Below are 44,050 nucleotides of genomic sequence, written 5' to 3'. Positions count from 1 at the left end.
AACCATTTCGCGCCGCAGCAGAAACTCGTTTCCAAGGAACGCATCGGCGCGAAGACCACCAAGAAATACGACAAGCCTGCCACGCCGTACCAGCGCGTCCTGGCCGATACCGCGGCTGTCGCCAAGAGAGTGAAGACACGGCTGGCCAAGGAAAACGAGCCGCTGAATCCGGCGGCCATCCAACGCCAGGTCCAGGCCCTCACGGCCGAACTGCTGACCCTCACCACATCTAAACAAGGACCAAAGCCCAGGCCGGCTATCCGGGCAAAATCAAATGATTCCACGAATCAATCGAAGCGGGCATCTTGACATGATTCCCCGGGTGGCCGCGGCTAATATAGCCGATCAGTCCGGCAGCGAGTAACGGGCCTCGACTTTGCCCAGTTTCCAGTACGCGACGGCGGACAGCCAGGTCACCGCGAACAGCCCGCAGATCATGAAGCCGAAGTTGTCCAGATTCACCGAAGCCACCCAGGCAAGGGGACCGCTCTGCAACGGGATTTTCTCTGCCAGCAGTCCCAGCAGCCCTACCCCGCCGACCAGAAAGGCTACGACGACGGACATGCCGGTAACCATGAGGTTGTAGTACACCTTCCGGATCGGGCGGGCATATGCCCATTGATAGGCCCGGTGCATGAAAATGCCATCGAGCGTGTCGAATAGCGTCATGCCGGCGGTGAACAGAACCGGCAGGACGAGGACCACATACCACGGTGCGGCCAGGGCGGCGCTGCTGCCGATGACAAACAGTCCGATCGTTGTGGCTGTATCGAAGCCCAGTCCGAACAGCAAACCGATGGGATACATCTTCCAGGGCCGATCGATCTGACGGGCCAACGGCCCCAGAATGCGATTGAGGAGGCCGCGGTTTTGCAACAGTTCCTCCATCTGCGCCTCGTTGTATTCGCCGCTCCGTAGTTGGCGGAAAACCCTGGCGATACCGACGAACGAATACAGGTTCAGGGAGCCGATCAGCAGCAGGAACAGCCCGCAGACGACAACGCCCCAGAGTCCGGTGATGGAGGCAAGCACCGAATCGTCGTCGGAGATCTGGTCGGCCAACAGATTCAGTCCGGCGGCCAGCAGCGCCACGGCAACGATCACAACAGTCGAATGGCCCAACGCGAACCAGAACCCCACGGACACCGGCCGGCGGCCCTCCCCCACCAGCTTGCGTGTGGTGTTATCCACCGCCGCAATATGGTCGGCATCGAATGCGTGGCGCGCCCCGAGAATGAAAGCAGTAAATGCCAGCCCGAGCCCAAAAGGTGCTTGGTCGGCAAGTTCGTACTGCCCAGGTAGGACGACGGCGAAGAACATGCCCCACCCGGCGACCAGCAGAAACGCAATCACCACGGCCATGAGCAAAATACTGCGCCGGGTTCCTGTCGCCTGTCTCCGGAGGTCACGTTTCACGATTGTCCTGCCACTCTGGCCGCATGACGGCTTCGACTATGGAACATCAATGGAGCACGTCCGCCCAGAATGCAGAGGTCCCGTCTGCTGTGTCAATAGGCCGGCAAATTCCCTATACACAGAAACTCCCCAGACTCTTTGTCTAGGATGTGGGGCTGGAGGACTGCGCATCCTGTTGGAAGAGGTGCGTGGCGAAGAGTCAACGAAAGCAGGCACATCCCATGGCAGGATTCAGCAAGTTCGGCAAGATCGCCCAAGAGCTAGCACGCAACCCGAAGGTCAGGCAGGCGCTGCAGAACCCCAAGACAAAGCAGGCGGGAGCCAAACTGGTTGAGCGGGCCGCCGACGCCGCGGACAAAGCGACCAAGGGCAAGCACACCGACAAGATCCAGCGCGCCCGCCATGAAGCCAGGAAGCGTATCAACGGAGGGGACAACAACGGCAATCCCGGACTTGGTGGAAATAAGCCGTCAGCATAGTCAAGCGTCGGCATAGCATATCCACAGGTGCCGCTTTGAGCTTGCCTTCGCCACAATAAGCATGCTTGGCTTTAGTGGTACCCAAATTTGGAAGGCACGAACGAAAGCATGATTGACAGACCGAACGCAGTACCGTCGACCTTTAGCGCACCTTCACTCGCACAGTTCCTTCCCGCGGACGCATCGCTGCTTCACACGATGCGAAACAGGGTGCACTGCCGCAGGCCCATGCAGGTGATCGATGCCGATCGCCTCTCCGTCACCGAACCTCTGCTGGTCGGGGCGGAACCTTCAGGTGCCGCAGTGCGCCCCGCAATAGCCGAGCGACATCCGGTGACGACGTACCGCTGCGAATGCGGCTTCACCCTCGAGGAACCTGCATGAATGATAAGGCCCGCCCGGACAACATCCGCGATGAGCAGCAGACCCAAGCCGGGGGTGCAGTTCCCGCAGGCTACGTCGGCAGCGGCGACCCCGCAGCCGATCGCAAGCCAGAGGACGCACTCGCCGATTCAACCGAGGAGCAAGATCCGCTGAAACGGAACCAGCAGGACTGAGCATGCGAACTCCTGCAGCCCGGCGGAGGAACGTCATTTCCGGGCTGCTCTTCGGGTTGGGCGTCATCGCCTTTCTGGACGAGGTGGTTTTCCACCAGCTCCTGCATTGGCATCATTTCTACGACCGCGGCACCACAGCGGCCGGACTCGTTTCGGACGGCGTGTTCCATGCCTTCAGCTGGTTCGCCACGATCGCCGGATTGTTCCTATTCGCTGATTTACGACGGCGACACGAGCTGCGCCGCCGGCTGTGGGCGGGTGCAGGGCTCATCGGGGCCGGAGCATTCCAACTGTACGACGGCCTGGTCCAGCACAAATTGCTGGGCCTGCATCAGATCCGCTACGACGTAGACCTGCTGCCCTACGACATAGGCTGGAATGTAACCGCAGTCCTGGTGATGGTGGCCGGCGCGGTTCTGCTGTTCCGCGGCCGGGCTGCCCGGGACAGTCTGGAGAACGATGCATGAGCACGGCGGCTTCCTGCCCGAAGCGGCGCTCTTCCTGCCGGCGCTGGTCGCAGTCGCCGCGTACCTCTTCTCGGCCGCTTCCCCACGGATAGCCGGAGCGTGGCCGAAGCGCCGCTCGGCCTGCTTCGTTCTCGGCGTGCTCACCGCCGCTTCAACCTTTGTAGGTCCCTTCGCGGTGCTCAGCCATCAGGATTTCACCGCGAACGTCGGCGCCCATCTGCTGGCCGGCATGGTGGCGCCGTTGTTCCTTGTATTGTCCCGGCCGATCACCTTGGCGTTGCGCACGCTGGAGGTGGTTCCGGCCCGGCAGCTGTCCGCGTTGCTCAAGAGCAAGCCCGCACAAGTTCTGACCGATCCATCCGTTGCCGCGGTGCTGAATGTGGGCGGCATGTGGGTGATGTACCGGACGGACCTTTACCAGGGCATGCAGGACTCCGTCCTTATCCACTGGCTGGTCATGGGCCACGTGCTGGCTGCCGGCTACCTTTTTGCCGCAGCAATGGTGGGGCGGGATCCGGCTCCGCATCGTCCGAAGCATGGCTACCGGTGCGCTGTGCTGGTCGCGACCATCGCTGCACACAACGTATTGGCCAAGAGCCTGTACGCCATGCCGCCAGCCGGAGTCCCTACCGGCGAGGCAGAAATTGGAGGCCAACTTATGTACTACGCCGGCGGCTCGGTTGAACTGGCACTCATTATCCTGCTGTGGCACCAGTGGTACCGCACCGGCGCACGCAAGGTTCCTGCCGTCGTCGTCCGCAGTTCCAGCACAGGGCCGGCAGTATGACGGCCGAGCGGCACAAGCCGCCGGAGCTGGCAGAGGATCGTTTTGTCGGCAGCAAGGATCTCACGCGGTGGAAGACGCCGGTAGGACGGTTTTTCGCCCGCGCGATGGAATGGGCCAGCCGCCTGCTCGGTCCGCATACCGCGCTCATCATCACGCTTGCGGCCGGTGCCATTATTGCCACGGCACTGACTGCTCTTTCGGCCGAAGTGTACGAAGCCGTTGCCGAATCCGACGGCGTCGCCGCGCTGGACCAACCACTACTGGACACCGCTGTGACTCTACGGTCGCCGGAAGCCAACGCGGCGATGACGGCCTTTACGAATCTCGGCGGCGGCATCGGCATGACGGTTCTGGCAGCCCTGGCACTTCTCGCGCTGACGCTTCAGCGAAGATCCTGGACGCCCTTGGTTCTCATGGTCGCGGCGGCCGGCGGTTCCCTGTTGATGACCATTGCCGGGAAAGAGCTGATCGGGCGTACCCGGCCGCCGCTTTCCTCGGCGGTGGCGCCTTTCGAGCATTCGCCGTCTTTTCCCAGCGGCCACTCGCTCAACTCGATCGTCATCGCCGGCATCGTCGCCTACCTGCTGGTCCTAAAGCAGCAATCGAAGCGCACCCGCACGCTGACCATCGCGGGCGCAGCACTTTTCGCCCTCGCCATGGGGCTGAGCCGGGTCTTCCTGGGCCACCATTGGTTTACTGATGTCCTGGTCGCGTGGACGCTGGGCATCGCTTGGCTTGCCGCCGTCATCACGATCCACCGGCTGTTCCTGACCGTCCGGTACCGCAGGGCCCGCGGCGGACCGGCAGGGGTGGAACTGGTTCCGGCGCGGGAGTACGGTGGAAGCATCAGCCCGCCCACGTGAGACGGGCGCGCCCGCTGGAGGACAGCAGCCATGACAACACCAGTATTTCCGCAGGAGAACGACCGCCGGCACAGCGAAGATGCTGTCGAAGGAGAGCTGGAGCAGATCCCGTACGTCGCCCATCCGCATTCACAGGACGCCGCGGAGGGCCCCGACACCGACGATTAACAGCGGCTCAGGGCCCAAGCAGGTAGGCCGATTCCCCCTGTCCCCGTGACAGGCTCCACGCCCGGTGGGAGCATGGGGAAGTATGGCTTGGACGGAAACGAACCAGAGGAATCCGAGCGGCAAGACATTCCTCGGCCAGCCGCGCATGCTGGCCAAGCTGTTCAGCGTTGAACTCCGGGAGGCGCTTCTCTTTCCAGGGCATGCGCAATGTCGTCCTGCTGTACAAATACTTCGCGCACGCACACCGGCACGCGCAACAGCGAGATTGGAGCACCCATGGCAGAAGAAACCCTTGGCAGCCCGACTCCGGAATCCGGCGGGGACATCAACAGGGATCCGGAGGAATGGGTCACCGGCGATGAACCGATGACCGAAGCCCAACGCAGCTACCTGGATACACTGGCCCGCGAGGCCGGAGAGGAACTTACCGCCGATCTGACCAAGGCCGAAGCATCGGAGCACATCGACCGGTTGCAGAAATCCAGCAACCGGCTCTCTAAGGACCAGTAAGCAACGCCAGGAGCCCGCGCGAGGCACCGCAACCAGGAGGACAGCATGACGGAAACCGAGTCCGGCAACGAACCCCGCGAGCACAGCGAGATGCCAGCCGAAGGCGAACGCCCGCAGCGGCCCACCGATTCCGGCCAGCACCCGCAGGCACCAGCCGAGGGCGTTGACACCGAACAAGGACAAAGGCCGGACGAGCCGGACGCGGACTCCGCAAAGGCCTGACGGACGGATTCCTGAGCGAACCCGAAAGAGATTACATTCTTCTGAGTTTCCTGCTGCCGGGATTCTCTGCCCAGTACAAACCGGCCGCGACGAACAGCAGGCCGACAACGGCCGCTCCGACAAAGCTGGCGTACGCTCCCCACAGCACCGCAGTCGCTCCGCAAAGCACCAGCAGCCAGCCGGCTACAAGGGTGCGGTGGGGAACGGCCGGAGCCGGAGCGAGGGACAGGGTTTGCACCAGGGCCGGATCATCCGCCCTGAGCTGCTGCTCAAGCAGGAACAGCTGCTGACGCTCGTAGTCAGAAAGCGTCATGGTCGTCTCCGACTTCTGCAAAGTCGAGACGTACGCATCGTTGCGTGTGGTACTTCATTGGCTTCTCTCCCATTAGAGGCCGATGACCAAGCTTTTGGTCGGAATAAGAGTACGAAAATTCACCCCGCGGAGCAACGGACATCGCCATGCGTCGAAGCCGCGTAACAAAACTCATTCCGGCCGGTCCCGGAAGAGCCCTTGGCAGGCTTGTTGGGCCTGCCTAGTCTGGGAGTACAGGCCCAACCGCAGACCACTCAGCCGAAGGAAAGAAGGCAGAACATGTCTGAAGAAAACCCGAATACCGAGGCCCCCAACAACGCATCGGACGGGATTATTGGCAACCAGGACGACACCGAAGGCGGAGCCCGCCGGCTTGAGCAGGACGAGGACCGCGCGCACGGCGGAGATCCGGAGAAGGCGGAAGAGCTGGAAAAGAAGGCGTTCGGCGATACCGACAACGACGGCGACGGGGACGCGCCCTACGTGCAGTTCCCTGGCTAGCTGAAGCCGCCTTTCCTAAGACGGGACATCCAGAACGGAAGCCGGGCCGATCCGCCGTCGTTGGTCGATCGGCCTGGCGGGACAGTCGTAGCGTTCGACCATCAGATCCTTCGCCCAAGCCCGCAGCCACATTGCTTCCACAACCGCATCAAGCAGATACACGCCGCTGATGCGCCCGGTGCCGCCGTAGACCAGATCGACCGCAGCGAAAGTCCCCGCCGTTCCCACCCCGATTCGCCGGGCTGCGGCCAGCCCTTCCGGTGACGTCCGGCCGCGCAGCTGGGCGTAGCCCGCGCCGACAGCCAGGCCGCCCACGCATTTGACCAGCCAGGCGTCAACTTTAGGACCTGACACCGTCTCGAAACTGCGGTAGTGCAGCAACGGCCAGAGACCTGCCGCCATGTTGAACAGGCCATGAGCCACCGCCAGCCGGGATCTCTTCATGATGCACCTTTCGCCGGCCAGCAAGAAGTGATGGCAGCACCGTCAGCACTGCCATCACTTCCGAGCGGCTCCGCTTGTTCTTCGATGGGACTAGGTGTGCCGGACGGTTGAGCGGTTGCGGGTGAGCAGGACGCCGAGGGCGATCATGGCAACCCCCAGGACGAAGTGCAGCCAGTTGTCCGCGGTATTGACCGGGACGAAATTGGCGGCGGTTTCGTGTCCGATGATCAAGCCGTACAGCCACAGGACCAGGTAAACGGCCCCGCCCCAGATCAGGTAGTTGCGGGCGCCCGAAATACTCTTCGCCATGACAATGCCGCCGATGCCGAAGAGCAGGTGGACGATGTTATGGAGAATGGAGACCTGGAAAACGCCTAGAAGCATGGACTCCGATTCATGGCCGGCGAAGGACATCTGGTCGTAGTTGGTCGTGATGCCGGGGATGAACCCCAGAATGCCGACCAACAGGAATACGGCTCCGACGGCCATCGCGGCCTTCTGCACATTGGTTTTTTCGTTGCCGCGGGCTTCAACGCGGCCTGATGATGCGGTCATTGCGTCGTTCCAATCTGTCCTGTTGCGGTCCTGATTGACCGCAATGTTTGATTCACGCCGAGCTACGCTCTCCCCTAATGCTAAGGCAACTTAGTATTTTTGTGGAGAAACGACCATAACATTCAGGGCACGGATTTCCAGGGCACCGCTGGGCACGCCGCGGAGCAATGCAGGCCTAAGTCCTTCACTAGACCAGAACCTACGGGTCGAAGTGTGTGGCGGGATCGCTTTGCCCGATTGACGCGACTATGCCGGCGGCTATGTCGCGGAGTTTGATGTTCCGGCTGCTCGAGGCGGACCGCAGGATCTCGAAGGCCCTGTCCTGGCTGCAGCGGTTCTGCCCCATGATGATGCCGACGGCGAGGTCTATCGTCGTACGGGACTCCATCGCAGCCTTGAGATGCGCCGCGGTTTCCGCCTGCTGGGTGAGGCGCACAGACAGGGACAAACCTTTGGAAGCCTGTCCGGCAAATGTCTCCGCTGCCTTTATCGCCTCTTCGTCGAAATTATCGACTACGTGCGAATACAGATTGAGCCCGGCATTTGCGTCCCCGTCCAAGGGTATGGGGACCGCCAGCACCGAGCGGATCCCGTGCTCTAGCACTGCGTCCGCATAGTCATGCCAACGGTCGTCCGATTCAATGTCGGCTACATAGATTGTTTCCTTGAGCCTGGCGGCGCGAAGGCAGGGCCCGTCCCCGAACTGGTACTGGATTTCATCCATGTTCTTGGCGTGTTCGCTGCTGCTGGCAACGGTTGCGGCCGATTTCCGCCGCAGGAGCGTCACACCACAGAGGATCTCCGATTCCGATCCGGACAAGCTCTTGGCGGCGAAACGCGCGAATTCGTTGAGGAACTCCCCAACATCTTCACTGTCCAGCACGAGGTCCTGAAGGTACTCGTGGACGGAGACATCCTCAGTCCCATGGTCCTTGTTGTCTCCGTCCACCACAGACTTACCCCGCCAGTTGCCGCAGGACGTACTGCAGGATGCCGCCGTGCCGGTAATAGTCGGCCTCACCCGGAGTATCGATGCGCAGGTCGGCGTCGAACTCTCTGGTTGTCCCGTCCTCGGCCGTGGCGGTCACCCGGACGGTCCTCGGCGCCGAGCCGTTGTTGAGCTCCGTGACACCCTCGATGGCGAACGTCTCGGTGCCCGTCAGGCCCAGCGACTCCGCGGTCTCCCCCTTGGGGAACTGCAGCGGGAGTACGCCCATGCCGATCAGGTTGGAACGGTGGATCCGCTCGAAGCTTTCGGCGATGACGGCCTTCACCCCCAGCAGCGCCGTGCCCTTGGCGGCCCAGTCGCGTGAGGAACCGGACCCGTACTCCTTGCCAGCCAGGACTACCAGCGGTGTGCCAGCAGCCTGGTAGTTCATCGAGGCTTCGTAAACGGAGGCCTGTGGCGCGCCGCCCTGGCTGAAGTCCCGGGTGAACCCGCCTTCGACGCCGTCCAGCAACTGGTTCTTGATTCGGATGTTGGCGAAGGTACCGCGGATCATCACCTCGTGGTTGCCGCGGCGGGAACCGTAGGAGTTGAAGTCCTTGCGCTGCACGCCGTGCTCGAGCAGGTACTTGCCCGCCGGAGTATCCGACTTGAAGGACCCCGCGGGAGAGATGTGGTCCGTGGTTACCGAATCGCCGAGTTTGAGCAGGACCCGGGCCCCGGCCACATCTTCCACCGGCTGGGGCTCGGCCTGCATGCCCTCGAAGTACGGTGGCTTGCGCACGTAGGTGGACTGTTCGTCCCATGCGAAGGTGGCGCCCTCCGGCGTGGGCAGCGAGCGCCAGCGTTCGTCGCCGTCGAAAATCGTGCTGTAGCTGGAGGTGAACATGTCTTCGTCGATCGAGGAATCGATAATGCGCTGGACCTCCAGCGGGTCGGGCCAGATGTCCTTGAGGAAAACATCCTTGCCGTCCTCGTCCTGGCCCAGCGGATCGTCCTCGAAGTCGAAGTCCATGGTGCCGGCAAGGGCATAGGCGACCACCAGCGGCGGCGAGGCCAGGTAGTTCATCTTCACGTCCGGGTTGATCCGGCCTTCAAAGTTGCGGTTTCCGGAGAGGACAGCGGAAACGGCCAGGTCATTGTGGGCGATGGCCTGCGAGATCTCCTCTTCCAGCGGGCCTGAGTTGCCGATGCAGGTGGTGCAGCCGTAGCCCACCAGGTAGAAGCCCAGCTTCTCCAGGTACGGCGTCAGTCCGGATTTCTCGTAGTAGTCGGTGACCACCTTGGAGCCCGGCGCCACGGAGGTTTTGACCCAAGGCTTGGAGGCCAGCCCCTTCTGCACGGCATTGCGTGCCAGTACCGCGGCGGCAAGCATGACGGAGGGATTCGAGGTGTTGGTGCAGGAGGTGATGGACGCGATGCTCACGGCACCGTGGTCCAGTTCGAACCGGCGGCCGTCCGGCATCGACACCTCCACCGGATTGTGCGCGCAGCCCGAATCCGGGTCGGTCCGGGTCACCGTCAGGTGCGGGGTGTTCTTGACCTTGCTGCCAGCCTCCGTGTAGGTGGGCGGGTCCGATGCCGGGAACGATTCCTCCACGGCCTCGTCCACGGTGGCGCCCTGGGCTTCTACGCTCTGGTGGACGTAGTTTTCCAGGTCCCGGTGGAACTGGGCCTTGGCGTTGGTCAGCGACACTCGGTCCTGCGGGCGCTTGGGGCCGGCGATGGACGGCACCACGGTGGACAGGTCCAGTTCCAGGTACTCCGAATACTTCACTTCCTTGGCCGGGTCGTGCCACAGCCCCTGTTCCTTGGTGTAGGCCTCCACCAGGGCAACGTCGTCGTCGGAACGCCCGGTCAGGCGCAGGTACTCCAGCGTCACGTCGTCGATCGGGAACATCGCCGCCGTCGACCCGAATTCCGGACTCATGTTGCCGATGGTGGCGCGGTTGGCCAACGGGACTGCGGCAACGCCTTCGCCGTAGAACTCCACGAACTTCCCGACGACGCCGTGGTCGCGGAGCATCTCGGTGATGGTGAGGACAACGTCCGTGGCGGTGGCTCCGGCCGGAATCTCACCGGTCAATTTGAAGCCGACAACCCGCGGAATCAACATGGACACAGGCTGGCCCAGCATGGCAGCCTCGGCCTCGATGCCGCCGACACCCCAGCCGAGCACGCCGAGCCCGTTGACCATGGTGGTGTGCGAGTCCGTGCCCACACAGGTATCGGGGTAGGCGCGCAGCACGGTGCCGTTTCCGGTCTCAACCTCGCGCGTCATTACCGTGCGGGCCAGATACTCCAGGTTGACCTGGTGGACAATGCCCATGCCCGGCGGCACTACCTTGAAATCATCGAAAGCCGTCTGGCCCCAGCGCAGGAACTGGTACCGCTCGCCGTTGCGCTCGTACTCAATCTCAATGTTGCGCTCCAAGGCACTGGAGTTGCCAAACACGTCGATCTGGACCGAGTGGTCAATGACCAGTTCGGCCGGTGCCAGCGGATTGACTTTCTTGGGGTCGCCGCCGAGTTCTTCCAGCGCCTCGCGCATCGTCGCCAGGTCCACCACACAGGGAACGCCGGTGAAGTCCTGCATGATCACACGCGCCGGGGTGAACTGGATTTCCGTGCTGGGTTCCGCTTCCGGATCCCACTGGGCCAGAGCCCGGACATGGCCAGCGGTGATGTTGGCGCCATCCTCGGTCCGGAGCAGGTTCTCCAGCAGGACTTTGAGGCTGAACGGCAGCCGGTCGGCGCCGTCCACGGCACTGAGCCGGAAGATTTCATAGTCGGTTCCGGCGGCGTTCAACGTGCCTTGTGCACCGAAAGTATTTACAGAAGTCATGGCCTAGATTCCCTTCGACAGCGATGGGCAGACTTACAGCTAGGCTATGGCTCCTGCCCAGTTTTGTACACGGGGACGGGAAGACGGCAACCGACTCAGCCGGTGGTTAAAAGAAGCAGGGCGGGAAATTCTTCCCGCCCTGCTTACCGGTCCTAGGACCTCAAATCACAAAAATTATGCAACCTGGATATTGACAGCCTGGGGGCCCTTGGGGCCCTGCTCGGTCTCAAAGCTGACCTTCTGGTTCTCGTCGAGAGAACGGTAGCCGCCCGAGTTGATAGCGGAGAAGTGGGCGAAAACGTCGGCACTGCCGTCTTCGGGCTCGATGAAGCCGAAGCCCTTTTCAGCGTTGAACCATTTCACGGTACCTGTAGCCATTTTTATTCATCCTTCTGAGATTGAAACTCATCCCGACTGTCGGGGAGTTTCAGTCGCGGCGTTCTTTTCCCGCTTCTACAGAAAAAGCGGCTGGCCCAGATGGGTTCGCCGCTCAGAATACAAAATGCGCAACACAACAACTTCCTCCACTGTACACGGGTTTGGGAGCAGTACTGACCACTTCTCCAAGCCCAAGCAGAAGGAGGGCCGGCAGCGTTCCCGGCCCACCGACGTCGTGCCTCTGCCCTTAGGCCAGATGCATGCCGCCAGTCACCCCAATGATCTCGCCGGAGACGTAGCGGGCATCGTTGGAGGCAAGGAAGACAAAGGCGCCGGCCACTTCGGCCGGCTGACCGGCCCGCCCCAAGGGCGTCCTGTCGCCGAAGGAAGCCAGCTTCTTCGGCGTTGTAGTTGCAGGCTGCAGGGGCGTCCAGATAGGACCGGGCGCAACGGCGTTGACCCGGATCCCCTTCTCCCCCAGCAGCTCGGCCAGGCTGAAAGTCAGGTTGTTCAGCGCTGCTTTCGTGGCCGCGTAATCCATCAGGCTTGTGGAGGGATGGTGTCCCTGGATGGAGGTGGTGTTGATGATGACCGAGCCGGGCTTCAAATGCGGCAGCGCGGCCTGGATCATCCAGAACGTGCCGTAGACATTGGTTTCAAAAGTCCGGCGCAACTGGTCCGGCGTAATATCCTCGATGCCGTTGGGCTGGCCGAGATGATAACCGGCGTTGTTGACCAGGATGTCCAGGCCGCCCAACTCGTCGATCGTCTCGGACACGGCGGACTTCGCATAGTCCTCGTCCCGCACGTCGCCCGGGACGCCCAGTGCGGTGCGCCCTTCGGCCAGGATCAGGTCCAGACAGTTCTGGCCGTCTTCCTCCTCTTCGCGGAGGTAGGAAATAGCGACGTCGGCGCCCTCCCGCGCGAAGGCGAGGGCAACCGCACGGCCGATGCCTGAGTCGCCGCCGGTAATGAGCGCCTTCTTGCCCTTCAAACGGTCATTTCCCTTGTAGCTGTCTTCGCCGTGGTCGGGCCGCGGCTCCATCTCCTCGGTGAATCCGGGATATTCCTGGGTCTCGGTGGACACATCCACGGCTGGCTCCCGCGGGTTTTCCTTGTCCAGCGTCTCCTGCGGCTCATTGCTCATCCGGTCCTCCTCGATGGGTACGCCTTCACGCTATAAGCCGACCCGCACACCCAGCAAGGCTAACGACGGCGGGAAGCGTCGCCGTCGTTAGCCTTTGGGGTCTTGACGTGGCTTTGTATGGTGGGGTCATGGCTGCTAATCGACCCATTGGATTCTGGCTCAGACTGGTTGACGGACTGATCAACGAGCAGTTCGACGCGACCGTGGAGGAGCATGGTGTGACCCGCCGGCAATGGCAGATCTTGAATGTGCTGGCGGAGGCACCCGCCACGGCCGCGGAGCTGAACGAATCGCTCAAGCCGTTCTTCAGCCAGACCGCCGAAGAATCCTCGGCCGAGCATTTGGATGAACTGCTGGAAAGCAATTGGATCACCGACGACGACGGCAAATACTCGCTGACCGAGCTGGGACGCAACAGCCTGGCGCTACTGGGCGATGTGGTGGACCGGAACCGCAAACAGGTCACCGAAGGCATTTCCGATCAGGAGTATTCGGCCACCATCGACGTGCTGCAACGGATGGCGCGGAACCTCGGCTGGGAAGGCTAGCATTCGGGCAATTCCGGGGTAGTCATGGCCGGGCCGCGCCGATAGGCTGGCAGGTGAGCAAAGATTCCGCAGACACTCGTCGAAGGATTGCTGATGGGCTTTGACCAATACCATGAGCCGGCAGGAGAACTCTCTGCCGAGACGCGCACCTTTGCCCGGATGTGCGCCAACCTCACCGAGGAAGCCGAGGCCATCGGCTGGTACGAGCAGCGCATTTCCGTGGAGCCTGACGCCGCCGCCCGCAACATCATGAACAACTCTCTTACCGAGGAATACAAGCACTTCAGCATGGAGCTTGAGCATCTCTTCCGGGCCAAGCCCGTGTGGCGGGAGATTGCCCGCGGAATCCTTTTCCGGGACGGGGATATTGTCGCGAATGGCGAAGCCGCCGAAAAGGCCGGCTCTGAAGGTAGCGGAGCCAGCGCCGCGAAGCCGACGACGGCGGCTTCGGATCCGTCCTTGGGAATCGGCAGCCTGAAGGAGTCACGACCATGACGATGAACCATCTCCTGCGCGAACACGCCCCTATTACAGACGGGGGCTGGCGGCTGCTCGATACCGAGGCCAAGCAGCGGTTGACCGTTGCCCTCGGCGCAAGGAAGCTTGTCGATTTCTTTGGGCCGCTCGGCTGGGACTACTCGGCCACCAACGTGGGCAGGACAGAGCCCCTGCCAGGCACCGATGACCACGGCATTGCTGCCCGCAGACGTCGGGTCCTGCCATTGGTCGAAATGCGCGCGGAATTCAATGTTTCCCGCTCCGAACTGCTGGACAATGACCGCGGCGCAGTGGACGTGGATCTGAGCAGCCTGCACGAGGCAGCCCATCGAATAGCCAGTGCGGAGAACGTTGCGGTCTTCCACGGCTGGGAGCAGGCAGGCATCGAGGGGATTACCGAAGCCAGTCCGCATCCGCCGGTCCCCCGGGTGGAAGATTTCAACGACTATCCAAAGCGCATTGCCAAGGCTGTCGCGGTGTTGCTGAAGGCGGGCATCGGTGGCCCCTTCGGTCTGGCTCTTGGACCGGGCCACTACACAGCCGTGGTCGAGACAGCCGAACGCGGCGGCTACCTGCTGTCCGAGCATCTTCGCCGGATCCTTGAAGGACCCATCGTGTGGGCACCCGGGGTTCGCGGTGCAGTGGTGATGAGCCTGCGCGGTGGCGACTTTCTGTTCGAGTCCGGGCAGGATCTCTCCGTGGGCTATGACCATCACGACGCCGATAACGTCCACCTCTATCTTGAGCAGTCCTTCAGTTTCAGGGTGGCGACGCCGGAAGCAGCCATCCATCTGACGAGTGCAAACGACTAACTGCTTGCCTGTTTGTCAGGCCGGCCGGTACACGTTCGTCAACCATGCCTTGGTAGCTGCGGAGCGTGGCGTGATGGGGGTCATCGAAGTGGTTGACTAGCGGGTTCCGCTAGTGTGTGCTGGCACTACCGGATCTAGGGGGAGCCATGGATGCCAGCGATGAACTGATCGAACTGGAAGAGCGCGGCTGGATCGCCTTGTCATCCGGAGGTCAGACGGCGGCCGAGTTCTATCAGGCGATACTGGACGCGGAGGTGGTGATGTTGCTGCCCGGCGGGATGCGCCTGACGGACCGGAGTCTGACCATCGAGGCCATGAGCGGCGCGCCCTGGTCGGACTTCCGGCTCGAAGTCCCCCAGGTCTTGTGGCCCACCGCGGAGACAGCCGTCATAACCTACGGCGTCACCGCCCACCGCGACGGCCAGCCGGAATATTCGGCTCTTGTCAGCACCCTGTATGTCCGCCGGGATGACGGCTGGAAAGTGTCCTTCCACCAACAAACCCCGCGCTCTAAGCACGGGGTTTGGGGTGATTCGCAGGAAGCTGTTTAGCCTTCGCAATCGCGGCAGTACAGTTCGCCGTTCTTTTCGCGGGCTACCTGGCTGCGGTGGCGGACTAGGAAGCAGGACGAGCAGGTGAATTCGTCTTCACGTGCCGGAACGACCTGGACAACAAGCTCTTCGCCGGAAAGATCGGCGCCGGGCAGATCAATGCCCTCAGCGGTATCCGAGTCCTCGACGTCAATGAGCGCGGTCTTTGCACCACCGGAGCGCTGCGCCTGCAGCGCTTCCACGGACTCGTTGCTCTGGTCGTCGTCCTTATTGCGGGGTGCGTCGTAATCGGTTGCCATGCGGGTTTAGTGCTCCTGATGGTATTGGGGTTTTGACCTATATGTGAGCGCCCATTTTAGCTGTTCGGGCGAAAATTTCAACATCGCCTGCACAACGAACTGAACGCGTGAATAATTCCCGGGTATTTTAGTGCCGTTCGGGCCTCCGGCAGCTCCCCTGAACCACCGGGCCCAAGGTAGCTTATACCGTTCCTTTCTAACCCGTTTTAGTTGCTACGGGTTGCGTCCCCCGAACGGTGTTGGGGACCCCCTGCCGGTCTTTTCCGGCGGGCCCGACCGCGTCGTGCGCGGGCGGCGAACGGAAGTACACGGCAGGATATTGCACAGGGCAGGGGAAAGCCCCGGCGTGTCATGGTCTAAGGGAAGGCCCGCCCGCGTCCACTGTCGCGTGCGGGGTCCGTCCGACCGGCGCCGGAGGGCGTGTCCCTGCCCCGTCTGCCGATGGCGACGGATGCGGCATGGTGCCGGGTCGCCATGGGAGTCTTTTGCTTGAGCGGGTTCAGCCAGTGCTGCCCGCCCCCCATTTCGAGGTGTAGGCCGGGTCTACCGCGATGACCCAGAGTCCGCGGGAGAAGGCCTTCGAGACGAGCCGGTCACGGAACTGCGCGGTCGGAATACCCGCAACCGTGCGGCGGAACACCGCGGAACATCTCGTAGGCAGTCCCGGGATGCATGCCCTCACTGACCGCCCACAGCGTCAAGCCCCTACAAAAAGCCTACCGACCATGGCCGACATAATTGGCCTAAACAAGGAACTGCTAGGACCCTTACTTTCGGCCCGGCGCGCTGTTAGGTTATAGGAACCTCCGCCACGGTCCTGCTTCACGGACCAGCGGCGGCGGGGAACGATTCATTCCGGTGTCAACGACTCAGGAGGAAGTATGAACGACTCCCCCAAGCATGACGAACTCCCCTTGCCCGACTATGACCATATCCCCCTCGGCACGTTGCCAACACGGATTACGGCGCTGGACGAGGAGGGTGTGAGCACGTTACTGGCCTACGAGCGCGAGCACGGCAACCGACTGCCGGTCACCCAGGTCCTCGAACAACGGATCGAGGCATTGCGGAACGGCGCAGAACCCAGTGGTTCCGTAGCACAGGATCTGCCGGAAGTGACCCGGCACCAGACAGGGTCTCCCGTATCGCCAGCCACGTCGGGGCCGCCCGTGAATCCCCCGTCACAGGGAGATCCGTCCAATCCCGCACAGCCTCGCTGACCAACCAGGCGGCCGCCACAGGGCGGCCGCTTTTTTTGGGCGAACTCATGCCTTTTCCTATCCCGCCGTCTGTGATAAATAAAACTAAGTAGTCTTATTAATTTGCTGGTCGTAATGAGGGTGGACGAGATGCGCAGACTGACAAGAGCCGGGTCGGCAGCTGTCGCCATGGCGGCATTGGTCCTGACGTCCTGCAGCCAGCAGGACACCGGAGGCTCCACGGGGGACGGACCCGAGGCAGCAGGCGCGGGTGGATTCGAAACGGGCTCCTCCATTGGTGTACTCCTATCCGGCGATGACTCAGGCACCCTTGAACAGGCGATCAATAGCGCCATCACCGAGGCCAATTTTGAGCCTGACATTCAGACGGCAGCAAGCCCGGAGGAACAGCTTCAGCAATTGAAAACCATGATGGAGAACCCCCCGGAAGTTCTCATCATCGACCCAGCCGACCCGGCACAGCTCTCCAGCGGACTCGAAGCCGCCGGCGAACTTGGACTACCCGTGATCTCCTACGACACACTGATCACCGGTACGCCGAATGTCGGGTACTACGTCGCGCACGACCACTCGAAGGCCGGCGAATTGCAGGCCCAGGCGCTATTGGACGGTCTGGCCGCAGATCAAGGCGAGGGCCCCTACAATATCGAACTGTTTGCCGGCCCCGCGGACCAGCCGGGCTCGCAGGCATTTTTCGACGGCGCCATGGGAGTCCTCCAACCGAAGATTGATGACGGCACGATCAGCGTTCCTTCAACACAGCAAGGTTTCGAGCAGGTGGCCGCACAAGATGCGACGCCTGAGGCCGTTACTTCCCGCATGGAGACGCTGCTCGCTGACACCTATGCCTCGCAGGACCTGCACGGCGTGCTGGCAGCCACGGATGAGCAGGCCCAGGCCATCCTCGCCGCGGTCGACAAAGCAGGGAAAGACCTCCCGGTGGTTACCGGAACCGGCTCGGAGGCGGAAGCCGTCGAATCCATAATGAACGACCAGCAGTACTCCACCACTTACGAAGATGATCAGGCACTGGCCCGGCAAGCAACGGCAATCGTCAAAGCTCTGGCGCAGGACGATGACCCGACTCCAACCGACTCGGAAACGTACGACAACGGCTCCAAGATAGTTCCGGCTTTCCTGTTGGAGCCGGAACCGGTGACGCGCGAAAATGCGTCGGAAGTCTATGCCGATGACCCTGAACTTTCCCGGCTGGCCAAGTAGCTGTCGACCGCGGCCGGACTGCGGTTGACCGGCCACAAGCATCAGATAGCGAAAGCCAACTGCCCGACGGCGGACCACGCCGTCCCCGCCGCCACGGCGCAGGAAACGGCAATCACCAGGGCAAATCCGGCCAGCCACACACCGGAGGGAAGGCCCGTGCGCCGGGACAGAATGTAGGCATCGGAGTTGCCCAGGAGCTGGCGTCGGCGCGTGTGCACGCTCACAACATTCAGCCAATCCCGAACTGCCCCGACCAGCAGCGCAATCCCGATGGCCAACGTCGCATGCCCGAGGAACGCGGGCGGCGCGAAAAACACCATCAGCTGGGATACGATCGCCAGGCCGACGGCGATGACCGCCCCCTGGACGTTCCGGATGAACAGCAGCGTCGCCAGGAGCAGAACCGCACTCACAGACAGCGCCAGCGAGGACCAGCCGTTGAAAGCGGCCCACACCAGCGCGGCCCCGACGACGGCGGGAACCGGATAGCCCCAGAAGCCCGTCCAGGCCGCTGCGGCCTTCCCCGAGCCGCGGCTGATCATCGCCCCGGAATGGTCGAAGCGCAGGTGGATGCCCTTGACAATCCGCCCGGTGGTCAGCGCGGCGAACGCGTGTCCCAGCTCGTGGACCACGGTGACGAACAACCCGAAGTACCGCCACGTGGCACGCGGCACGGAGAGCATCAAGGCCACCAACAGAATAAGCAAGAGCTCTATCGCCGGCGCGTCCAGCGCGGGGCCTTGCCGGAAACCCGCGGCAATCCTGCCCCACCATTCGACGGCGAAACCCTGAACGTCTTGTGCTGTGCTGATCATCTCATCCTTGGTTCTCGAACTGCATCCGAAGCGGACTGTAGCAGGGCAAGCTGGACGGCGTTCGGGAACAGCCAGGCCAGCCCAGCATGATTACGACGGGGACACTGACCCCGGCAACCCGGACCGACGTCACCTGACTTGACACTTCAAGTGTTTTTCTGTCAGTCTTTTATTGAAGCGTCAATCAATTGATGCTTATCGCTCGTTCCCGACGGCCGATACTTTGACCATAAGAAACGGTGAAAACATCATGAACCAATTCGCTTTGACCAACACCGCCCGCACCATCCTGCGCGTTGTCCTCGGCTTCCTCTTTACCGCCCACGGCTGGCAGAAGTTCAACGAGTGGACGATCGCCGGAACCCAGGCCTCCTTCGGCCAGATGGGAGTTCCCGCCGCCGAAATCGCAGCTCCGGTTGTTGCCACCCTCGAACTGGCCGGCGGCATCGCCCTGATCCTGGGCCTGCTGACCCGCCCGGTCGCCATCCTGCTGCTTGTAAACATGCTCGGTGCCTTGTTCCTCGTGCACGCCCCGGCCGGTGTGTTCGCCATGGACGGCGGCTACGAACTGGTGCTCCTCCTCGGCACCGCGGCCCTGACTCTTGCACTGGTGGGCCCCGGACGCGTTTCGGTGGATTATGCCCTCTTCGGCCGCAAGGATTCCAAGCTGAGCGTCCTCGCGTAACCAGCACCTAGGCTCAAGAACCTAGACTCAAAACCTTCGGACGCGTCCGCAGTTTTGGCTGGAATGGCAGCGCAACCTGCCGCCATTCAAGCCAACACCGCGGGCGCGTTTGCGTTCGTTCATGCATGCAGTTCGAACGCGCTTAGTCTGCTGGTCCGTCCCATCGGACCATATTGCCGTTTAGCCGTGCTCCCTCTGCCACTTTGTGCGGCGTCAGCTTGCCGCCGGGCATCACATGCAGCACGTCCGCGCCGTGCCGGAGGACCAGGACGTCGGAAATGAGCCGGCGGTGGCAACGCCACCAGACAGTTTCGCTGCACATTACTGTTGTCGCCTGCGACCGCGCATAGTCCAGCAACCGCTCCAGGCCTGCGTCGAACTCAGGGGTCCGCGTGTAGGCGGCATAGGCGCGGAAAGCGGCCACCTTCCACCAGCTGTCAGGCTCCGGCTCGCCGGCAGGAATTCTTCGCCGGCCGCCCAACTGCTCTTCCCAGCGGTAGTCGATACCGGCGTCGGGAAGCCATTTGGCCAGAGCATCCTTGCCCATCTCCGGATGCTTGCGGCTGCCCGGAAAGCGCCGCACGTCAACGAGGGCTTCGATGCCTGCTCCGCCCAGTAGTTCGGCCAGTTCGTCCCGGCTGCTGGTGCCGTGGCCGACAGTGAAGATTCGCAAAGCTGTACCGGACGCCATACCGACAGTCTGCTCGGCACCGAGGCGCCTGTCCAACGCCTTGGCCGGTTCCTCGGCACGGTGGAAGGGCTGCGGGTGGCTGCAACGCGACCACGATCCTGCTGCTTAAACAGAAACAGGACGGGAAATCCCGCCCTGTTCCCTGGCCCGAAAGCCTCAGATCCCTATTTAGAGGACCGTGATGTTTACTGCCTGGGGTCCCTTGGGGCCCTGCTCGGTTTCGAAGCTAACCTTCTGGTTCTCTTCGAGGGACCGGTAGCCACCCGAATTGATCGCAGAAAAGTGCGCGAAAACATCTGCGCTGCCGTCGTCAGGCTGGATGAATCCGAAGCCCTTTTCAGCGTTGAACCACTTGACGGTACCTGTTGCCATTTTTATGCATCCTTCTGTTTGAGACTGTTCCCGACCTTCGGGAAGCCCCAGTCGCGGTGTCCATTGTCCGCTTCTACAGAAAAAACGGCTAGCCCTTTGGGTTCGCCGTTCCAAGTACATGCGCAACACTACAACTGTGACCTAGTGTACACGGACTGACCCGACACGGACATAGCCCCTGCTCAGCGGAAGTTTGCCTCGCCCACGAACGGCTGCAGGCGGGACTTCTGCTCCGGCGTAACACGAAGTAACCGCTGGTCCGCCTCATGGAAGAACGCCAGCGTCGTCTCGGCCCGGACGCACTCGTCTTGCGTGACCGGATCACTGATGACATAGGCGATGGTCAGGCTGGCCGCCTTCAACGCGCTGACCCAGACCTCTACATGCGCCGGAATGTTCCGGTAGTTCAGCGGCCGCACATACTTGACCCGGTGCTCGGTCACCAGCGCCTGGGCACCCTCGGGCAGGTCGGAGAAGACCGGCAGGTCCACGTCCAGCCCCGGTCCACCGGTACCCGCCGGCGGGCCGAAAGCGTGGATGCGGGCCTCCTCGAGGATGCGCAGGATCTCCACATTATTGATGTGCCCGTAGGCGTCCATGTCCCCCCAGCGCATGGGGACGTTGCAGCTCAGCCGCTTCCCGCCCGTTGCGGTGTCAGTCTTCATGATGTTCATTCTGCCGCCGCTGGACTTCCAACAGGAATTTGATGCCGGCCCCACTCGGCGACGGGGAACTGCGCAAATAATCTTCCTCTTCGAAAACGCCGAGGCTGCCCAGCATGAGGCGCGATTCGTTGTACAGATACCGCCCCTCATGCTCGGGGATAGCGGCCCCGTCCGGCATCCGGAATCCGACGCTCATCAAGGTCTGCGTCACGGCTTCACCAAGCATGTCGTAAGACGGCACGCGGTCCTCCAGCAGCCAAAGGACGAGGACCCTCCGTACCATTTTCTCCGCCGGAGTGCGCGGGTTCGCGAAACGGTCGGCGAGGTGGCTCCAGAGCCGCACGTCGTCGTCGTACGCTTTTCGCCCCGCAGGGGTCCGCACCAGCTTTCCCTTGTATTTCCGCAGCAGGCCCCATTCCTGCAGCGCCGAACGCAAGTCCAAAACCGGCAGCGTCTGCGATTCCCGGTTGAACTTGCCGTACCAGCGCTTTTCCCAGCCGAGGCTGGTCATCACCTCGGCGACAACGGCGGGCTTGAGGTAGCCGTCCTTGGTCAGCTCGAGCCCGTCCTCGCCGACGCGCTGCAGCAACCACTTTGCAGGAAGTACGACGGCGGCCATTTCCTCAGGCGTGGGCGTCGCGTCCCCGAGTTGGGGACTTAACCGGGCGAGGCTCCGGTTGCATTTCTCCAGGTCGAATTCCTGCGGATCGAACTGTGCGGCAGGTTTATTGGTAACCCAGGAGTACCACTTGGCCAGGTCGTCATGCTGTTCGTGGTTCGAGTCCAGCAGGATCTCGCACAGCTCCCGGTAGCCACCGATTCCGCCGGAATCTTCAACCGGGCCGCGGTTGGCGCCGGCGATGCAGGTCAGCTGGCCCGCGGGCGCCACGGCATGGCCGCTGATGCTGATCTCGTGCAACCAACTGTCGCCGAAGTCGTACTCGTAAACCAGCTCCGTGCTCTTGGAACTGAACACATCCTCAAGGCTGAAGGCCGCTGCCGGCTCGGTTTCCAGCTCCATGATCGTTTCCTCGTTGCTGGCGAACCGGCGCTCCTCGCCCGCGGCATTGGAGCTTCGGAACATGTGCAGGTGCCGGTTGTCCCAGCCGAACGCCCGCTGGATGACCTTGTGCAGGTCCGTGAGCGTGATGGCGGCCGGCACGCGCAGGTCGCGCCAGATCTCAGGTTCCGTTCCAGCAATAGTGATGTGCAGGTCGAGGGCTTTCTCGGCAGCTCGCATGATCGTCATTCTGCCAGCTTTGCCGCCAGTCCTGCCGCTAACGTGCGAAAGCGCGCGCCTGGCCGTAGATCTCTGCCAAGTCCGCCGCTTTCCCTGCCTCCAGCAGGCCCACCCAGGTATCCAGCGCGGCGCGGGCCACGGCCCCGGAAATGTCGATGGCCAGCCGCAGTTCCATCTGGTCGGCCCGCTCGGGACCGAACTTTGCGCTCAGGGCAGCCAGCAGGTCCTCGGTGCGTTCCACCGTCTGCCGGACCTGCGCCGAGCGCAGCGACGGTTCCTTGCGGATCAGTTGGCTGACCTGCAGCATCCGCTGGGCAGAAGGGGAATCATTGTCTGTGTAGGGCAGGACGGTCAGTGCGTAGAGCCGGTCCACTTCGTCGCGGACATCGCCCTGCGGATCCACCGAGGGCAGACCCGCGGCAATGGCTTCGTTGAAGTCCTGGTGAACCGGCAAGGCGGCTTCTTCCTTGGTCGCGAAATAGCGGAAGAAAGTCCGCGCCGAGACTCCGGCTGCGGCGGCAATATCGTCCACGGTGGTACTGGCAACTCCGCCCTCCGCGAACAGCCGCAGTGTCGCATCGGTGATTTCCGCCCGCGTTTGCAGCCGCCGGCGCTCCCTCAAACCAGGTGAAACGGTAGCCGAATGGTCCGCCGTCGCCCGCGTTTCTGCGCTTTTGACCCTCATCCGCCTCTTTCGTCCCTTCCGGCGCCATCCCGGACTTCCCGTGGCGCTGGCCGGCTTCTAGGATATCCCACATTTGCCCACCCCCTGCCAATGTGGCAGTATCTGCCATAATGGCATGAAAGGGCATTATTCTCATGAAGCTTAACGTAGGCGACAGTCTTGTCTACCCGCCGCACGGCGCAGTGACCGTAACAGGCGTTACCAACCGCTCCTTTAACGAGTCCGACACCAAGTACGTGCAGTTCCGCGTCCACCACGACGGGCTGATGATCGAGGTACCCGCGGCCAAGGCCAAAGACCTCGGCGCACGCCAGCCGATCGGCAAGAAAGGCGTGCAGAAGGTCATCAGCATCCTGCGCACCCCGGTCTCTACCGAGAAGGAAATCTGGTCCCGCCGTTTCAAGGCCAATCAGGAAAAGATCACCAACGGGGACGTCTACAAGATCAGCGAAGTTGTTCGTGATCTGACCCGCCGCTTGCAGTCCGGCGTCGCCCCTGCTGGTGAGAAGCGCCAGCTGGAACAGGCCCGCCGGATCCTGGTGTCCGAACTCGCCCTGTCCGAGAACACGGACGAAGCCGGCGCCGGTGCCATCATCGACGACGTCCTGCGCCCGGAAGACGTGGAAGAAGCACCAACAACGACGCCGAAGCGTGTCAAAGCGGCAGCCAGCGCCTAGCGCGCAACTTGGCAGTACCGCCAGCGGAGCCGGATCGATTCCGGCTCCGCTGTTGCATTCTCAGGAGCCGTTGATGATCCCGAGCTCGTGCAGCTGGGCGGCGATCCCGGCGCCGTCCGGAGCGTAGATCCAGTCGATGCCCGGCGTGGCATTGGCCGGCTTGGCCTGCGAACGCCCACCGGCCAGCACAGCCTCGCTGACGGACAGCTGACGGATGGCAATCGCCGCAACGTGCTCCGGATAGCGCTGGGCGAAGCCCGCGTAGATGGCTTCGTCATGCTGGCCGTCGTCGCCAATGAGCAGCCACTTCACGTCGGGGAATTCGCGGGCCAGCCGCATCAGCTGGCTGGTCTTGTGCTCCATCCCGCTGCGGAACCACCGCTCGCGGGTCGGTCCCCAGTCGGTGAGTAACAGGGCGCCCTCGGGGTACAGGTTCCGCGAGAGGAAGCGTGTCAGGGTCTGGGCTACATTCCAGGCGCCGGTGGAGAGATACAGCACCGGGCTCCCCGGATGCTCGCGGGTGACGCGTTCGAGCATGACAGCCATGCCCGGCGTGGCATTGCGGGCGTGCTCATCCAGGACAAAGGTGTTCCACGCTGCCAGGAACGGCCGCGGCAGCGCGGTGACCATGACGGTATCGTCAATGTCGGACAGGATGCCGAACTTAATTCCTGAGGGCACGATGTAGACCGCTGCCTCCACCGGTGTCGAGCCCTCGCAGCTGAGCGTCACGGTGGTCCAGCCTTCCGGCAGGTCTGCCGGCACATGCGAATCGACAACGCCGCCGCGGTCTGCCGTGACTTCATGCTGCTCGCCGTTGATGCCGATGACGACCTTGGCGTTGGCGACGGGCGGACTGATAAAGTTGCGCCAGCCGCGGATGCCGTCCGCCAGGATCTGCGAGGCAACCTTCCCGTTTTCGAACGCGCCTTCCTTGGCCATCACTACGCGTCCGAGTACACGGACCCAGCCATTGGTCCCGTAGCCGGTGAACGGCAGGACGGCGACATCATCGCCGCGGCCCCGAGCCCTGCGCTCACGCCAACTCTGCCACTTGTCCTCGAGGCGCATCCCGATATGGGCGGCCTTCTCCTGGATGTCCTCGTTCTCTACGCTGGATGACATAGGCACAGTTTGCCATGCTGGTCCCGCCCCACGGAAAGATTGCCTCTCCGAGCCCAGCTGGTGCGCATTTCCCTCCCGCTCCGGCCATGCAGCCGCTAAGCTGACTTCATGGCTCAGGAACCGGTTGCTTCTCCACCTCTGAGTGTTCCCGAAGCCTTCCTGCTGCTCTGCCTGCGGGACGGAGACGGCAAGGCGATGCTGGACGGATCAACGCTCAGCTATGGCCTGGGCGGAGCAATCCTCAGCGAACTGGCCCTGACCGGCGCCGTCACTATCCAGGACCGGAAGGTCGTTCCTACGCCCGGGTATGACCTCGACAGTTCAATTGGTTATCGGCCTTTCCTGCAGCTCATCACTGATGCACGCAGGCCATATAAGACCGAACACTGGGTGACGAAGTTCGCCAGCCGCTCCCCCAGGAAGCTGGTCGGCGACCTGCTCGCCGCCCGGCACATTGTGGCCCGCGTAGAAGGCAGGATCCTGTGGGTCTTCCCCACCGTTAGATACCCGGAAGTCGATCCCGTCCCGGAGCAGCAGCTGCGCGAACGGATAGGCAACGTCCTGTCCGGTCTCCGGCCCGACGGCTTCAGCGCCAGTGTCATCGCACTGGCGGATGCCACGAAGATTCTGCAGAAGCGTTTCGGCCCGGTCCCCAAGGAACGGGTGAAGGAAATTACCGACGGCGACTGGGCGTCCAAGGCGGTCAAGGACGCCATCTCCGCCGCGATCACGGCTGCCACCACCGTGACCACCATGACCGCGGTATCCTCAGCCGGCTCGAACTAGGGGACCGGGCTCAACCAACAGGCCGGGCCTCAGCGGGCCGGGTCCCTGCTGACGGCCGTCGGCGTTGGCCTCAGGCGCGGTCCGCCACGTCCTGGTGTCCGGATTCCCTGGCGCAGTGGGCACAGCAGTACATTCGCTCGTCCGCCTCGACGCCGTGGCCCAGAATGCGGCAGCCGCAGTGCTCGCAGGTGGGAGCCAGGGCGTGGATGGCGCATTCGAAACTGTCATACGTGCCGGTTTTGTCGCCCTTGGTGATGGTGAAGGTCTTGTCGTACGAATTGCCGCAGGTATCGCAGGTTTCCATGAGCATGTCCTTTCGTGCGGAAGGCGCCGGGACCCGATGCCGCGGCACTGGTAATACTCAGCCTACTTATGGCCCATGTGGTTGGCCACCGTCATCAGGGTGGTTGGCCACAGCCGGTGACCGGTGGAACCCAAGCCGAGCAGCCGCCGTCGTTATTGCCGGCGGCAACTTTTCCATATGCTTCGCACCCCTGCAGCAGTAGAATTTAAGTGCTGGTACTCCGTCAGATACGCCCTACCAACAGCCGGGCCTGCGCCCGGCGAAAATTGTTACTCACAGTTTTGGGAGGAGAAATGACCACCGCTTCACCGTCTGCGCATCATGCACATGTCTCACGTGGAAATGTGCGAAACGCTGCGATGGGCTCGGGCATTGTTCTAATTGTTCTCGGCGTCCTGGGATTCATTCCAGGCATCACCATGGCTTATGACCAGCTGGCATTCGCCGCCGGTTCCGAGGCCATGCTCTTCAACGCATTCCAGATCTCCATGCTGCTGAACATCGTCTATATCGTGGTCGGTGCTGCGGGGTGGGCCATGAGCCGCACGGCTGCCGGGGCCAAGGACTTCCTGCTTGGTGCAGGCGCCTTGTATCTGGCCATGTGGATTTATGGCCTGATTATCAATCTGGAGTCCACAGCTAATTTCCTGTCGTTCAACATGGCCACTAACTGGCTGCATTTCATTGTCGGCGTGGTTCTGGCGGGACTGGGGGTTGCATATATGGTCCGGCACCGTGGCGATACACGGATGAATACCTGACCGGTTTCGAGGAAGAAGGTGCCCTGTACGCGAAACGTACAGGGCACCTTCATGTGCAGCTTCTTTTCGGCTCAGTCCGTCTCCGGGGTGGCCTCCAGATGTCCGGTGGGCAGATCCTCGTCGAGGGGCTGGTCGCTGTCTTTGTCCGTCTTGCCCGGCTCCGTTACGCCGAGAGCGTGCTCCCGGTCCCCCGATTCCTGCTGGATCTCTTCTTTTGATGCCATGACTACCTCCTGGTGCCGCGTCTGGCTCCGGCTGGATCCATTCCGGCGGGCCATGACCGACGGCTGCCGGTACCTCCACATTAACAGCGTCCGCGCCGAAAAATAAGGGTGTGTGGCACGGGCGGTGTGCAGTGTTCACGGGTCCGGGCGGTAGCGGTTTTACGGCTCACGCACGCCGGGAAGTTCCGGCCATTCCTGAACGCCGGCTGGGAATAGGATTTGCCAGCGCCTGTTAGCGTCGGTGGTTAACTTGATTGGAAAGGACTTTATGAGCAGCAAGAAGTGGCTTTTGGCCTTGGCCGTGGCGGGTTCGATTTCCGCCGTTACCGCATGCAGTGCCCCCGCCGGAGAAGGCGGAAACAGCGCGAGCACCCAGCAGGAAGCACCGGCTCCGAGCGGCGCGGCCTCCGAAGGCGCGAATCCGGAGGCGCAGGAAATGCCCAAGCCGGACACCAAGGGCGTTCCCGATGTAGTGGCGGAGGTCAACGGCGAAAAGATCGCCAAGAAGGACTTTGTCGCCGCCTATGAAGGCCAGTTCCAGCAAATGGCCATGCAGTCGCAAATGAGCGGGCAGGAACTTGACCAGGACCAGCTCAAGAAGCAGACCGCCGATGGCATGATCAGTTCGGTCCTTCTCACCCAGGAAGCAGACAACCGCGGCCTCGAGGCACCCAAGAAAGAAGTGGATGCCACCTTGGACGAGCTGGTGAAATCGAGCCAGCTCAAGAGCAAGGCCGAGTTCCTGGCTGCCATGAAGGACCAGGGCATGGACGAGAAAACCGTCATGTCCGAAATCGAGAAGCAGGTAAGAGTGGAAGCGCTCGTTGCCGAAGAATCCGGGGACACCAAGCCCACGGAAGAAGAGCTGAAGAAGGCCTACGACCAGGCCAAGGCCCAGCAGGAGCAGATGAAGCAGCAGGGCGGCCAGGGCGGCGAGATTCCACCTTTTGAGGAAGCCAAGCCGGCACTCGAAGAGCAGCTGAAGGGCCAGAAGCAGAGCGAAGCAGCGCAGGCATTGGTCAAGGACCTGCGTGCGGATGCAGATGTAAAGATCCACCTGTAGCCCGCGTGCGGGACTGGCCGCCGCGCCGCGGCCGGTCCGGGTAGCGAGACAGCGTCCACCCGGTCTGGTCCCGCCGTCGTACTTTAAATAGCTCCGCCCTGCCGCGTTTTCACAAGCGCTGCAGGGCGGAACTATTTAGAGCTGGACCGGGTCTGATCAGGCGCTGACGGCCTGCAGTTCGGCGCGGATGGTGGTGAAGCCCATGGCCCACGGGACCAGCTGGTCGACCATGGGAGCCAGTGTTCCGGCGTTCTGTTCGGTCGGCTTGAAGTCGGCGAAGTTCTCGAAGTCGGTGAAGAGCGAGAACATGACCTGGTTGCGGACGACGGCAATCTGCAGTTCGGCGAGAACGTTGCGCAGGTGCTCGGCGGAGCGGACGCCGCCCATGGAACCGTAGGAGACGATGCCGGCGGCCTTGTTGTTGAATTCCACGTTCAGGAAGGACAGGGCGTTGGTCAGCGCCGGCCCGACAGTGTGGTTGTATTCGTTGGCCACGAAGATGAAACCGTCAAACCCGGCGATCTTCGCGGACCAGGCCTTGGTGTGCTCGTTCTGGTAGCTCTGGTACATGGCCGGGGCCGGCTCATCCAGCAGCGGCAGATTGAAATCGGCGATGTCCACGAGCTCGAATTCGGCATCGGTGCGGCTGGCGGTCTGAGCCAGCACCCACTGGGCCACGGAGCCGTTCACCCGGCCCGGGCGTGTACTTCCGGTGACGATGGCGATCCGGGGAAGTCCCGCGGCGCGCTCGGCAGGAGCGGCTTCGGCTACGGGAGCCGGAGCGGCAACATCGGCTGCCACCGGGGCGGGAGCCTGCTCAACAGGGGTTTCGGCGGAGCGACGGCCATTTGACGAGCGGAAGAGGTTCTTGAACCAGGACATGATTACCTTCTGTCTGTTGGTTGATTCTTCAACTATCCTAGAGGCAGGTTCATTGACATGTCAACAAGACCGCGATGTCACGGCCTGCAGGCGAGGTCACACGTTGAACAGTCGGCACCGACGGCAGGCTGGTCAGGGTGCGAGGGAACTGCCGGGCGGACGGACGTATTCGAAAATCACCGTGGTATTCGTGCCGGCCACTTCGGGCCGGAGGCTCAGGTTGTTGGCTACGAGATCCCGCAGCGCCTCGGAGTCTGCCACCGCGACATGGATCATGAAATCCCGGTCCCCGGTGACAAAGAAAATGCTTTCGACGGCGGACAAGCCGGCCAGGTATTTTTCGAACCTGGTCAGGTTGGACCGCGCATCCGCCTGCAGGCGAATGGAGATCAGCGCCTGCAGACCGCGCCCCACGGCAGCGGGGTCCACGTCCGCATGGAAGCCGCGGATGATGCCGCGCTCCTGAAGTGAGCGGATCCGGCCGTGACAAGTGGATGGCGCGATGCCGGCGGCAGCGGCAATGGCGTTGTTGGGCGTACGCGCATCGGCCTGCAGCAGCTGCACGATGATGCGGTCCGTTTCATCCAAAACAGCGTGTCGAACGTTGTTCGGCCGGCGGGTGTAACTTCCGGCTTTTGTTGAATCACTCGGCATAAATCCAGCTTCGCGCAGAATCATCGTCGAATCAATTGCGACTTGTTTTTAGATTGTTCACACTGGAGGAAATGCCATGTGGCACGAGTCATAGTTGAGGGAGAGCAAAATGTACTCACGCGCACAGTCGCCGCGCACCGCCGTCGTTGTCGGTGCTGGAATGGTTGGCCTGGCTACGGCTTGGCACCTGCAGGAACGCGGGATCGAGGTGACGATCCTCGATCGCTCCGGTGTAGCTGCCGGTGCTTCGTGGGGCAACGCCGGGTGGCTGACACCCGGCATGGCCATGCCGTTGTCCGATCCGACCTTGTGGTCCTACGCCCCGAAGGCGCTTCTCGATTCGACCGCACCGCTGCACATCCCGGCCCGGCTGGATCCGAAGCTCTGGGCGTTCCTGGCACGCTTCGGCCTGCACGCTACGGCGAAGGCCTGGAACAAGACGATGGCCGCGCTGACCCCGATCGACCGCATGGCCTTGGACTCCTTCGACGAACTGACGTCGAACGGCGTGGACGCATGGACGCGGAAGGGCCCCTTTGTCATCGGCTTCGAGCAGGAAAAGGAAAGCGGCCCGTTCATCCACGAGATCCAGCAGGTGGAGAAGGCCGGCCAGCGCGTGCCGCTCAAGCGCCTGGACAATCCGCAGGTCAAGGTGCCCCAGCTGTCCGCCGGAGTCTCCACCGTATATGAAATGGAAGGGCAGCGATTCATCGAACCCGGTCCGTTTGTGCAGGCACTGGCCGACGCAGTGCAGGCCCGCGGCGCCAGGATTGTGACCGGCGGCGAGGTGCACTCGCTGCGCCACGGCCCGCAGGGAATCTCTGTGGACAGCTACGGGCAGGAACCGGTGAACGCCGACGTCGTGGTGCTGGCGACCGGCGCCTGGTTGCCGAAGCTGGCCAAGCCGCTCGGCGTGAAGACGCAAATCCAGGCCGGCCGCGGCTACTCGTTCAGCGTGGCCACCGATGATCCGGCCGAGTTCCCCATCTACTTCCCGGCGCGCCGCGTGGCGTGCACGCCGTACCAGGGCCGGCTGCGCATCGCCGGCACTATGGAGTTTCGCGGTCCGGACGAGCCGTTGCAGACCGGACGCATCGACGCCATCCTCGCCTCGGTACGCCCGCTGTTTACCAACATGGACCTCGAAAACCTTGAGGACATCTGGGTTGGCGCACGGCCGGTCACACCGGACGGGCTGCCGGTGGTCGGCGCGACCCGCTCCCCCGGGGTCTACGTGGCCGGCGGCCACGGCATGTGGGGCATCGTCCTGGGTCCGGCAACCGGCAAGCTGCTGGCCGAGCAGATTGCCACCGGGCACGTTCCGGATGAGATCCGGCCCTTCGACCCACTCCGGTAACACCAGCCGGTCCGGTGACAGTGCGGGAAGCCGGGTCTAGCATTGATGTCACACGGAAGGTGGCGTCATGGAGACACTGAGCATTCCCAACCTGAACGCGCGCACCATCGAAGGCCTCCGCGTGCTGGCCGCTTGCCACGGCCGCACACTGGAGACCGAGGCGCGCGCCGTTCTTGAGCAAGCTGCCCGTGGCCTGACCGAAGCGGATGAGTTCCTCGCCTCGATCGTCACCCACGACCAGCCGGCCCCTTGAAACGACTCTGCCCTGCCGCACATTGGAGTAGCGGCAGGGCAGAGACCTTCTAGCTGGGCACATTTTTGCCCGCGGGGTCAGCCGCCGAAGATCGGGGCGATGGCCTTGACCAACTGCTGTACACCGAGGATGCCGAACAGCAGGGCACAGATGCCCAGGGCAATGTTGGTGTGCAGCTTGTTGGCCCACTCCTTCGGCACGCGCTTGCCGTTGAGCAGGCCGAGCAGGGTCAGGGCCAGGAACGGCATGAACAGTGAACCGAGTACGCCGTACGCCAGGATCAGGCCGATCGGCTTGCCCAGGATGAACAGCAGCATCGGCGGGAAGGTCAGCCAGAGCACGTAGAACTTGAAGTACTTGCCGCCCACGCGGGTGTCCGGGTGGCCGGATTCCTTCTTGCGCATGTGGCCCCAGAAGTCGGCAAACATCAGCGACACACCATTCCAGACGCCGATGATAGACGAGAACGATGCGGCCCAGAAGCCGACCAGGAAGCCGGTACCGACGACGTCGCCGTAGCGTTCATTGAGGACGCCGGCCAGTTCCAGCAGGCCTTCGTCGCCGCCGCTGATGGAGACGCCGGCGGAGCGGACAACCTCTGCACCGACAATGAGCATGGCCAGGACGAAGACGCCGGTCATGATGTAGGCAACTGAGTTATCGATCCGCATGACGCGCATCCACTTGGGCGTGTACCAGCCCTTTTCACGCAGCCAGTAGCCATAGGCGGCCAGGGTGATGGTGCCGCCGACGCCGCCGGCGAGGGCCAGGGTGGACAGCAGGCCGCCTTCGGCCGGGATCGACGGGATCAGGCCCGTGAGCATTTCGGGGATGTTGGGAACCGCGATGACAGCCAGCCCCACAACGGTCACAAACATGATGCCGACGAGGGCAGCGGTGATCTTTTCGAATGTGGCGTACTTACCGAACCAGACCATCGCGAAACCGGCCAGGCCCATCAGGATCGCCCAGACCCAGAGCGGGAACACCGGGAACAAGGCAGCCAGCGGCAGGGCGGCCGAGGACATCGCGGTGGCACCGTAGACGAAGCCCCAAATGATGATGTACGGCCCGAAGTACCAGGTAGTCCAGCGGCCCAGCGAGCGCCAGCCTTCGAAGATGGTCTTGCCGGTGGCCAGGGTGTAACGGCCCGCGCCTTCAACCAGGACGATCTTCAGGATGACACCGACGATCACGGCCCAGAACAGTTGGTAACCGAACTGGGATCCTGCCACCAGGGTGGCGACCATGTCCGCGGCACCGACACCGGTCGCCGCAACGACGAGTCCGGGGCCAACAATTTTCCATTTGGCGGGCTTGCCGCCGTCGTCGTCAATCCGGTCGGCGTGGTTCACCGCTCCGGTTGGCGTGTTGCTGTCAGCTGACATCAGCCATTTTCCTATCCTTGGGGAGATTAGTCCCGGGCTCTGGCGGTATGCCGGCCATCACGGGGACCCGTGTATTGTTTCACAACTTCCGACCGGGCAGTCAGTAATACGTGGCCAGCACTACGGCCGGAGCGATGGGCGGGGCCATTTTGTCGGCAAGCGGATTTCGGCCCGCCCCTCGGCTGGCACAGTTCGCGTGTGCGAATTGTCCACCCGGAGTCGCCCACGCGGAAGAGGCAATACGAAGATTCCACGTTTAAGTCGCAGGATTTCCTCACTCCCGTCAATTAGGGCACAAAAGCTTGACGCAAAGGTAAGCCTAAGTAAGGGTTACCTTTGTTCCTTTTCCCCGGCTACCTCAGGGAGTCTGCTGATGACTTTGCTGCCCCAAACGGAAGAGCGGGCCGACTTCGGCTCGCGGATTGAACTGGCTCTCGGCGCCAGCAACCAGCTCTTCAACGCCCGCAATTCCCCGCGCTATGTGGCCGATGTGCTGCAGGCGGTCAATCTCGTCGCCACCAAGGTCTCCCGCGTCGACCGGCCCTTCACCGGAATCGTCCCGGCACAGCTGGCCCCCGTGGTGGAGGCCGTCGACCTGGAAGCCCCGTTGGCGGACACTGCCGCCGCGCTGGAAGAGCTCGAAACCCTCTACCTCCGCGACGCCGTCTACTTCCACGACAGCCAGTACGCGGCCCACCTGAACTGCCCGGTGGTCATCCCCGCACTCGTGGGTGAGGCCGTCCTCTCGGCGGTGAATTCGTCGCTGGACACCTGGGACCAGAGCGCCGGCGCCACCCTGATGGAACGCCGGTTGATCGACTGGACTGCCGGCCGGCTGGGTCTGGGACCGGCGGCGGACGGTGTGTTTACCAGCGGCGGCACGCAGTCCAACCTTCAGGCCCTGCTGATCGCCCGCGACCATGCCGTCAACCGGCTTCGGCAGGATCCGGCCCTTGCCTCCGAGCGCTTGCCCGCCCTGCTGGACAGGCTGCGGATTTTCGCCTCCGAGGCCAGCCATTTCAGTATCGAAAAGTCCGCCTCGCTCCTAGGCCTGGGTTACGACGGCGTCATCCAGGTTCCGTGCGACGCCCACCAACGGATGGACCCGGCTGCCCTGCGAGAGGCTCTTGCAGCCAGCCGGGCCCGGGGCGAGTTCCCGCTGGCCATCGTGGCGACGGCGGGCACCACTGACTTCGGCAGCATCGATCCGCTCGCCGCCCTGTCAACGCTGGCCGAGGAGTTCGGTGCCTGGCTCCATGTGGATGCGGCCTATGGCGGCGGGCTCATTACCTCGCTGCGGTACGGGCACTTGCTGGACGGGATCGGTGCCGCGGATTCCGTCACAGTGGATTACCACAAGACGTTCTTCCAGCCGGTCAGCTCCAGCGCCATCCTCGTGCGCGACGGCGCCATGCTGGGGCACGTGGCCTACTACGCGGATTATCTGAACCCGCAGAGCACGGCAGGCACCGTTTCCCTCAACCAGGTGGACAAGAGCATCCAGACAACCCGCCGCTTCGACGCGCTTAAGCTGTGGCTGACCCTGCGGATCATGGGGCCGGACGGTATCGGCGCCCTGCTGGATGAGTCAATCGAGCTGGCCCGGCAGGCCGGCGAACTGCTGGCACGTGATCCGGACTTCGAGCTCGCCGCCCCGGCCCAGCTGAGCACCCTGGTCTTTCGCTACCTGCCACAGGCTCCGGACTGCGTGGACGGTCCCAACGGCACCGGCGGCCTCGACGGAGAAACTGCAGACGCCCTCAACCTCCACATCCGCCAGGCCATCTTCGCTTCGGGCCAAGCAGTCATCGCCGGGACCAAGGTTGATGGCCGGCACTACCTGAAGTTCACCCTGCTCAATGCGGAGACCACGCTGGAAGACCTGCAGGAGATCCTAGCCCTGGTCCGGAACATCGGTGCCGGCTACCTGGCGGGAGAGCGTGCATGAACACCAAAATCCACGACTTCATTGCCATCGGCGTCGGCCCCTTCAACCTGGGCCTGGCCGCCCTCACCGAACCGATCCCCGAGCTCGACGGGATGTTCCTGGATGCCCGCCCCGGCTTCGATTGGCATCCCGGCATGCTGCTCCAGGATGCCCATCTGCAGGTGCCGTTCCTGGCCGACCTGGTCACCCTCGCCGACCCCACGTCGTCGTACTCCTTCCTGAATTATCTGAAGGACACCGGACGGCTGTACCCGTTCTACATCCGCGAAAACTTCTACCCGCTCCGTGCGGAATTCAACCAGTACTGCCAATGGGTGGCGGCCAAGCTGCCCAACGTCCGGTTCGGCGAGCGGGTGGTCCACGTCGGCTATGACGACGGCGTTTATGAAGTCCGCACGCAAAACACCCGCACCGGCGATGAAACCGTCAGCCGCGCCCGCCGGCTGGTGCTGGGAACCGGGACGGAGCCCTTCGTCCCGGAGTCCTGCCGCGGCATCCTCGATGCCGGCGGAACCACGCTGCACAACTCGCAGTATGTGGAGCGGAAACGCGAACTGCAGGACAGCGCCAGCATCACCATTGTTGGCAGCGGCCAGAGCGCCGCCGAGCTGTATTACGACCTGCTGCAGGACATCGATACTTGTGGCTACGAGCTGAACTGGGTCACCCGCTCGGGCCGTTTCTTCCCGCTCGAATACAGCAAGCTGACCCTGGAAATGACATCGCCGGACTACGTGGACTACTTCCACGCCCTGCCGCCGGAAACCCGGCAGGGCCTCAATGCCAACCAGCACAATCTGTATAAAGGCATCGACGGCGCCCTGGTCAACGACATCTACGACTTGCTCTACACCAAGAGCTTGATGGGTTCCGTGCGCACCCGACTGCTGACCAATGCCTCGTTGGAGGCGGCGGAGTACAATCCGGCAACCGGACTCCACACGCTGGAACTGCACCACGTCGAACAGGGTCGGAGATTCACGGTGGAAAGCGCCGCCGTCGTTCTTGGTACCGGCTATACCTACCGGGAGCCGGATTTCCTGGCCAGCATCAACCACCGGATCCGCCGCGACGGCCAGGGCAGGTTCGACGTGGACCGCGGCTACGGCATCGGCGTCGGGCCCGGCGAGATTTTCGTGCAGAACGCCGAACTGCACACGCACGGCTTCGTAACGCCGGATCTGGGCATGGCCGCGTACCGGAATTCCTGCATCATCCGCGAGATGCTCGGCTGGGAATACTACCCGGTGGAGCGGCGCATCGCGTTCCAGGAGTTCGGCGTTCCCCCGGCACCTGCGTCCGGCGTTCGGCCTGAGACGGCGCAAGCCGATGCCTCCGTGCCTGCCGCTCCACGGAGCGCTCCGTTGGCCACACCGATGGCGGCCGAGGTGGCGCTGTGAACTTCACCTTTGAGCCCGTTGATCCCACCGCGCACGCACCCCTCCTGCACAGCTGGGTCACGCAGGAATATGCACGCTTTTGGGACATGCAGGACACCTCCGTCAGCGACGTCGCCGAGGAGCACTCCAAGATCGCCGCCGACCCGCACCACGAGGCGTGGCTAGGGTACGACGGCAGTGTCCCCGCCTTCCTGCTCGAATGCTACGAACCGCAGTACTCACCACTGGCCGGCCGCTACGATGTGCTGCCGGGCGACGTCGGCATGCATCTGCTGGTCGGGCCGCCGGAGGTTCCGCGCACCGGCTACACTGCGGCCGTCTTTCGCAGCGTTATGCAGTTCCTCTTCGACCGGCCCGCAACCGAACGCGTGGTGGTCGAGCCGGACGTGCGCAATACCAAGATCCTCGCCCTCAACGCCCGCATGGGCTTCCGGCAGGACCGGGTCCTCCCCCTACCGGACAAGGACGCCCTGCTCAGTTTCTGCACCCGCGAACAATTCAGCCAAGCCATCGAAGGAGTCCGATCATGACTACCGCAGCCGATTCCCACCACGCTCCCCTGCCAACCCACGACGTCCCAGCCCACGACGCCGCCTTTCACCCCGGTGCCTGGCGGAATGTCTCGACACCCGGGCCCACAGCTGGTGAGCCTGTCCATCTGACGCCCGCCCGCTGGGCTGCGGCGAACCGCCATCTGGTCCGGAAAGCCCTGGCCGAGTTCTCGCACGAGCGGATCTTCACGCCCGAACCCCGCGGCGGCGGCGCCTACCGGCTGGTCTCCGACGACGGCCGGGTGCAGTATCTCTTCGCCGCCGAACTGCTGGAGCTGGACCACTGGCTGATCCCCGCTGCCAGTATCCACCGCGTGATCGACGGCGCGGAGCGGCCCCTCGATGCCCTCGATTTCATCACGGAGTTCCGCCGGACCCTCGGCATCAACGAGGCCATGCTCCCGGTCTATCTGGAGGAGATCAGCAGCACGCTGTCCGGACATGCCTACAAGAATTCCGGCCCGGCTGCGGATCCTGCCGCGGATCCGGCTACCCGCCCGGGCGCCCCAGATTCCGCGGCGCTGGCCCAAGGCGTCACGGGTGGGGCAGATCGCGCCGCGGACTTCCAAATCATCGAGCGGTCCATGTCCGAGGGGCATCCCTGTTTCGTCGCGAACAACGGCCGGCTCGGTTTCGGCCTGCACGACTATCTCGCGTACGCACCCGAAACCGGCAGCAGCGTCCGCCTGGTATGGATTGCCGTGCACCGGGACCACGCGGCGTTCCACGCGATCGACGGACTGGGCTACCGCGAGCACATGGAGGCCGAGCTCGGTGCTGCGGCCCTGGCCGTCTACGACGCCGAGCTAACCTCCCGCGGCCTGCTGCCGGAGGACTACCTGCTGATGCCGGTCCATCCCTGGCAATGGGAGAACAAACTGACGGTCACCTTCGCCGCCGAGATCGCCCGGCAGCACATTGTCTATCTGGGGCCGGGCGAGGATCTGTACCAGGCGCAGCAGTCGATCCGTACGTTCTTCAATCGGAGCACCGGCACCAAGTGCTACGTCAAGACGGCGCTGTCGGTCCTGAACATGGGCTTCATGCGCGGGCTCTCACCCGACTACATGGAGAGCACACCCGCTATCAACGACTGGGTCTACCGCCTTCTCCAGTCCGACGGAACTTTGCAGGACCAAGGCTTCAGCATCCTGCGCGAAACCGCTGCAATCGGCTACCGCAACCGCTATTTCGAGGCCGGCTCGCCCGCCGGTTCCGGGCACCGCAAGATGCTTTCGGCACTGTGGCGAGAGAGCCCGATGCCCTCGCTGGCACCGGGAGAACAGTTGGCCACCATGGCGTCGCTGCTGCACGTGGATGCGGACGGCCAGCCGATGGCCGCTGCCCTGATGAACCGCTCGGGCCTGTCCCCCACAGCATGGCTGACCCGCTACCTGCAGGCCTACCTGGTTCCGGTCCTGCACTGCTTCTACCGCTACGAACTGGTATTCATGCCCCATGGCGAAAACCTGATCCTGGTGATGCAGGACAGCGTCCCGGTGCGCGCCATCATGAAGGACATTGGCGAAGAGATTGTGCTGCTGGACGATACCGTTCACGTGCCGGCCGCGGCCGCGCGTATTCGGGTCGAGGTGCCGGAGCAGGACAAAGTGCTCTCCATTTTCACAGACGTCTTCGACTGCTTCTTCCGCTTCCTCGCCGCGATCCTGCATGAGCACGGCGAGCTGGACCAGCTTCAGTTCTGGCACACCGTCGCCGCCGTCGTGAGTGACTATCAGGAGCAGCATCCCGAACTCGCGGACGCCTTCGCCCTGCACGATCTTTTCGCGCCGGAGTTCACGCTGTCCTGCTTGAACCGGCTGCAGCTGCGCAACAACCAGCAGATGCTGGATCTGGCTGACCCCTCCGGCAGCCTCCAGCTGCAGGGAACGCTGGCCAATCCGCTGGCACGTTTCCGGCAGTAAAGACGTGAGCACGCAGCAGCCGTCCCTCCCGCGCCCCATCAGGAAGGACGGCTGCTGCTTGCCCGGCTGGTTTGCCGCTCCCGGCGGCGTTCCCTTCGGCTACCGGCTTCGTGCTACTCGCTGGAAGACGTGTCCGTGGTCAGCCCGCGGTCGTCCGGTTCCTGCCGGTCCTTTTCCGCCGCCGGTCCCGTCGGTTCGCCTGCCACCGGGACTTCAACGGATTCCGGATCGGCCGATGCGTCCTCGGCGGAGGCCTGCTGGGGCGCACCAAGGTCCGGCGACCTTTCCTCGTGTGCCACCGGGGCGGGGAGTCCGTCATTCAGGTCATCGGAACCGCTCTCGGAAGAACTGCTGCTGCCCGCGCCGCTGTCGTCGGAGGAACCGCTGGCCGAATGCCGGGTGTCCTCGGGGGCGGCCTCCGGAGTTTCTTCCGGTTCGAAGGTGCTTTCCTCTCCGCCGGCGCCCATGCCCACACCGTCCTGTGTGTTGGGGATAGTCCCCTCCGGCTCGGTCGTCGGATCCTCTTGCGGATTGCTGGCGTCAGTGCTCATTGACCTTCTCCTTCTCATCCTCAGGCGGCGTTCCCAGGTTGCGTTGCAGTGCCTGCGGCCGGTGATTTCCACGCTAACAGTGCTTGTCGCCAAAGGTAAGGCTCCGCCGTCGTTCGCACGGGGAAGCGCGGTAGTCAGTAGGCTTGGAAGATGAAACGACCGAGCATCCTGGCAATCATTCTCGCCGGCGGGGCGGGCGGCCGCCTGGGCGTGCTGACGGACCAGCGTTCCAAACCCTCGGTCCCGTTCGGCAGCCACTACCGCCTGATCGACATCCCGCTGTCCAACCTGAAGCACAGCCACATTTCGGACGTCTGGATCGTGGAGCAGTACCTCCCCTATTCGCTGAACGACCACATCGCCAACGGCCGGCCCTGGGATCTGGACCGCACCCACGGCGGCCTGCAGATCCTGCCGCCGTACCAGGGCGCGGACGGCGAGGGTTTCGCCGAAGGCAACGCGGATGCGCTCTACCGGCAGGCCAAACTGATCCGCGATTTCGATCCGGATCTGGTCCTGGTCCTCAGCGCCGACCATCTGTACCGGCTGGATTTCCAGGACGTGGTCGACACGCATCTTCAGGCCGACGCCGCGCTGACCATGGTCACTACAGAGATCGACGGCGATGCCTCCCGCTACGGCGTGGTCCAGGCCAACGGCGGCCGGGTCACCGGATTCGACTACAAGCCGGAAGAACCGCAGGGCAAGCTGGTGTCCGCGGAGGTCTTCCTCTACGACGCCCAGGTCCTGCTCGATACCATGGATCAGCTCGCCGGCTCGGAGGCAGGGCTGCAGGACTACGGGGACAGCCTCGTCCCGTATCTGGTGGAGAAAGCCGTAGTGGCGGAGCACCGGCTGGACGGGTACTGGCGCGATCTCGGCACGGTGCCCAGCTACTGGGAAGCGCACATGGAGCTGCTCGACGGCGGCGGTTTCAACCTGCACGATCCAGCGTGGCCGGTCCTGACCGCCAGCCCGCAGCTGATGCCCGCGTTCATTGCCGCCGGCGCGCGGATCGAGGACAGCCTGATCGCGGCGGGAGCTGCAGTCCAAGGGACGGTGCAGCGCAGCGTCATCGGCCCCGGCGCAGTTGTGGAAGAAGGCGCCGTCGTAGCGGATTCGGTCCTCCTGCACAACGTCCGGGTGGGGCAGGATGCCCAGCTGGTCCGGGTCATCGCCGACGATGGCGTCGTCGTCGGCCGCAGTGCGAAGATCGGCGACGACGACGACATCACCGTTCTCGGCGCCCGAGCCCGAATTCCGGCGAACCGGTTGGTTGCCGCGGGGACGGAACTCGAACCGGACAACGGCACCGACGCTGGCGACGGCAGTACCGACCAACCGGACAACAGCACAACCGCCAGCAAATAGGTCCGCCGCCACCACGGCTGTGAGCCCAGCGCGAACCCGGCCACGGCCTGTCGGCGGTGCGTGACAAGATGGAAGACGTGCCCCAACTTTCTTTTCCGCAGGTGGATGCCGGCGAGATCATCCGCCATGTCGGCGGTGCCGCCTTTGCCCGCGGCAAGGCTTACTCCTCGGGCAACGCCGTCGAGGACCTGACCTGGGATCCGGACACCGGCGTGCTGCAGAGCCGGGTCAACGGCACCGCTGCGGTGCCGTACCGCTGCCGGGTCCAGCTCAAGAAGAAGCACGACACCGGTTACAGCCTGCTCGATAATTCCTGCAGCTGCCCGGTGGGTTACGACTGCAAACACGTGGCAGCCACCCTGTTGTACGGCAACCTGATGAATCTGCGCGCGAACGAGGAATTCAAGCTGTCCGCTGATCCCGCTCCATTTGCCGGTTACGGCGCATCGGCTTCTCCGGCGGTTCCGCAGTGGCAGCAGGCGCTGGACTCGTTGCTGGCAGCGGGGCCGCAGTCCACCCCGAAGCGCGCTGCCAGCAGCATCGGCCGCAAGACACGCAGCCGCCTGATGCCGCTGGGGCTGCAGTTCGAAGTGCGGGACCAGACCTTGCAGGCGCACCAGCAATGGCGGCCCGGATCGGGCGTGAGCCATAGCGGCCGCGTGCCTACCAACCGGATCCAGCTGGGCGTGCGCCCGGTGGTCCGGAATGACAAGGACCGTTGGGTCAGGAACAATCTGCGCTGGAATTCCATCAGTTTCAAGACCTTCGGAATGAGTCTGGATCCCGAGCAGCACCGCTGGTTTTCGCAGTTCGTGCCGCTCCACCGCGCCAGCGGCCAGCTGCATTTCGGCGAGGACAATGACTGGCTGTATCTGGATGAGTTCAGCAGCCCGCTGCTGTGGCAGTTACTCGACGAGGCCAAGCGCCTCGGTATTGCCATGCTCGGCGCCAAGGCGGACACCGCGGTCATCATCGGCCGGCACGCCGAGCTCCGCCTGGACGCCCGGGCGCCCGAGGCCGGCCTGACCCTGGAGCCCTCGCTCTACATCGACGGGACGCCGCAGCCGCTGGAAATGGCCGGCGCCATCGGCAACCACGGAGCCTACAGCTACGACAACGTGCTGCGCCAAATCACGCTGGCACCCACTCAAAAGCAGTTGAGTGCCGGCGAGCAGCAGCTGCTGCAGCGGCCTGCCGCCGTCGCCGTTCCTGAGCAAGATGTCCCGCAGTTCCTCGAACGGATCTACCCTCGGCTGCAGCGCACCATCAGCGTCATCAGCAGCGACGCCTCCGTGGAGCTGCCGGAAATCCTGCCACCGGCACTGGTCCTCACTGCGACCTACGGCAAGGCGAACAGCCTGAAGCTGGAATGGGCCTTCGAATACGGCCGTGATGAGTCGGCGGCCCGCAAGCCGCTCGAGGCAGACCCGCAGGAAACCGGGTACCGGGACGCGGAAGCCGAAGCCGAGTTGAAGGCTGCCGTCCGCAAAATCCTGCACGTTGAGCACATTCCGGCCGAAACTACGGTCAAGGACATGGGCGCAGTGGATTTCACTCAGGAGACCATTCCCTGGCTGGAAAAGATCGACGGCGTGCGCGTGGACATCGTCGGCGAGCAGCCTGACTACCGCGAGCTCACCGAGACGCCGGAGCTGACCATCAGCACCGTGGAAACCGAGCAGACCGACTGGTTCGATCTGGGTGTCATGGTCACGGTGGCAGGCCGCAAGATTCCGTTTGGCGACATTTTCAAGGCGCTCTCCAAGGGGCAGAAAAAGCTCCTGCTGGTGGACAAAACCTACCTGTCGCTGGAACAGCCCGTGTTCGACAAGCTGCGCGAGCTGGTGGATGAGGCCATGGCCCTACAGGACCGCGGCAGCGGCGAACTGCAGATCAGCCGCTACCAGGCCGGGTTATGGGCCGAGTTCGAGGAACTCGCCGAGGACACGGAGCAGGCGCAGGCCTGGCAGCAGTCGGTCAGCGGGCTGCTGAAGCTGGACAAGGTGGAGCCGACACCGCTGCCGGCCGGGCTGCACGCGGAGCTGCGCCCGTATCAGGCCGAGGGGTTCAACTGGCTGGCCTTCCTGTGGCGGTACCGTCTCGGTGGAGTGCTCGCCGACGACATGGGCCTGGGCAAGACGTTGCAGGCTCTGGCCCTGATGCTTCACGCCAAAGAAACCGCAACGGACGACGTCGGCCCCTTCCTCGTCGTCGCCCCCACCTCCGTAGTACCCAACTGGGTGACCGAAGCCCGCCGGTTCGCTCCCGGCCTGCGCGTCACCTCGATCACCGATACGCAGGCGCGAACCCGCCGGCCTCTGTCCGAGACGGTGGCAGAGGCCGACGTCGTTATCACTTCCTACACAATCTTCAGGCTGAACGCCGAGGACTACCAGGAGCAGAAGTGGGCCGGGCTGATCCTTGACGAGGCGCAGTTCGTGAAGAACCGCACCACCAAGGCACACCAGGCCGCCCGCCACCTGCAGACACCGTTCAAGCTGGCCATCACCGGTACACCCATGGAAAACAATCTGATGGAGCTGTGGTCCATCTTCGCGATTACGGCCCCGGGGTTGTTCCCCTCGGCGCTGAAATTTGCGGACACATACCAGCGGCCCATTGAACGCAGCGGCAGCACCGAACTGCTGGCCAGATTACGACGACGGATCCGGCCGCTGATGATGCGCCGCACCAAGGAGGCGGTCGCTTCGGACCTGCCGCCGAAGCAGGAGCAGATCCTCGAGGTTGAGCTCAGCGCCAAGCACCGGAAGATTTACGACACCCACCTGCAGCGCGAGCGGCAAAAGATCATGCGTCTGGTGGACAACATGGACAAGAACCGGTTCACCATCTTCCAGTCGCTGACGCTGCTGCGCATGCTCAGTCTGGATGCTTCGCTGATTCATGACGACTACGCCAACGTGCCGTCGAGCAAACTGGATGTCCTCTTCGAGCAGCTCGAGGACGTGCTGGCGGAAGGCCACCGGGCACTGATCTTCAGCCAATTCACCAGCTTCCTAAAGAAAGCAGCCGAACGCCTCGATGTCGAGGGCGTCGAGTACACCTACTTGGACGGCTCCACCCGGCGTCGGGCCCAGGTCATCAACCGCTTTAAGGAAGGGCATGCGCCCGTCTTCCTGATCAGCCTCAAGGCCGGCGGCTTCGGCCTGAACCTGACGGAGGCGGACTACTGCTTCCTGCTTGATCCCTGGTGGAACCCCGCCAGCGAGGCGCAGGCGGTGGACCGGACGCACCGGATCGGGCAGACCAAGAACGTGATGGTCTACCGAATGGTCGCCAAGAACACCATCGAGGAGAAGGTCATGGCCCTGAAGGAGGGCAAGTCCAAGCTCTTCTCATCCGTGATGGACGACGACGCCATGTTCTCCTCTAAACTCACCGCCGATGACATCCGCGGGTTGCTCGAGGGCTAAACCGCCTCGCGGTAGACCCAGCGGCCGCCGTCGTCGCGCACAAACGTGCTGACCTCGTGGTGCTCGTGGTCGGTGCCGTCCTGCCGGAAACGGGCTGTAAATTCGACGGTGCCCATCTTGTCCTGTGGGCCGCCCTTGCGAGTGCGGAGGATTTCCAGTCCCGTCCACTTCTGCTTCGGATCCAGTTCCACCGCGGTGGGTCTGGTGTCAACGTACCAGGTCTGCAGAAGGTAGTCCTCGGCGCCGACGGCGAAAGCTGAATAGCGGGACCGCATAAGTTCCTCCGCTGTGCCCGCCGCAGCGTCACCTCGATGGAATCGGCCGCAGCATTCGGCATACTCATGCCCGCTCTGGCAGGGGCAAAGGGCTGAGCTGTCGTCGATTGATGAGGCAGTAGATTTCACCCGCCTATTATCCCCGCCGCTGCACCATTGGTCAGAATGGTGGTTCTTTTTCGTCGTCGGGTGGTTCCGGTGGTGGTGGTTTTTTGCGTTTG

51 protein-coding genes and 1 pseudogene are annotated in these 44,050 nt (G+C 63.2%); 29 read left to right on the top strand and 23 right to left on the bottom strand.

Annotation, left to right across the window (positions count from 1 at the left end):
* Positions 1–309: pseudogene (locus AC3A4M_RS22295) on the top strand (hypothetical protein); the annotation flags it as partial.
* 36 nt (positions 310–345) lie between these two features.
* On the opposite strand, the gene nicT reads toward AC3A4M_RS22295, so the two are convergent.
* A complete protein-coding gene (gene nicT / locus AC3A4M_RS22290) occupies positions 346–1,416 on the bottom strand; it encodes a Nickel transporter NicT (RefSeq protein ID WP_498738729.1) in 1,071 nt (356 codons plus the stop codon).
* Positions 1,417–1,637: 221 nt separating this feature from the next.
* On the opposite strand from nicT, the gene AC3A4M_RS22285 reads away from it, so the two are divergent.
* The 8 genes from AC3A4M_RS22285 (at position 1,638) to AC3A4M_RS22250 (ending at position 5,469) form a co-directional block, all read left to right on the top strand.
* Positions 1,638–1,895, top strand: a complete 258-nt coding sequence (locus AC3A4M_RS22285; RefSeq protein ID WP_498738727.1) for an Rv0909 family putative TA system antitoxin — start codon at positions 1,638–1,640, stop codon at positions 1,893–1,895.
* Between the two features lie 380 nt (positions 1,896–2,275).
* On the top strand, positions 2,276–2,452 hold the full coding sequence (locus AC3A4M_RS22280) for a hypothetical protein (protein WP_498738725.1): 177 nt from the start codon (positions 2,276–2,278) through the stop codon (positions 2,450–2,452).
* A 2-nt stretch (positions 2,453–2,454) separates the two neighbouring features.
* Positions 2,455–2,919, top strand: a complete 465-nt coding sequence (locus tag AC3A4M_RS22275) for a DUF2243 domain-containing protein (RefSeq protein ID WP_498738723.1) — start codon at positions 2,455–2,457, stop codon at positions 2,917–2,919.
* Complete coding sequence (locus tag AC3A4M_RS22270) at positions 2,912–3,706, top strand: cytochrome c oxidase assembly protein (protein ID WP_498738721.1); 795 nt, start codon at positions 2,912–2,914, stop codon at positions 3,704–3,706. The genes AC3A4M_RS22275 and AC3A4M_RS22270 overlap by 8 nt, the downstream gene beginning before the upstream one ends.
* The gene (locus AC3A4M_RS22265) at positions 3,703–4,569 is read left to right on the top strand and encodes a phosphatase PAP2 family protein (protein ID WP_498738719.1); all 867 of its coding nucleotides are present in this window, start codon (positions 3,703–3,705) and stop codon (positions 4,567–4,569) included. Before AC3A4M_RS22270 ends, AC3A4M_RS22265 begins: the two co-directional genes overlap by 4 nt.
* A gap of 30 nt (positions 4,570–4,599) precedes the next feature.
* Complete coding sequence (locus AC3A4M_RS22260; protein ID WP_498738717.1) at positions 4,600–4,737, top strand: hypothetical protein; 138 nt, start codon at positions 4,600–4,602, stop codon at positions 4,735–4,737.
* Positions 4,738–5,013: 276 nt separating this feature from the next.
* Positions 5,014–5,247 (top strand): DUF3072 domain-containing protein, encoded by a 234-nt coding sequence (locus AC3A4M_RS22255; RefSeq protein WP_498738715.1) that lies wholly within the window; start codon positions 5,014–5,016, stop codon positions 5,245–5,247.
* Positions 5,248–5,292: 45 nt separating this feature from the next.
* Positions 5,293–5,469, top strand: a complete 177-nt coding sequence (locus AC3A4M_RS22250) for a hypothetical protein (protein WP_498730711.1) — start codon at positions 5,293–5,295, stop codon at positions 5,467–5,469.
* Positions 5,470–5,500: 31 nt separating this feature from the next.
* Here AC3A4M_RS22250 and AC3A4M_RS22245 read toward each other — a convergent pair whose 3' ends face one another.
* On the bottom strand, positions 5,501–5,782 hold the full coding sequence (locus tag AC3A4M_RS22245) for a DUF3040 domain-containing protein (RefSeq protein WP_498738714.1): 282 nt from the start codon (positions 5,780–5,782) through the stop codon (positions 5,501–5,503).
* Positions 5,783–6,061: 279 nt separating this feature from the next.
* On the opposite strand from AC3A4M_RS22245, the gene AC3A4M_RS22240 reads away from it, so the two are divergent.
* Positions 6,062–6,283, top strand: coding sequence for a hypothetical protein (locus AC3A4M_RS22240; protein ID WP_498730715.1), 222 nt, complete (start codon positions 6,062–6,064; stop codon positions 6,281–6,283).
* 15 nt (positions 6,284–6,298) lie between these two features.
* Here AC3A4M_RS22240 and AC3A4M_RS22235 read toward each other — a convergent pair whose 3' ends face one another.
* The 6 genes from AC3A4M_RS22235 to AC3A4M_RS22210 all read right to left on the bottom strand — a co-directional run bounded on the left by AC3A4M_RS22235 (position 6,299) and on the right by AC3A4M_RS22210 (position 12,598).
* Positions 6,299–6,727, bottom strand: coding sequence for a hypothetical protein (locus AC3A4M_RS22235; protein ID WP_498738712.1), 429 nt, complete (start codon positions 6,725–6,727; stop codon positions 6,299–6,301).
* 90 nt (positions 6,728–6,817) lie between these two features.
* Positions 6,818–7,282, bottom strand: a complete 465-nt coding sequence (locus tag AC3A4M_RS22230) for a DUF4383 domain-containing protein (protein WP_498738710.1) — start codon at positions 7,280–7,282, stop codon at positions 6,818–6,820.
* Positions 7,283–7,481: 199 nt separating this feature from the next.
* Complete coding sequence (locus AC3A4M_RS22225; protein ID WP_498738708.1) at positions 7,482–8,234, bottom strand: ANTAR domain-containing protein; 753 nt, start codon at positions 8,232–8,234, stop codon at positions 7,482–7,484.
* A gap of 4 nt (positions 8,235–8,238) precedes the next feature.
* Positions 8,239–11,073: an aconitate hydratase gene (locus AC3A4M_RS22220; protein ID WP_498738707.1), complete on the bottom strand. Its 2,835-nt coding sequence runs from the start codon at positions 11,071–11,073 to the stop codon at positions 8,239–8,241.
* Between the two features lie 174 nt (positions 11,074–11,247).
* On the bottom strand, positions 11,248–11,451 hold the full coding sequence (locus AC3A4M_RS22215; protein ID WP_169991850.1) for a cold-shock protein: 204 nt from the start codon (positions 11,449–11,451) through the stop codon (positions 11,248–11,250).
* A 247-nt stretch (positions 11,452–11,698) separates the two neighbouring features.
* Positions 11,699–12,598 (bottom strand): glucose 1-dehydrogenase, encoded by a 900-nt coding sequence (locus AC3A4M_RS22210; RefSeq protein ID WP_498738705.1) that lies wholly within the window; start codon positions 12,596–12,598, stop codon positions 11,699–11,701.
* A 128-nt stretch (positions 12,599–12,726) separates the two neighbouring features.
* Here AC3A4M_RS22210 and AC3A4M_RS22205 point away from each other — a divergent pair, with 128 nt between their 5' ends.
* The 4 genes from AC3A4M_RS22205 (at position 12,727) to AC3A4M_RS22190 (ending at position 15,007) form a co-directional block, all read left to right on the top strand.
* A complete protein-coding gene (locus AC3A4M_RS22205; protein ID WP_498738703.1) occupies positions 12,727–13,146 on the top strand; it encodes a MarR family winged helix-turn-helix transcriptional regulator in 420 nt (139 codons plus the stop codon).
* A 93-nt stretch (positions 13,147–13,239) separates the two neighbouring features.
* The gene (locus tag AC3A4M_RS22200; protein ID WP_498738702.1) at positions 13,240–13,641 is read left to right on the top strand and encodes a ferritin family protein; all 402 of its coding nucleotides are present in this window, start codon (positions 13,240–13,242) and stop codon (positions 13,639–13,641) included.
* Positions 13,638–14,456, top strand: a complete 819-nt coding sequence (locus AC3A4M_RS22195; protein ID WP_498738700.1) for a family 1 encapsulin nanocompartment shell protein — start codon at positions 13,638–13,640, stop codon at positions 14,454–14,456. The genes AC3A4M_RS22200 and AC3A4M_RS22195 overlap by 4 nt, the downstream gene beginning before the upstream one ends.
* 146 nt (positions 14,457–14,602) lie before the next feature.
* A complete protein-coding gene (locus AC3A4M_RS22190; RefSeq protein WP_498730727.1) occupies positions 14,603–15,007 on the top strand; it encodes a DUF4440 domain-containing protein in 405 nt (134 codons plus the stop codon).
* On the opposite strand, the gene AC3A4M_RS22185 is transcribed toward AC3A4M_RS22190, so the two are convergent.
* Complete coding sequence (locus AC3A4M_RS22185) at positions 15,004–15,306, bottom strand: DUF4193 domain-containing protein (RefSeq protein WP_498738698.1); 303 nt, start codon at positions 15,304–15,306, stop codon at positions 15,004–15,006. The genes AC3A4M_RS22190 and AC3A4M_RS22185 overlap by 4 nt on opposite strands.
* A gap of 881 nt (positions 15,307–16,187) precedes the next feature.
* Here AC3A4M_RS22185 and AC3A4M_RS22180 point away from each other — a divergent pair.
* The gene (locus tag AC3A4M_RS22180; protein WP_498730729.1) at positions 16,188–16,526 is read left to right on the top strand and encodes a DUF8129 domain-containing protein; all 339 of its coding nucleotides are present in this window, start codon (positions 16,188–16,190) and stop codon (positions 16,524–16,526) included.
* A gap of 129 nt (positions 16,527–16,655) precedes the next feature.
* Complete coding sequence (locus tag AC3A4M_RS22175) at positions 16,656–17,747, top strand: substrate-binding domain-containing protein (protein ID WP_498738696.1); 1,092 nt, start codon at positions 16,656–16,658, stop codon at positions 17,745–17,747.
* 41 nt (positions 17,748–17,788) lie between these two features.
* Here AC3A4M_RS22175 and AC3A4M_RS22170 read toward each other — a convergent pair whose 3' ends face one another.
* On the bottom strand, positions 17,789–18,562 hold the full coding sequence (locus AC3A4M_RS22170) for a M50 family metallopeptidase (RefSeq protein WP_498738694.1): 774 nt from the start codon (positions 18,560–18,562) through the stop codon (positions 17,789–17,791).
* Between the two features lie 250 nt (positions 18,563–18,812).
* Here AC3A4M_RS22170 and AC3A4M_RS22165 point away from each other — a divergent pair, with 250 nt between their 5' ends.
* Positions 18,813–19,247 (top strand): DoxX family protein, encoded by a 435-nt coding sequence (locus AC3A4M_RS22165; protein WP_498730735.1) that lies wholly within the window; start codon positions 18,813–18,815, stop codon positions 19,245–19,247.
* A gap of 142 nt (positions 19,248–19,389) precedes the next feature.
* Here the strand turns inward: AC3A4M_RS22165 and AC3A4M_RS22160 are convergent, their stop codons facing one another.
* The 5 genes from AC3A4M_RS22160 to AC3A4M_RS22140 all read right to left on the bottom strand — a co-directional run bounded on the left by AC3A4M_RS22160 (position 19,390) and on the right by AC3A4M_RS22140 (position 22,900).
* Positions 19,390–19,938: a DUF488 domain-containing protein gene (locus AC3A4M_RS22160; RefSeq protein WP_498738692.1), complete on the bottom strand. Its 549-nt coding sequence runs from the start codon at positions 19,936–19,938 to the stop codon at positions 19,390–19,392.
* A 168-nt stretch (positions 19,939–20,106) separates the two neighbouring features.
* Positions 20,107–20,310 (bottom strand): cold-shock protein, encoded by a 204-nt coding sequence (locus AC3A4M_RS22155; RefSeq protein WP_074699652.1) that lies wholly within the window; start codon positions 20,308–20,310, stop codon positions 20,107–20,109.
* A gap of 182 nt (positions 20,311–20,492) precedes the next feature.
* Entirely contained in the window at positions 20,493–20,975 is a 483-nt protein-coding gene (locus AC3A4M_RS22150) for an acyl-CoA thioesterase (protein WP_498730738.1), read from the bottom strand.
* A complete protein-coding gene (locus AC3A4M_RS22145) occupies positions 20,965–22,224 on the bottom strand; it encodes a plasmid pRiA4b ORF-3 family protein (RefSeq protein WP_498738689.1) in 1,260 nt (419 codons plus the stop codon). Before AC3A4M_RS22145 ends, AC3A4M_RS22150 begins: the two co-directional genes overlap by 11 nt.
* Positions 22,225–22,252: 28 nt before the next feature.
* A complete protein-coding gene (locus AC3A4M_RS22140) occupies positions 22,253–22,900 on the bottom strand; it encodes a TetR family transcriptional regulator (protein ID WP_498738687.1) in 648 nt (215 codons plus the stop codon).
* A 134-nt stretch (positions 22,901–23,034) separates the two neighbouring features.
* Between AC3A4M_RS22140 and AC3A4M_RS22135 the strand changes: the two genes are divergently transcribed.
* Positions 23,035–23,577, top strand: coding sequence for a CarD family transcriptional regulator (locus tag AC3A4M_RS22135; RefSeq protein WP_498730742.1), 543 nt, complete (start codon positions 23,035–23,037; stop codon positions 23,575–23,577).
* Between the two features lie 60 nt (positions 23,578–23,637).
* On the opposite strand, the gene AC3A4M_RS22130 is transcribed toward AC3A4M_RS22135, so the two are convergent.
* A complete protein-coding gene (locus AC3A4M_RS22130) occupies positions 23,638–24,702 on the bottom strand; it encodes an App1 family protein phosphatidate phosphatase (protein WP_498738685.1) in 1,065 nt (354 codons plus the stop codon).
* A gap of 108 nt (positions 24,703–24,810) precedes the next feature.
* Here AC3A4M_RS22130 and AC3A4M_RS22125 point away from each other — a divergent pair, with 108 nt between their 5' ends.
* A complete protein-coding gene (locus AC3A4M_RS22125) occupies positions 24,811–25,488 on the top strand; it encodes a GOLPH3/VPS74 family protein (RefSeq protein ID WP_498738683.1) in 678 nt (225 codons plus the stop codon).
* 70 nt (positions 25,489–25,558) lie between these two features.
* Here the strand turns inward: AC3A4M_RS22125 and AC3A4M_RS22120 are convergent, their stop codons facing one another.
* A complete protein-coding gene (locus tag AC3A4M_RS22120; RefSeq protein WP_498738681.1) occupies positions 25,559–25,792 on the bottom strand; it encodes a metallothionein in 234 nt (77 codons plus the stop codon).
* Positions 25,793–26,085: 293 nt separating this feature from the next.
* On the opposite strand from AC3A4M_RS22120, the gene AC3A4M_RS22115 reads away from it, so the two are divergent.
* Complete coding sequence (locus AC3A4M_RS22115; RefSeq protein WP_498738679.1) at positions 26,086–26,553, top strand: DUF4383 domain-containing protein; 468 nt, start codon at positions 26,086–26,088, stop codon at positions 26,551–26,553.
* A 71-nt stretch (positions 26,554–26,624) separates the two neighbouring features.
* Here the strand turns inward: AC3A4M_RS22115 and AC3A4M_RS22110 are convergent, their stop codons facing one another.
* The gene (locus AC3A4M_RS22110; protein ID WP_498738678.1) at positions 26,625–26,777 is read right to left on the bottom strand and encodes a hypothetical protein; all 153 of its coding nucleotides are present in this window, start codon (positions 26,775–26,777) and stop codon (positions 26,625–26,627) included.
* A 268-nt stretch (positions 26,778–27,045) separates the two neighbouring features.
* On the opposite strand from AC3A4M_RS22110, the gene AC3A4M_RS22105 reads away from it, so the two are divergent.
* The gene (locus AC3A4M_RS22105; RefSeq protein WP_498738677.1) at positions 27,046–27,840 is read left to right on the top strand and encodes a SurA N-terminal domain-containing protein; all 795 of its coding nucleotides are present in this window, start codon (positions 27,046–27,048) and stop codon (positions 27,838–27,840) included.
* A 156-nt stretch (positions 27,841–27,996) separates the two neighbouring features.
* Here the strand turns inward: AC3A4M_RS22105 and AC3A4M_RS22100 are convergent, their stop codons facing one another.
* The gene (locus tag AC3A4M_RS22100; protein WP_498738675.1) at positions 27,997–28,722 is read right to left on the bottom strand and encodes an NADPH-dependent FMN reductase; all 726 of its coding nucleotides are present in this window, start codon (positions 28,720–28,722) and stop codon (positions 27,997–27,999) included.
* Positions 28,723–28,854: 132 nt separating this feature from the next.
* Positions 28,855–29,310: an Lrp/AsnC family transcriptional regulator gene (locus AC3A4M_RS22095; protein WP_236777275.1), complete on the bottom strand. Its 456-nt coding sequence runs from the start codon at positions 29,308–29,310 to the stop codon at positions 28,855–28,857.
* 175 nt (positions 29,311–29,485) lie between these two features.
* On the opposite strand from AC3A4M_RS22095, the gene AC3A4M_RS22090 reads away from it, so the two are divergent.
* Positions 29,486–30,733 carry an NAD(P)/FAD-dependent oxidoreductase gene (locus AC3A4M_RS22090; RefSeq protein WP_498738673.1) on the top strand — a complete coding sequence of 416 codons (1,248 nt, stop codon included), beginning with the start codon at positions 29,486–29,488 and terminating at the stop codon, positions 30,731–30,733.
* 67 nt (positions 30,734–30,800) lie between these two features.
* Positions 30,801–30,986, top strand: coding sequence for a FitA-like ribbon-helix-helix domain-containing protein (locus AC3A4M_RS22085; protein WP_498738671.1), 186 nt, complete (start codon positions 30,801–30,803; stop codon positions 30,984–30,986).
* A gap of 77 nt (positions 30,987–31,063) precedes the next feature.
* Here AC3A4M_RS22085 and AC3A4M_RS22080 read toward each other — a convergent pair whose 3' ends face one another.
* Complete coding sequence (locus tag AC3A4M_RS22080; protein ID WP_498730760.1) at positions 31,064–32,374, bottom strand: Nramp family divalent metal transporter; 1,311 nt, start codon at positions 32,372–32,374, stop codon at positions 31,064–31,066.
* Positions 32,375–32,747: 373 nt separating this feature from the next.
* Here AC3A4M_RS22080 and AC3A4M_RS22075 point away from each other — a divergent pair, with 373 nt between their 5' ends.
* From AC3A4M_RS22075 to AC3A4M_RS22060, 4 genes are read left to right on the top strand one after another with little or no spacing between them, the layout of a single operon-like run.
* A complete protein-coding gene (locus tag AC3A4M_RS22075) occupies positions 32,748–34,322 on the top strand; it encodes a pyridoxal phosphate-dependent decarboxylase family protein (RefSeq protein ID WP_498738669.1) in 1,575 nt (524 codons plus the stop codon).
* Positions 34,319–35,722 carry a lysine N(6)-hydroxylase/L-ornithine N(5)-oxygenase family protein gene (locus AC3A4M_RS22070; RefSeq protein WP_498738667.1) on the top strand — a complete coding sequence of 468 codons (1,404 nt, stop codon included), beginning with the start codon at positions 34,319–34,321 and terminating at the stop codon, positions 35,720–35,722. Before AC3A4M_RS22075 ends, AC3A4M_RS22070 begins: the two co-directional genes overlap by 4 nt.
* Complete coding sequence (locus tag AC3A4M_RS22065; RefSeq protein WP_498738665.1) at positions 35,719–36,252, top strand: GNAT family N-acetyltransferase; 534 nt, start codon at positions 35,719–35,721, stop codon at positions 36,250–36,252. Before AC3A4M_RS22070 ends, AC3A4M_RS22065 begins: the two co-directional genes overlap by 4 nt.
* The gene (locus tag AC3A4M_RS22060; protein ID WP_498738663.1) at positions 36,249–38,198 is read left to right on the top strand and encodes an IucA/IucC family protein; all 1,950 of its coding nucleotides are present in this window, start codon (positions 36,249–36,251) and stop codon (positions 38,196–38,198) included. The genes AC3A4M_RS22065 and AC3A4M_RS22060 overlap by 4 nt, the downstream gene beginning before the upstream one ends.
* 113 nt (positions 38,199–38,311) lie before the next feature.
* Here AC3A4M_RS22060 and AC3A4M_RS22055 read toward each other — a convergent pair whose 3' ends face one another.
* On the bottom strand, positions 38,312–38,749 hold the full coding sequence (locus AC3A4M_RS22055; RefSeq protein WP_498738661.1) for a hypothetical protein: 438 nt from the start codon (positions 38,747–38,749) through the stop codon (positions 38,312–38,314).
* Between the two features lie 150 nt (positions 38,750–38,899).
* Here AC3A4M_RS22055 and AC3A4M_RS22050 point away from each other — a divergent pair, with 150 nt between their 5' ends.
* Both AC3A4M_RS22050 and AC3A4M_RS22045 read left to right on the top strand, forming a co-directional pair.
* Positions 38,900–40,120 (top strand): glucose-1-phosphate adenylyltransferase family protein, encoded by a 1,221-nt coding sequence (locus AC3A4M_RS22050; RefSeq protein ID WP_498738660.1) that lies wholly within the window; start codon positions 38,900–38,902, stop codon positions 40,118–40,120.
* 77 nt (positions 40,121–40,197) lie between these two features.
* On the top strand, positions 40,198–43,554 hold the full coding sequence (locus AC3A4M_RS22045; RefSeq protein WP_498738658.1) for a DEAD/DEAH box helicase: 3,357 nt from the start codon (positions 40,198–40,200) through the stop codon (positions 43,552–43,554).
* Here the strand turns inward: AC3A4M_RS22045 and AC3A4M_RS22040 are convergent.
* The gene (locus AC3A4M_RS22040) at positions 43,551–43,958 is read right to left on the bottom strand and encodes a YchJ family protein (protein ID WP_498738656.1); all 408 of its coding nucleotides are present in this window, start codon (positions 43,956–43,958) and stop codon (positions 43,551–43,553) included. The genes AC3A4M_RS22045 and AC3A4M_RS22040 overlap by 4 nt on opposite strands.
* Positions 43,959–44,050 lie beyond the last annotated feature (92 nt).

This window comes from Arthrobacter sp. Soil_C_60, from assembly GCF_057656375.1.
Note: the sequence above shows the minus strand (reverse complement) of the source record. Positions and strands in the feature narration are given on the sequence as shown.

Excerpts from the sequence above, each read along its gene's own strand:
- AC3A4M_RS22285 (WP_498738727.1), top strand. The coding sequence starts at position 1,638 with ATGGCAGGATTCAGCAAGTTCGGCAAGATCGCCCAAGAGCTAGCACGC.
- AC3A4M_RS22280 (WP_498738725.1), top strand. The coding sequence starts at position 2,276 with ATGAATGATAAGGCCCGCCCGGACAACATCCGCGATGAGCAGCAGACC.
- AC3A4M_RS22275 (WP_498738723.1), top strand. The coding sequence starts at position 2,455 with ATGCGAACTCCTGCAGCCCGGCGGAGGAACGTCATTTCCGGGCTGCTC.
- AC3A4M_RS22270 (WP_498738721.1), top strand. The coding sequence starts at position 2,912 with ATGCATGAGCACGGCGGCTTCCTGCCCGAAGCGGCGCTCTTCCTGCCG.
- AC3A4M_RS22265 (WP_498738719.1), top strand. The coding sequence starts at position 3,703 with ATGACGGCCGAGCGGCACAAGCCGCCGGAGCTGGCAGAGGATCGTTTT.
- AC3A4M_RS22260 (WP_498738717.1), top strand. The coding sequence starts at position 4,600 with ATGACAACACCAGTATTTCCGCAGGAGAACGACCGCCGGCACAGCGAA.
- AC3A4M_RS22255 (WP_498738715.1), top strand. The coding sequence starts at position 5,014 with ATGGCAGAAGAAACCCTTGGCAGCCCGACTCCGGAATCCGGCGGGGAC.
- AC3A4M_RS22250 (WP_498730711.1), top strand. The coding sequence starts at position 5,293 with ATGACGGAAACCGAGTCCGGCAACGAACCCCGCGAGCACAGCGAGATG.
- AC3A4M_RS22245 (WP_498738714.1), bottom strand. The coding sequence starts at position 5,782 with ATGACGCTTTCTGACTACGAGCGTCAGCAGCTGTTCCTGCTTGAGCAG.
- AC3A4M_RS22240 (WP_498730715.1), top strand. The coding sequence starts at position 6,062 with ATGTCTGAAGAAAACCCGAATACCGAGGCCCCCAACAACGCATCGGAC.
- AC3A4M_RS22235 (WP_498738712.1), bottom strand. The coding sequence starts at position 6,727 with ATGAAGAGATCCCGGCTGGCGGTGGCTCATGGCCTGTTCAACATGGCG.
- AC3A4M_RS22230 (WP_498738710.1), bottom strand. The coding sequence starts at position 7,282 with ATGACCGCATCATCAGGCCGCGTTGAAGCCCGCGGCAACGAAAAAACC.
- AC3A4M_RS22220 (WP_498738707.1), bottom strand. The coding sequence starts at position 11,073 with ATGACTTCTGTAAATACTTTCGGTGCACAAGGCACGTTGAACGCCGCC.
- AC3A4M_RS22215 (WP_169991850.1), bottom strand. The coding sequence starts at position 11,451 with ATGGCTACAGGTACCGTGAAATGGTTCAACGCTGAAAAGGGCTTCGGC.
- AC3A4M_RS22210 (WP_498738705.1), bottom strand. The coding sequence starts at position 12,598 with ATGAGCAATGAGCCGCAGGAGACGCTGGACAAGGAAAACCCGCGGGAG.
- AC3A4M_RS22205 (WP_498738703.1), top strand. The coding sequence starts at position 12,727 with ATGGCTGCTAATCGACCCATTGGATTCTGGCTCAGACTGGTTGACGGA.
- AC3A4M_RS22200 (WP_498738702.1), top strand. The coding sequence starts at position 13,240 with ATGGGCTTTGACCAATACCATGAGCCGGCAGGAGAACTCTCTGCCGAG.
- AC3A4M_RS22195 (WP_498738700.1), top strand. The coding sequence starts at position 13,638 with ATGACGATGAACCATCTCCTGCGCGAACACGCCCCTATTACAGACGGG.
- AC3A4M_RS22190 (WP_498730727.1), top strand. The coding sequence starts at position 14,603 with ATGGATGCCAGCGATGAACTGATCGAACTGGAAGAGCGCGGCTGGATC.
- AC3A4M_RS22185 (WP_498738698.1), bottom strand. The coding sequence starts at position 15,306 with ATGGCAACCGATTACGACGCACCCCGCAATAAGGACGACGACCAGAGC.
- AC3A4M_RS22180 (WP_498730729.1), top strand. The coding sequence starts at position 16,188 with ATGAACGACTCCCCCAAGCATGACGAACTCCCCTTGCCCGACTATGAC.
- AC3A4M_RS22175 (WP_498738696.1), top strand. The coding sequence starts at position 16,656 with ATGCGCAGACTGACAAGAGCCGGGTCGGCAGCTGTCGCCATGGCGGCA.
- AC3A4M_RS22170 (WP_498738694.1), bottom strand. The coding sequence starts at position 18,562 with ATGATCAGCACAGCACAAGACGTTCAGGGTTTCGCCGTCGAATGGTGG.
- AC3A4M_RS22165 (WP_498730735.1), top strand. The coding sequence starts at position 18,813 with ATGAACCAATTCGCTTTGACCAACACCGCCCGCACCATCCTGCGCGTT.
- AC3A4M_RS22160 (WP_498738692.1), bottom strand. The coding sequence starts at position 19,938 with ATGGCGTCCGGTACAGCTTTGCGAATCTTCACTGTCGGCCACGGCACC.
- AC3A4M_RS22155 (WP_074699652.1), bottom strand. The coding sequence starts at position 20,310 with ATGGCAACAGGTACCGTCAAGTGGTTCAACGCTGAAAAGGGCTTCGGA.
- AC3A4M_RS22150 (WP_498730738.1), bottom strand. The coding sequence starts at position 20,975 with ATGAAGACTGACACCGCAACGGGCGGGAAGCGGCTGAGCTGCAACGTC.
- AC3A4M_RS22145 (WP_498738689.1), bottom strand. The coding sequence starts at position 22,224 with ATGACGATCATGCGAGCTGCCGAGAAAGCCCTCGACCTGCACATCACT.
- AC3A4M_RS22140 (WP_498738687.1), bottom strand. The coding sequence starts at position 22,900 with ATGAGGGTCAAAAGCGCAGAAACGCGGGCGACGGCGGACCATTCGGCT.
- AC3A4M_RS22135 (WP_498730742.1), top strand. The coding sequence starts at position 23,035 with ATGAAGCTTAACGTAGGCGACAGTCTTGTCTACCCGCCGCACGGCGCA.
- AC3A4M_RS22130 (WP_498738685.1), bottom strand. The coding sequence starts at position 24,702 with ATGTCATCCAGCGTAGAGAACGAGGACATCCAGGAGAAGGCCGCCCAT.
- AC3A4M_RS22125 (WP_498738683.1), top strand. The coding sequence starts at position 24,811 with ATGGCTCAGGAACCGGTTGCTTCTCCACCTCTGAGTGTTCCCGAAGCC.
- AC3A4M_RS22120 (WP_498738681.1), bottom strand. The coding sequence starts at position 25,792 with ATGGAAACCTGCGATACCTGCGGCAATTCGTACGACAAGACCTTCACC.
- AC3A4M_RS22115 (WP_498738679.1), top strand. The coding sequence starts at position 26,086 with ATGACCACCGCTTCACCGTCTGCGCATCATGCACATGTCTCACGTGGA.
- AC3A4M_RS22110 (WP_498738678.1), bottom strand. The coding sequence starts at position 26,777 with ATGGCATCAAAAGAAGAGATCCAGCAGGAATCGGGGGACCGGGAGCAC.
- AC3A4M_RS22105 (WP_498738677.1), top strand. The coding sequence starts at position 27,046 with ATGAGCAGCAAGAAGTGGCTTTTGGCCTTGGCCGTGGCGGGTTCGATT.
- AC3A4M_RS22100 (WP_498738675.1), bottom strand. The coding sequence starts at position 28,722 with ATGTCCTGGTTCAAGAACCTCTTCCGCTCGTCAAATGGCCGTCGCTCC.
- AC3A4M_RS22090 (WP_498738673.1), top strand. The coding sequence starts at position 29,486 with ATGTACTCACGCGCACAGTCGCCGCGCACCGCCGTCGTTGTCGGTGCT.
- AC3A4M_RS22085 (WP_498738671.1), top strand. The coding sequence starts at position 30,801 with ATGGAGACACTGAGCATTCCCAACCTGAACGCGCGCACCATCGAAGGC.
- AC3A4M_RS22080 (WP_498730760.1), bottom strand. The coding sequence starts at position 32,374 with ATGTCAGCTGACAGCAACACGCCAACCGGAGCGGTGAACCACGCCGAC.
- AC3A4M_RS22075 (WP_498738669.1), top strand. The coding sequence starts at position 32,748 with ATGACTTTGCTGCCCCAAACGGAAGAGCGGGCCGACTTCGGCTCGCGG.
- AC3A4M_RS22070 (WP_498738667.1), top strand. The coding sequence starts at position 34,319 with ATGAACACCAAAATCCACGACTTCATTGCCATCGGCGTCGGCCCCTTC.
- AC3A4M_RS22060 (WP_498738663.1), top strand. The coding sequence starts at position 36,249 with ATGACTACCGCAGCCGATTCCCACCACGCTCCCCTGCCAACCCACGAC.
- AC3A4M_RS22055 (WP_498738661.1), bottom strand. The coding sequence starts at position 38,749 with ATGAGCACTGACGCCAGCAATCCGCAAGAGGATCCGACGACCGAGCCG.
- AC3A4M_RS22050 (WP_498738660.1), top strand. The coding sequence starts at position 38,900 with ATGAAACGACCGAGCATCCTGGCAATCATTCTCGCCGGCGGGGCGGGC.